This is a genomic window from Crenobacter sp. CS_VA4, from assembly GCF_055597485.1.
The window spans coordinates 109,830-164,558 of the sequence record NZ_JBVMAE010000010.1 but is presented as its reverse complement, the minus strand read 5'-3'; the positions used below and the strand labels follow the sequence as shown (position 1 = coordinate 164,558).

The 54,729-nt window shown below is 68.3% G+C and carries 54 protein-coding genes, 2 other RNA genes and 1 riboswitch (2 of these 57 running past the window's edge); of the genes, 43 read left to right on the top strand and 13 right to left on the bottom strand.

Features of this window, described 5'->3' with window-relative positions; genetic code table 11:
* The 5 genes in view from ACZ2IA_RS11890 to ACZ2IA_RS11870 are tightly spaced (each overlapping or abutting the next) and all read left to right on the top strand, a layout consistent with a single transcriptional unit that may run on beyond the window.
* Positions 1 to 602, top strand: the 3' portion of a protein-coding gene (locus ACZ2IA_RS11890) for a ferritin family protein (protein ID WP_470292793.1). 262 nt of this gene lie to the left of the window's left edge; the window shows 602 of its 864 coding nt (coding positions 263-864); the start codon falls outside the window, past its left edge; the stop codon is at positions 600 to 602.
* Positions 571 to 1,077, top strand: a complete 507-nt coding sequence (locus ACZ2IA_RS11885; RefSeq protein WP_470292792.1) for an adenylyltransferase/cytidyltransferase family protein — start codon at positions 571 to 573, stop codon at positions 1,075 to 1,077. Before ACZ2IA_RS11890 ends, ACZ2IA_RS11885 begins: the two co-directional genes overlap by 32 nt.
* Positions 1,074 to 2,042: a biotin--[acetyl-CoA-carboxylase] ligase gene (locus tag ACZ2IA_RS11880; RefSeq protein WP_470292791.1), complete on the top strand. Its 969-nt coding sequence runs from the start codon at positions 1,074 to 1,076 to the stop codon at positions 2,040 to 2,042. Before ACZ2IA_RS11885 ends, ACZ2IA_RS11880 begins: the two co-directional genes overlap by 4 nt.
* Positions 2,039 to 2,758 (top strand): type III pantothenate kinase, encoded by a 720-nt coding sequence (locus ACZ2IA_RS11875; protein WP_470292790.1) that lies wholly within the window; start codon positions 2,039 to 2,041, stop codon positions 2,756 to 2,758. Before ACZ2IA_RS11880 ends, ACZ2IA_RS11875 begins: the two co-directional genes overlap by 4 nt.
* Positions 2,755 to 3,648, top strand: a complete 894-nt coding sequence (locus tag ACZ2IA_RS11870; RefSeq protein ID WP_470292789.1) for an SPOR domain-containing protein — start codon at positions 2,755 to 2,757, stop codon at positions 3,646 to 3,648. The genes ACZ2IA_RS11875 and ACZ2IA_RS11870 overlap by 4 nt, the downstream gene beginning before the upstream one ends.
* Positions 3,649 to 3,747: 99 nt before the next feature.
* On the opposite strand, the gene ACZ2IA_RS11865 is transcribed toward ACZ2IA_RS11870, so the two are convergent.
* On the bottom strand, positions 3,748 to 4,656 hold the full coding sequence (locus ACZ2IA_RS11865; protein WP_470292788.1) for a DMT family transporter: 909 nt from the start codon (positions 4,654 to 4,656) through the stop codon (positions 3,748 to 3,750).
* A gap of 132 nt (positions 4,657 to 4,788) precedes the next feature.
* Between ACZ2IA_RS11865 and ACZ2IA_RS11860 the strand changes: the two genes are divergently transcribed.
* From ACZ2IA_RS11860 to ACZ2IA_RS11845, 4 genes are all read left to right on the top strand, one after another.
* Positions 4,789 to 5,232, top strand: a complete 444-nt coding sequence (locus ACZ2IA_RS11860; RefSeq protein ID WP_470292787.1) for an Lrp/AsnC family transcriptional regulator — start codon at positions 4,789 to 4,791, stop codon at positions 5,230 to 5,232.
* Positions 5,233 to 5,265: 33 nt separating this feature from the next.
* A complete protein-coding gene (locus ACZ2IA_RS11855; RefSeq protein ID WP_470292786.1) occupies positions 5,266 to 6,009 on the top strand; it encodes a class I SAM-dependent methyltransferase in 744 nt (247 codons plus the stop codon).
* Positions 6,010 to 6,177: 168 nt separating this feature from the next.
* Positions 6,178 to 7,143, top strand: a complete 966-nt coding sequence (speB, locus tag ACZ2IA_RS11850; protein ID WP_470292785.1) for an agmatinase — start codon at positions 6,178 to 6,180, stop codon at positions 7,141 to 7,143.
* A 91-nt stretch (positions 7,144 to 7,234) separates the two neighbouring features.
* Positions 7,235 to 8,383 carry a hypothetical protein gene (locus tag ACZ2IA_RS11845; protein ID WP_470292784.1) on the top strand — a complete coding sequence of 383 codons (1,149 nt, stop codon included), beginning with the start codon at positions 7,235 to 7,237 and terminating at the stop codon, positions 8,381 to 8,383.
* Positions 8,384 to 8,714: 331 nt separating this feature from the next.
* Here ACZ2IA_RS11845 and cobS read toward each other — a convergent pair whose 3' ends face one another.
* Genes cobS through cobT form a run of 3 tightly spaced genes read right to left on the bottom strand, consistent with a single transcriptional unit; the run spans position 8,715 to position 11,102 of the window.
* Entirely contained in the window at positions 8,715 to 9,479 is a 765-nt protein-coding gene (gene cobS / locus ACZ2IA_RS11840) for an adenosylcobinamide-GDP ribazoletransferase (protein ID WP_470292783.1), read from the bottom strand.
* Entirely contained in the window at positions 9,472 to 10,068 is a 597-nt protein-coding gene (locus tag ACZ2IA_RS11835; RefSeq protein ID WP_470292782.1) for a histidine phosphatase family protein, read from the bottom strand. The genes cobS and ACZ2IA_RS11835 overlap by 8 nt, the downstream gene beginning before the upstream one ends.
* Positions 10,065 to 11,102, bottom strand: a complete 1,038-nt coding sequence (gene cobT / locus ACZ2IA_RS11830; protein WP_470292781.1) for a nicotinate-nucleotide--dimethylbenzimidazole phosphoribosyltransferase — start codon at positions 11,100 to 11,102, stop codon at positions 10,065 to 10,067. The genes ACZ2IA_RS11835 and cobT overlap by 4 nt, the downstream gene beginning before the upstream one ends.
* Positions 11,103 to 11,195: 93 nt before the next feature.
* Positions 11,196 to 11,391: riboswitch (cobalamin riboswitch) on the top strand.
* A 152-nt stretch (positions 11,392 to 11,543) separates the two neighbouring features.
* Between cobT and ACZ2IA_RS11825 the strand changes: the two genes are divergently transcribed.
* The 11 genes from ACZ2IA_RS11825 (at position 11,544) to ACZ2IA_RS11775 (ending at position 18,691) form a co-directional block, all read left to right on the top strand.
* The gene (locus ACZ2IA_RS11825; protein ID WP_470292780.1) at positions 11,544 to 13,427 is read left to right on the top strand and encodes a TonB-dependent receptor domain-containing protein; all 1,884 of its coding nucleotides are present in this window, start codon (positions 11,544 to 11,546) and stop codon (positions 13,425 to 13,427) included.
* Between the two features lie 63 nt (positions 13,428 to 13,490).
* Positions 13,491 to 14,018 carry a bifunctional adenosylcobinamide kinase/adenosylcobinamide-phosphate guanylyltransferase gene (cobU, locus tag ACZ2IA_RS11820; RefSeq protein WP_470292779.1) on the top strand — a complete coding sequence of 176 codons (528 nt, stop codon included), beginning with the start codon at positions 13,491 to 13,493 and terminating at the stop codon, positions 14,016 to 14,018.
* Entirely contained in the window at positions 14,015 to 14,896 is an 882-nt protein-coding gene (locus ACZ2IA_RS11815; protein WP_470292778.1) for a cobalamin-binding protein, read from the top strand. The genes cobU and ACZ2IA_RS11815 overlap by 4 nt, the downstream gene beginning before the upstream one ends.
* A gap of 21 nt (positions 14,897 to 14,917) precedes the next feature.
* Positions 14,918 to 15,124, top strand: a complete 207-nt coding sequence (locus ACZ2IA_RS11810) for a hypothetical protein (RefSeq protein ID WP_470292777.1) — start codon at positions 14,918 to 14,920, stop codon at positions 15,122 to 15,124.
* A complete protein-coding gene (locus ACZ2IA_RS11805) occupies positions 15,121 to 15,432 on the top strand; it encodes a cell division protein ZapA (protein WP_470292776.1) in 312 nt (103 codons plus the stop codon). The genes ACZ2IA_RS11810 and ACZ2IA_RS11805 overlap by 4 nt, the downstream gene beginning before the upstream one ends.
* A 22-nt stretch (positions 15,433 to 15,454) precedes the next feature.
* A non-coding RNA gene (gene ssrS, locus ACZ2IA_RS11800) (6S RNA) lies at positions 15,455 to 15,639 on the top strand.
* 66 nt (positions 15,640 to 15,705) lie between these two features.
* Positions 15,706 to 16,314, top strand: coding sequence for a 5-formyltetrahydrofolate cyclo-ligase (locus ACZ2IA_RS11795; protein WP_470292775.1), 609 nt, complete (start codon positions 15,706 to 15,708; stop codon positions 16,312 to 16,314).
* Positions 16,311 to 16,769, top strand: a complete 459-nt coding sequence (locus ACZ2IA_RS11790) for an EVE domain-containing protein (protein WP_470292774.1) — start codon at positions 16,311 to 16,313, stop codon at positions 16,767 to 16,769. The genes ACZ2IA_RS11795 and ACZ2IA_RS11790 overlap by 4 nt, the downstream gene beginning before the upstream one ends.
* Complete coding sequence (locus ACZ2IA_RS11785) at positions 16,769 to 17,575, top strand: sulfite exporter TauE/SafE family protein (protein ID WP_470292773.1); 807 nt, start codon at positions 16,769 to 16,771, stop codon at positions 17,573 to 17,575. Before ACZ2IA_RS11790 ends, ACZ2IA_RS11785 begins: the two co-directional genes overlap by 1 nt.
* A 119-nt stretch (positions 17,576 to 17,694) precedes the next feature.
* Positions 17,695 to 18,237, top strand: coding sequence for a cytochrome b (locus ACZ2IA_RS11780; protein ID WP_470292772.1), 543 nt, complete (start codon positions 17,695 to 17,697; stop codon positions 18,235 to 18,237).
* A 58-nt stretch (positions 18,238 to 18,295) separates the two neighbouring features.
* Complete coding sequence (locus tag ACZ2IA_RS11775; RefSeq protein ID WP_470292771.1) at positions 18,296 to 18,691, top strand: hypothetical protein; 396 nt, start codon at positions 18,296 to 18,298, stop codon at positions 18,689 to 18,691.
* 112 nt (positions 18,692 to 18,803) lie between these two features.
* Here ACZ2IA_RS11775 and ACZ2IA_RS11770 read toward each other — a convergent pair whose 3' ends face one another.
* Complete coding sequence (locus tag ACZ2IA_RS11770) at positions 18,804 to 20,006, bottom strand: class I SAM-dependent methyltransferase (RefSeq protein ID WP_470292770.1); 1,203 nt, start codon at positions 20,004 to 20,006, stop codon at positions 18,804 to 18,806.
* 211 nt (positions 20,007 to 20,217) lie between these two features.
* Between ACZ2IA_RS11770 and leuS the strand changes: the two genes are divergently transcribed.
* From leuS to ACZ2IA_RS11750, 4 genes are all read left to right on the top strand, one after another.
* The gene (gene leuS / locus ACZ2IA_RS11765) at positions 20,218 to 22,836 is read left to right on the top strand and encodes a leucine--tRNA ligase (protein WP_470292769.1); all 2,619 of its coding nucleotides are present in this window, start codon (positions 20,218 to 20,220) and stop codon (positions 22,834 to 22,836) included.
* Positions 22,837 to 22,891: 55 nt separating this feature from the next.
* Positions 22,892 to 23,452 (top strand): LPS-assembly lipoprotein LptE, encoded by a 561-nt coding sequence (locus ACZ2IA_RS11760; RefSeq protein WP_470292768.1) that lies wholly within the window; start codon positions 22,892 to 22,894, stop codon positions 23,450 to 23,452.
* A complete protein-coding gene (gene holA, locus ACZ2IA_RS11755) occupies positions 23,433 to 24,437 on the top strand; it encodes a DNA polymerase III subunit delta (protein WP_470292767.1) in 1,005 nt (334 codons plus the stop codon). Before ACZ2IA_RS11760 ends, holA begins: the two co-directional genes overlap by 20 nt.
* A 141-nt stretch (positions 24,438 to 24,578) precedes the next feature.
* Positions 24,579 to 24,848 (top strand): hypothetical protein, encoded by a 270-nt coding sequence (locus ACZ2IA_RS11750; RefSeq protein ID WP_470292766.1) that lies wholly within the window; start codon positions 24,579 to 24,581, stop codon positions 24,846 to 24,848.
* Positions 24,849 to 24,929: 81 nt separating this feature from the next.
* On the opposite strand, the gene ACZ2IA_RS11745 is transcribed toward ACZ2IA_RS11750, so the two are convergent.
* Positions 24,930 to 25,613: a lytic transglycosylase domain-containing protein gene (locus tag ACZ2IA_RS11745; RefSeq protein ID WP_470292765.1), complete on the bottom strand. Its 684-nt coding sequence runs from the start codon at positions 25,611 to 25,613 to the stop codon at positions 24,930 to 24,932.
* Between the two features lie 114 nt (positions 25,614 to 25,727).
* Here ACZ2IA_RS11745 and ACZ2IA_RS11740 point away from each other — a divergent pair, with 114 nt between their 5' ends.
* Positions 25,728 to 26,135, top strand: coding sequence for a YidB family protein (locus tag ACZ2IA_RS11740; protein WP_470292764.1), 408 nt, complete (start codon positions 25,728 to 25,730; stop codon positions 26,133 to 26,135).
* Positions 26,136 to 26,215: 80 nt separating this feature from the next.
* Here ACZ2IA_RS11740 and ACZ2IA_RS11735 read toward each other — a convergent pair whose 3' ends face one another.
* From ACZ2IA_RS11735 to ACZ2IA_RS11705, 7 genes are all read right to left on the bottom strand, one after another.
* The gene (locus ACZ2IA_RS11735) at positions 26,216 to 26,737 is read right to left on the bottom strand and encodes a YcnI family copper-binding membrane protein (protein ID WP_470292763.1); all 522 of its coding nucleotides are present in this window, start codon (positions 26,735 to 26,737) and stop codon (positions 26,216 to 26,218) included.
* 97 nt (positions 26,738 to 26,834) lie between these two features.
* A complete protein-coding gene (gene rlmH, locus ACZ2IA_RS11730) occupies positions 26,835 to 27,305 on the bottom strand; it encodes a 23S rRNA (pseudouridine(1915)-N(3))-methyltransferase RlmH (protein WP_470292762.1) in 471 nt (156 codons plus the stop codon).
* Between the two features lie 60 nt (positions 27,306 to 27,365).
* The gene (gene rsfS, locus ACZ2IA_RS11725) at positions 27,366 to 27,740 is read right to left on the bottom strand and encodes a ribosome silencing factor (protein ID WP_470292761.1); all 375 of its coding nucleotides are present in this window, start codon (positions 27,738 to 27,740) and stop codon (positions 27,366 to 27,368) included.
* A 51-nt stretch (positions 27,741 to 27,791) separates the two neighbouring features.
* Positions 27,792 to 28,430, bottom strand: coding sequence for a nicotinate-nucleotide adenylyltransferase (gene nadD / locus ACZ2IA_RS11720; RefSeq protein ID WP_470292760.1), 639 nt, complete (start codon positions 28,428 to 28,430; stop codon positions 27,792 to 27,794).
* 3 nt (positions 28,431 to 28,433) lie between these two features.
* Positions 28,434 to 29,018 (bottom strand): beta-class carbonic anhydrase, encoded by a 585-nt coding sequence (locus ACZ2IA_RS11715; RefSeq protein ID WP_470292759.1) that lies wholly within the window; start codon positions 29,016 to 29,018, stop codon positions 28,434 to 28,436.
* Between the two features lie 55 nt (positions 29,019 to 29,073).
* A complete protein-coding gene (locus tag ACZ2IA_RS11710) occupies positions 29,074 to 30,066 on the bottom strand; it encodes a DUF2804 domain-containing protein (protein ID WP_470292758.1) in 993 nt (330 codons plus the stop codon).
* A gap of 57 nt (positions 30,067 to 30,123) precedes the next feature.
* Positions 30,124 to 30,984: an MBL fold metallo-hydrolase gene (locus ACZ2IA_RS11705; RefSeq protein ID WP_470292757.1), complete on the bottom strand. Its 861-nt coding sequence runs from the start codon at positions 30,982 to 30,984 to the stop codon at positions 30,124 to 30,126.
* Between the two features lie 124 nt (positions 30,985 to 31,108).
* Here ACZ2IA_RS11705 and ACZ2IA_RS11700 point away from each other — a divergent pair, with 124 nt between their 5' ends.
* The 18 genes from ACZ2IA_RS11700 to tolQ all read left to right on the top strand — a co-directional run.
* On the top strand, positions 31,109 to 31,426 hold the full coding sequence (locus ACZ2IA_RS11700; protein ID WP_470292756.1) for an ArsR/SmtB family transcription factor: 318 nt from the start codon (positions 31,109 to 31,111) through the stop codon (positions 31,424 to 31,426).
* Between the two features lies 1 nt (position 31,427).
* A complete protein-coding gene (locus ACZ2IA_RS11695; protein ID WP_470292755.1) occupies positions 31,428 to 31,859 on the top strand; it encodes a YeeE/YedE family protein in 432 nt (143 codons plus the stop codon).
* A gap of 11 nt (positions 31,860 to 31,870) precedes the next feature.
* Entirely contained in the window at positions 31,871 to 32,290 is a 420-nt protein-coding gene (locus tag ACZ2IA_RS11690; protein WP_470292754.1) for a DUF6691 family protein, read from the top strand.
* A complete protein-coding gene (locus tag ACZ2IA_RS11685; protein WP_470292753.1) occupies positions 32,287 to 33,996 on the top strand; it encodes a SulP family inorganic anion transporter in 1,710 nt (569 codons plus the stop codon). The genes ACZ2IA_RS11690 and ACZ2IA_RS11685 overlap by 4 nt, the downstream gene beginning before the upstream one ends.
* A gap of 81 nt (positions 33,997 to 34,077) precedes the next feature.
* Positions 34,078 to 35,517 (top strand): M48 family metalloprotease, encoded by a 1,440-nt coding sequence (locus ACZ2IA_RS11680; RefSeq protein WP_470292752.1) that lies wholly within the window; start codon positions 34,078 to 34,080, stop codon positions 35,515 to 35,517.
* A gap of 443 nt (positions 35,518 to 35,960) precedes the next feature.
* Positions 35,961 to 38,627 carry a pyruvate dehydrogenase (acetyl-transferring), homodimeric type gene (aceE, locus tag ACZ2IA_RS11675; RefSeq protein WP_470292751.1) on the top strand — a complete coding sequence of 889 codons (2,667 nt, stop codon included), beginning with the start codon at positions 35,961 to 35,963 and terminating at the stop codon, positions 38,625 to 38,627.
* A gap of 104 nt (positions 38,628 to 38,731) precedes the next feature.
* Positions 38,732 to 40,369 carry a dihydrolipoyllysine-residue acetyltransferase gene (gene aceF, locus ACZ2IA_RS11670; RefSeq protein ID WP_470292750.1) on the top strand — a complete coding sequence of 546 codons (1,638 nt, stop codon included), beginning with the start codon at positions 38,732 to 38,734 and terminating at the stop codon, positions 40,367 to 40,369.
* An 84-nt stretch (positions 40,370 to 40,453) separates the two neighbouring features.
* Positions 40,454 to 42,229 (top strand): dihydrolipoyl dehydrogenase, encoded by a 1,776-nt coding sequence (gene lpdA, locus ACZ2IA_RS11665; protein WP_470292749.1) that lies wholly within the window; start codon positions 40,454 to 40,456, stop codon positions 42,227 to 42,229.
* Positions 42,230 to 42,499: 270 nt separating this feature from the next.
* On the top strand, positions 42,500 to 44,242 hold the full coding sequence (locus ACZ2IA_RS11660) for an autotransporter assembly complex protein TamA (RefSeq protein ID WP_470292748.1): 1,743 nt from the start codon (positions 42,500 to 42,502) through the stop codon (positions 44,240 to 44,242).
* Between the two features lie 10 nt (positions 44,243 to 44,252).
* Positions 44,253 to 48,098, top strand: a complete 3,846-nt coding sequence (locus tag ACZ2IA_RS11655; RefSeq protein ID WP_470292747.1) for a translocation/assembly module TamB domain-containing protein — start codon at positions 44,253 to 44,255, stop codon at positions 48,096 to 48,098.
* 55 nt (positions 48,099 to 48,153) lie between these two features.
* Positions 48,154 to 48,608, top strand: an RNA gene (rnpB, locus tag ACZ2IA_RS11650) — RNase P RNA component class A.
* A gap of 212 nt (positions 48,609 to 48,820) precedes the next feature.
* Positions 48,821 to 49,846, top strand: coding sequence for a tRNA dihydrouridine synthase DusB (gene dusB / locus ACZ2IA_RS11645; RefSeq protein WP_470292746.1), 1,026 nt, complete (start codon positions 48,821 to 48,823; stop codon positions 49,844 to 49,846).
* A 30-nt stretch (positions 49,847 to 49,876) separates the two neighbouring features.
* Entirely contained in the window at positions 49,877 to 50,113 is a 237-nt protein-coding gene (locus ACZ2IA_RS11640) for a helix-turn-helix domain-containing protein (RefSeq protein WP_470292745.1), read from the top strand.
* 87 nt (positions 50,114 to 50,200) lie between these two features.
* Positions 50,201 to 51,778 (top strand): bifunctional phosphoribosylaminoimidazolecarboxamide formyltransferase/IMP cyclohydrolase, encoded by a 1,578-nt coding sequence (gene purH, locus ACZ2IA_RS11635; RefSeq protein ID WP_470292744.1) that lies wholly within the window; start codon positions 50,201 to 50,203, stop codon positions 51,776 to 51,778.
* 57 nt (positions 51,779 to 51,835) lie between these two features.
* Entirely contained in the window at positions 51,836 to 52,465 is a 630-nt protein-coding gene (pagP, locus tag ACZ2IA_RS11630; protein WP_470292743.1) for a lipid IV(A) palmitoyltransferase PagP, read from the top strand.
* A gap of 61 nt (positions 52,466 to 52,526) precedes the next feature.
* Positions 52,527 to 53,804: a phosphoribosylamine--glycine ligase gene (purD, locus tag ACZ2IA_RS11625; RefSeq protein ID WP_470292742.1), complete on the top strand. Its 1,278-nt coding sequence runs from the start codon at positions 52,527 to 52,529 to the stop codon at positions 53,802 to 53,804.
* Between the two features lie 130 nt (positions 53,805 to 53,934).
* Positions 53,935 to 54,504: an L-threonylcarbamoyladenylate synthase type 1 TsaC gene (gene tsaC / locus ACZ2IA_RS11620; protein WP_470292741.1), complete on the top strand. Its 570-nt coding sequence runs from the start codon at positions 53,935 to 53,937 to the stop codon at positions 54,502 to 54,504.
* Positions 54,505 to 54,539: 35 nt separating this feature from the next.
* On the top strand, positions 54,540 to 54,729 hold the 5' portion of the coding sequence (tolQ, locus tag ACZ2IA_RS11615; RefSeq protein ID WP_470292803.1) for a protein TolQ. The gene runs 470 nt beyond the window's last position; only the first 190 of its 660 coding nucleotides appear in the window; the start codon lies at positions 54,540 to 54,542; its stop codon lies beyond the right edge, outside the window.

The following is a 54,729-nucleotide window of genomic DNA, read 5'->3' as shown; positions in this document are numbered from 1 at the left end:
TGCGCCGTTTCCGCCCCGAGCTGGCCCCGACCGAGGAGGAACTGCACTCGGTGCGCTTCGCGTTCGACCCGGCGCCGCCGCTGGAGACGCTGATGCTGCACTTCTGCGGCGAGGTGCGGCTGACCCAGTGGTACCGCTGCGCGTCCGACTGGCACACCGAGCCGGTGATCAAGCATATCTACCAGACGCTGAGCCGCGACGAGGCTCGTCACGGCGGCGCCTACCTGAAGTACATGAAGCAGGCGATCGCACGCTGCGGCAACGAGGCCCGTCTGGCGTTCGCCAAGATCGGTTTCCTGATGGCGTCGTCGGCCCGCTCCGGCAAGCCGCTGCACCCGACCAATCTGCACGTCAACCAGTCCTTGTTCCCGAACGACACGATCCAGTCGCGCCTGCCCGACCCGGACTGGCTGGAAGGCTGGCTGACCCAGCAGATCCGCTTCGACGAGCCTTGGGAAGCGCGCGTGGTGGGTGGTATCCTGCGGAACCTGTCGAGCCTGTTCGATCGCGTGATCGACACGCCGCAGGCGCTGAACCGCTACCGCAAGGAACTGATCGCGAGCCTCAAGGATGCCGACCCCGTACCCAACCCCGCAGTTTGAATCCAAAATCTGTCCGCCCGATGAGTTGGCCGAACGCCTCGGCCGGCTGCCGCGGCCCTTGGTGTTCACCAACGGCTGCTTCGACATCCTGCACCGTGGTCATGTGACCTATCTGGCGCAAGCCGCGGCGCTCGGTGCCAGCCTGATCGTGGCGATCAACACCGACGCGTCGGTGAAGCGCCAGGGCAAGGGCGACGACCGCCCGATCAACCCGCAGGACAATCGCGCCGCGGTGCTGGCGTCGCTCGAGTCGGTGGCGCTGGTCACCTGGTTCGATGACGACACCCCGGCGGCGCTGATCGAGGCGGTGAAGCCCGACGTGCTGGTGAAGGGCGGCGACTGGCCGATCGACAAGATCGTCGGCTCGGCCGAGACGCTGGCGCGCGGCGGCGAGGTGCACTCGATCCCGTTCCGCTTCGCCACCTCGACCACCGCCACCCTGAACAAGATCCGCGAAAGCGCAGGCGGCGCGTGAGCGAGCAGCACGCGTTCGCGGTGCTCAAGGCGTTGTCCGACGGCCGTTTCCATTCCGGCGAGGCGATCGCGCAGGCGCTCGGCGTGTCGCGCACGCTGGTGTGGCAGGCGGTGCACGCGATCGAGTCGGAATTTGGACTGACCGTGTACAGCGTGCGCGGCCAGGGCTACAAGCTGGCCGATTCGCTCGAATGGCTCGACGTCGGCGCGATCCGCGACGGCCTCGCCGACGGCGCGGCCGATACCTATGCGCTGGCGCTCGCCGACCGCATCGATTCCACCAATACCCATCTGATGCAGCGCGCCGCCGCCGGCGCGCCGCACGGCATCGTGCTCGGCGCCGAATGGCAGAGCGCCGGGCGCGGCCGGCTCGGCCGGCGCTGGCAGATGCGGCTCGGCGGCGGGCTGGCGTTTTCGCTCTTGTGGCGCTTCGACAGCGGTCTGGCGGCCTTGTCCGGCCTGTCGCTGGCGGTCGGCGTCGCGATCGTGCGGGTGCTGGCGCGCCACGGCGCGCCGGTGGCGCTCAAGTGGCCCAACGATGTGCTGCTCGACGGCAGGAAGCTCGCCGGCATCCTGATCGAGCTGTCCGGCGATGCGCTCGGCCCGGCCGCGGTGGTGATCGGCATCGGCCTGAACCTGGCGAGCCCGGGCGACGTCGGCCAGCCGGTGGCGGGGCTCGCCGACGCCGGCATCCACGTCGGCCGAAACCGGCTGCTCGCCGAGCTGCTTAACGAATTGCACGCGGTGCTGAGCCAGTTCGCCCACGACGGCTTCGCCGCGTTCCGCGACGAGTGGCTGGCGTACAGTGCGCACCGCGACGCGCCGGTGACCTTGCGCTTCAGCCACGGCGAGCCGGTCGACGGCGTCGCGCGCGGCGTCGACGACAAGGGCGCGCTCTTGGTCGATACCGCAGCCGGCAGCCAAGTGTTCCACGTCGGCGAAGTCAGCCTGCGAGCGCGCGCATGAAGCTGTTGATCGACGCCGGCAATACCCGGGTGAAGTGGGCGCTGACCGACGGCGCGACGCTGTATGAGGAGGGCGTGGTCACGCACGACTTCGCGCACGAGCTGGCCGAGCGCTGGAGCGGCCTCGCACTCGATGCCGCCTGGGGCGCGTCGGTGGCGCGCCCGGCGATCCGCGACGCGGTCGAGGCGGCCTGCCCGGTGCCGGTGCAATGGATGAAGAGCGAGCGCCAGCGCGGCGGGGTCACCAACCATTACCGCAACATCGCCGAGCAGGGCGTCGACCGCTGGCTGGCGGTGCTGGCGGCGCGCGAGCGGCTGCCCGGCCAGGACCTGCTGCTCGCGTCGGCCGGCACCGCGCTGACTATCGAGGCGCTGACCGCCGAGGGCGATTACCTCGGCGGGCTGATCCTGCCCGGCTTCGCGCTGATGCTCAAAAGCCTGGCCGCCGGCACCGCGCAGCTCGACCGCCTGGCCGGCCAGTGGCAGCCGTTCCCGCAGGCGACGCCGGACGCGCTCGCCAGCGGCGCGCTCGATGCGATGGCCGGGGCGATCGACCGACTGCGGCAGCGCCTGTCCGTGCATACCGGCCGGGAGCCGGCCACGGTGGTGCTGACCGGCGGGGACGCATTGCGATTGTCATCGTTGCTCGCGCCACCCTGCCTGATCATGGATAATCTTGTCATACACGGTTTGTTGAAGGTGGCGAACGAAGCATGAAGTGGTTCTTTGCGATAGTGCTGGTGCTGAACCTGCTGGTATTCGGTTACAGCAACCTCAAGGCGCGCGTGCCGGTCGACCTGCACGCGCAGGAAGTGAACGCCAAGCAGATCAAGCTGCTGCCGGCCGACTGGACGCCGCCGGCGGTGGCGAGCGCCGCGGTCGCCGAAGCGTCGGCGCCGGCGGGCACCACCGCGCTGCCGGCCGGGCTGGACGCGGCAACGGTCGCCGCCGCCAAACCGGCGGCGCCGGCACCGGTGACCAAGTTGGCCGAAACCAAGCCTGCCGACACGAAGGTTGCCGAAGCCAAACCAGTCGTACCGGTGGCTCCCCCGGCGCATGCGAAGCCGGAGACCAAGCCGATCGCGGCGCAGCCGACAGCCGCCGCGGCCCCGGCCCCGGCCAAAGTCGCGACCCAGTGCTACCGCTGGGGCACGCTGAACGGCACGCTGCTGGCGCGGGTGAAGGGCGGGCTGCCGGGGCTGAAGCTGAGCGCCGCGCAGTGGCGCGCCGAATCGCAACAGACGCCGACCAAGAACAGCAAGTACTGGGTGTTCCTCCCGGCGCTCGCCACCACGGCGGAAACCCGCACGCTGGCGGCCGAGCTGAAGGACAAAGGCTTCGACAACTACCCGGTGCAGAACGACGGCGAGTTCAAGGGCACGCTGTCGCTCGGCCTGTTCGCCAACGAGACCGGCGCCAACACGCTGCTCGCCAAGCTGAAGGCGGCCGGCTTCGCCGACGCCAAGGTGCAGCCGCGCGGCAAGGGCACGACGCAGACCGTGCTGCACTTCAAGGATCTGGATGCCGCCCAGTCCGAACGGCTGGTAGCGCTGCAGCGCCGCCTGACCCCGGGGGTTGCGGTAGAGGGCGCCGCCTGCGCGGGCTGAGGCTCAGCCCGATACGTTCCTCGACGGCGGCTTCGGCCGCCGTTTTCGTTGGGGGTCTGGAGTGTAGACAGCCGTCGGCGGGTTTCCCCGCCGGCTTTTTTATCGCTGTTCGGCCAACCTTGCCGTTGGTGCCGGGCGGGCGCCGCGCACTAGCCACAGATTGGTGCCGACGATCAGCAGCATGCCGAGCCACTGCAGCGGCGCGAGCCTATGGCCGTACGCCAGGTAGTCGACCAGGATCGCCACCACCGGGTAGACGAAGCCGAGCGCGCCGATCAGGTGGGTGGGCAGGCGGCGGAACGCCGAGTACATCAGCACGTACATCAGGCAGGTGTGCACCAGGCCCAGCACGGCGAGATCGCCCCAGTGCGGCCCGGTCCGGAACGCCGCGGTGCGGTTGAGCAGCGGCCAGAGCAGCGCGACGCCGACCAGTGTCTGCAGGCAGGCGATCAAGTGCGGCGGGATGCCCGGCGGCAGGCGCTTGGTGATGAGGGTGGCGATCGCGTAGAGCAGCGCCGCGCCGAGCGCCAGCGCGCTGCCGAGCAAGAGTCGGGCGCTAGGCAGACCGGTGTTAAGGCTGGGCAGCACGATTAGCAGCAGGCCGGCGAACGCCAGGCCCAGCGCCAGCCAGTGACGCCGGCTCAGCGTCTCGCCGAGGAAGGCGCCGCCGAGCAGCATCAGCAGGAACGGCTGGGTGTGGTAGAGCACCGTGGCGATGCCGATCGACGCGTAGCGGTAGGCGTTGAACAGCAGCGCCCAGTTGCCGAGCAGCGCCACGCCGCCGAGCAGGCACCAGGCGAGAGCCGCGCGGTCGAACGGCCAGGGCGACCACAGTCCGCGCAAGTAACCGTACAGCGCCAGGCCCACGCTGCCGAACAGGCAGCGGAAGAACACCACGTTCCAGACCGGCTGGCCGGAGGTGAGCACGAAATAGCCGATGGTACCGGACAGGATCATCGCGACCAGCATCTCGGCGACGCCGCGGCGTTGGGGAAGGGATGGATTCATCACGGGCTCCGGGCGGGATTGAGATGCCCACTAGTCTAGAAGGCTGTCCCGGTCTATTTAATGCGTGTTGCAAGACGAATTGCTTCTGCTACCTTTAAATGGTCGATATTTTTGCCGATTGGCCTTGTTTTGATGGACTGGATCGATAGGCAGCTGGTGGCCCAGCTGCAAGACGACGCGCGGCTAAGCCTCGCCGAGCTGGCGCGGCGCTTGAAGATGGCCGGGCCGAGCGTGTCGGAGCGGCTGAAACGGCTGGAGGAATCGGGCGCGATCGCCGGCTACGTGCCGCAGCTGGATTTGACGCAATGGGGCTACTCGCTGACCGCGATTGTGCGGATGCGGCCGCTGCCTGGCCAGTTGAAGGTGCTGGAGCGGCAGCTGGTGGCGACGCCGCAGATCACCGAGTGCGACAAGGTCACCGGCGAGGACTGCTTCATCGCCCGGCTGGTGTTGAAGGACATCGGCCAGCTCGACGAAATCCTCGACGGCTTCGCCGAGCTGGCGTCGACCTCGACCGCGATCGTCAAGGCCTCGCCGGTGCCGCGGCGCTTGCCACCGCTCGAGCCGCCGGGCTGAGTCCGGCCAAGGCCGTCAGCAAGAAGGACCCTCATGAGCTTCCAGGACCATTACTCCGCCTACGCCGCCGACTACGCCCGCTACCGCCCCGACTACCCGGCCGAGCTGTTCGCCTGGCTGGCAGGCCAGGCGCCGGCGCATGAGCTGGCGCTCGACGTCGCCACCGGCAACGGCCAGGCGGCGAGGGGGCTCGCCGGTTTTTTTGACCGGGTGCGCGCCAGCGACGCGAGCGCGGCGCAGTTGGCCGAAGCGCCGGCCGATCCGCGCATCGCCTACGTCTGCGAGCCGGCCGAGCACTGTGCACTGCCCGACGCCAGCGTCGACCTGATCGCGGTGGCGCAGGCCTTGCACTGGTTCGATCAGCCGCACTTCTTCGCCGAGGTGCACCGGCTGTTGAAGCCGGGCGGCGTGCTGGCGGTGTGGCATTACCCGCGGCTGACGGTCGACGGTGAACTTGGGCGCTGCCTCGACGAGTTCCATACGGCGGTCGCGCCGTACTGGCCGCCGGAGCGCAAGCTGGTCGAGCAGGGCTACGACGCGGTCGGCTGGCCGTTTGCCGCCGAGCCAGTGCCGGCGTTTTTCCTCGACAAGCGCTGGAGCCGCGACGAGCTGCTCGGTTACCTCGGTTCCTGGTCGTCGACCCACCGCGCCGCCATTGCCACCGGCCACGACCCGCTCGCCGACTACGCGGCGCGTTTCGCGGCGGCGTGGGGTGACGAGCCGATGCGGCTGTTCCGCTGGCCGCTGCGGCTCTACCTCGGCCGTCAACCGGCTTGAGGTGCCGGCCGCGCGGCGGCGCAGGCTTGCCCTTCGCCGCCGCCCGCGGCACACTTCAGGTTCCGCGCCAATCGGGCGCGGCAGCCTTAACCCGTCGGCTTGAGATGGACGGGAATCGTCGGACGCCGCTGCCCGGCCCGGCGTGCTCTCTATCGGAGAGTTTCCACAATGTCGCAGACCATTCACGGTGACGGCGCGATTCGCCGCACCATCCACTACGGTTCCTCGATCGAGAACACTTACGCCGGCGTGCTGTCGTTCATGCGCCGCAACTACACCCGCGACCTGACCGGCGTCGACGTGGTGGTGTCGGGCATTCCGCTCGATCTCTCCACCACCTTCCGCTCCGGCGCGCGGCAGGGCCCGGCCGCGGTGCGCGCCGCCAGCGTGCAGTTGGCCGAACTGAAGCCGTTCCCGTGGGGCTTCGATCCGTTTGACGACCTGGCGGTGATCGATTACGGCGATTGCTGGTTCGATGCGCACAACCCGCTCACCATCAAGCCGGCGATCATCGAGCACGCCCGCACCATCCTCGCCTCCGGCGCCAAGATGCTGACCTTCGGCGGCGACCACTTCATCACCTACCCGCTGTTGATCGCGCACGCCGAGAAGTACGGCAAGCCGCTGGCGCTGCTGCACTTCGACGCGCACAGCGACACCTGGGTCGACGACGAGCCGGACTCGCTGAACCACGGCACGATGTTCTACAAGGCGGTGAAGGACGGCCTGGTCGACCCGGCGCGCTCGGCGCAGGTCGGCATCCGCACCTTCAACGACGACTTCATGGGCATCGACATCGTCGACGCGCCGTGGGTGCACAACAACGGCGTCGAGGCCACCATTTCGCGCATCAAGCAGCGCATCGGCGATGCGCCGGTCTACCTGACCTTCGACATCGACTGTCTGGACCCGGCGTTCGCGCCCGGCACCGGCACCCCGGTGCCGGGCGGCCTGACCACCGCGCAGGCGTTGCAGATCGTCCGCCAACTGGGCGACCTGAACATCGTCGGCATGGACGTGGTCGAAGTAGCGCCGAGCTACGACCAGAGCGAAATCACCGCGCTCGCCGCCGCGCACCTGGCCTGTGACATGCTGTGCCTGATGCGCAATCGTAAGCTGGCCGGCAAGCTGTAACGTTCGGCCAACCAGGCCCGCCGCCAACGCCACTGCATCGCAGTGGCGTTGTTTTTTGTACCATTCAGGCAGGACATTGCCGGTAATCGACATGAACAGACCGCATCGACTCGGGCTCGCGGCCGTGCTGCTCGTCGCGCTGGTGTTGCCGGCGCGCGCGGCGCCGCAGCTGTTGCAGGGCCAGATCGGCACGGCGGCGGTGGTGATGGAGCTCAACGTCGCCCGGGACGGCAAGGCCGACGGGCGCTACTTCTATCGCAAGGTCCACCGCGACATCGCGCTCGACGGCCAGCGCGGCACCGACGGCAGCGTCGCGCTCGGCGAGAACCTCGGCTACGACGAGGTGCGCACCGACCTGACCTTGCACCCGGACGGCAAGGGCGGCTGGCGCGGCCAGTGGCAGGGCAAGAAGGGCGCGGCGCAGCCGGTGACGCTCAGCCCCTTGCCGCCGGCGACGCTGCCGACCAGCGACATCGCCTCGTTGGCCCGCCTGCGTCAGCAGCATCCGTACGAGTTCGCCCGGCTCGCCGACCTGTCGCTGCGGCAGGGCAAGCTGCAGCGCTTCGGCAACTACACGCTGCGCTGGTGGCAGGAGCCGATCAGCAAGGTGAGCCTCTTCCGGCTGGTCGACGGCTACCCGGCGCCGGTGCAGGAGCGGGTCAACCGGGTGCTGGAGAGCCGGCAGTGGGAGGAGGTGAACGGCTACTTCGGCTGCGCGCTCGGCGGCGAGCGCCGCGGCGGCTTCGACTACGAGCAGACCGTCACGCCGCGCTTCTTCAACGACCGGGTGCTCAGCGCCAGCGTGTTCACCAGCTACGACTGCGGCGGCGCGCACCCGGACTTCGGCGACCAGCCGATCAATCTCGACGTGCAGAGCGGTCGCGAGCTGCAGCTCGAGGACGTGCTGTGGCTGGGGCAGGGCAAGCCAGCCATCCCGCGCGACGCCGACGGCTACCCGCAGAACTACGACTACCAGAACAAGGTGCTCGGCCCGTGGCTGGCGAAGACGCTGCGCCAGCTGTACCCGAAACAGGTGGTGCCGAAGGACAAGGACGACGCCTGCGACTACCGCGACGCCGGGCTGTGGGCGCTGCCGAGCTGGTATCTGCTGCCGCAGGGCCTGTACGTCGGGCCGTCGTTCCCGCGCGTGGCGCGCGCCTGCGAATATCCGGAATGGTCGGTGCTGCCGTGGAAGCTGGTCAAGCAGCATCGGGGTGATCCCAGCCTGTTGCTGCCCTGAGAACCCGCCCTCAACGCTACCGCGCGGGCGTGATCTCGGCTTGGGCGGCCGGGGTGCGACTCTATCGCTGGGCGTATCGCAGATACGCACTTCGCTCAGCGATCAGGAATCCGCGTGTACGCCAGTACCTTCCGCTCCTGTGCTCAGTCCGCCCCGAGCCGACGCCCGCTCGCTACGCTTTGCGGACTGGTTCTGGAAAGTGGGATAGCTGATACAAGCTTGGCCGAACCCGGTGGCAGGGTGGTTCGGCCAACTGCGGTAGGCGCCCGCGACGGGGGGGCAGCGAAACGCCCGGCGCAAGGCCGGGCGTGGGTGAGCGTGTCGGCGCTATTCAGGCGAGCAGCGGCGGCGCCACCACCAGCAGCATCAGCAGCAGGATTTCGCAGACCTCGATGCCGGCGCCGAGGCAGTCGCCGCTCATGCCGCCGAGCCGGCGACGCAAAAAACCCCACCAGACGAGCCCCGCGGCCGGGGCGACGAGCAGCGCCGGCACGAGCCAGGCCGACAGCGCGACGAGCAGCAGCAGGTTCGCGCCGAACGACGGCCAGTGCGGCTGCCAGCCGAAGCGCTCGCCGCTGCCGCCGGCCAAGGGCGGCAGCGTCGCCGACCAGGCCACCGCGAACAGCCGTGCCCACGCCGGCACCAACAGCAGGCCCACGAGGTGGGCCGAAGACTTGGCGACCAGCATCAGCAGCACCAGCTTGGCGAGCACCGCCAACAGCAGCGCCAGCGCGCCGAAGCTGCCCAGGTGCGGATCTTTCAGCACCGCGTGGAAGCGTTCCGGGCTGCGATGCGCGGCGCCGAGCGCGTCGGCGAGGTCGCCGAGGCCGTCCAGATGCAGCCCGCCGGTCACCCACACCCAGGTGAAGAGCGCCAGCAGTGCAGCGAGCCACGGGTCGACCCGGGCACCGGCCAGCGCGGCGAGCGTCAAGAGCGCGCCGACCAGTAGCCCGACCACGGCGAACCAGCGCGCGCTGCACGCCAGCCAGGTCGGGTGGAATTCCGCCAGCTGCGGCGTCGGCAGCCGGGTCAGGAACTGCAGCGCCAGGATCAGGCCGGCCAGGCGCGGGGGTGGGGCGGGGACCGGTTCAGGCATCCGGCAGCTCCAGCCGCACCAGGTAGGCCGGGTGGCCATCGAGCAGCGACAGCTGGGCGAAGCCGCCGCGCTGCACCGTCATCAGCCGCGCCACCGCGAAGCTGGTGTGCAGCAGCTCGGCGAGCAGCACGCTGATCACCCCGCCGTGCGTCACCAGCACGCGGTGGCTGCCGCGGCTCTCGGCGATCCAGTCGGCGAAGCCGGCCAGCACCCGCTCGCGGAACGCGGCGAAGCTCTCGCCGCCGGGCGGGGTGAGCCGGCCGGCGGCCATCTCGCTGTACCAGTCCGGATGGCGCGCCGACAGCTGATCGGTCGGCTCTCCCTCCCAGTCGCCGAAGTCGCACTCGGCGAAGCGCGGATCGACCTTTAGCGGCACGCCGCGTGCCAGCGACTGCTCGACTGCGAACGGCCGGCAGCGCAGCCGCGGCGAGCTGGCGATGCTCTGCACCGGGATCGCCGCGATGCGCTGCCAGCTGCTCGCCATCTGCCGCTCGCCCTGGCGGGTCAGCGGCAGCTCGGTGCGGCCGATCAGCCGGCCGCGTGCGGCGATGTCGCCGTGGCGCAGCAGGGTCAGGGTGAACGCCTTCATGCCGGCTTGTCGGACACGCCCGCTTCGGCGAAGGTCGCCATGCCGGCGTGCAATTCCAGCGCCAGCCGCAGCAGCGGCAGGCACAGCGCCGCGCCGGAGCCCTCGCCGAGGCGCAGCCCCAGGTCGAGCAACGGCTCGAGCTGCAGCGCGGTCAGCGCCAGGCCGTGGCCGTTTTCCTGCGAGCGGTGGCTGGCCAGCAGCCAGTCGCGCAGTCCCGGCTCGATCGCGACGCCGGCCAGCGCCGCGGCGCTGGCGATGAAGCCGTCGACCAGGCTCGGCACCCGTTGGCGCGCGCCTTCCAGGTAGAAACCGGCGATCGCGGCGATTTCCAGCCCGCCCAGTTCGGCCAAGGTGCCGACGCCGTCGAGTTCCAGCCCGGCCACCCGGTTCAGCGCCCGGCCGACCACCTGCTGCTTCAGCTGCAGCGTGGCATCGTCGATGCCGGTGCCGCGGCCGACGATCACGTCCGGCGCGATGCCGGTCAGCCGGCAGATCAGCGCCGCCGACGGGGTGGTGTTGCCGATGCCCATGTCGCCGGCGATCAGCAGGTTGGCGCCGGCCGCGATCGCGCGCCGCGCCGCGGCGGCGCCGGCTTCCAGCGCCGCCTCCACCTCGGCCCGGCTCAGCGCCGCCTCGCGCGCCAGGTTGCGGCTGCCCGCGCGCACCTTGGCGTGCACGATCGGCAACGCGGACAGGTCGACCGCCACGCCGACGTCGACCACCTCGAGCCGCGCGCCGGTGCCCTTCGCCAGCACATTGATCGCCGCACCGCCGGCGACGAAGTTCTTCACCATCTCGCCGGTGACCACCGACGGGTAGGCCGACACGCCCTCGGCGCAGACGCCGTGGTCGGCGGCGAACACCGCGATCGCCGGTGCGAGCGGCGCCGGCACCGCGCGGCCCTGCCAGGCGGCGAAGCGGCAGGCGATGTCCTCGAGGCGGCCGAGGCTGCCGGCGGGTTTGGTCAGGATGGCCTGGCGCGCCAGCGCGGCGTCCAGGGCGACGGAATCGGGGAGGGGAAGGGTCGTGTTCATGGCTGACGACCTTACCGTCCGCGCGTCGGGCCGGCAAGCGTGGCAAGCGGGGTTTTTCTTGCCGTCGAGCGATGGGCGGGTGGCGCACTGCGCTATAATCCGCGCCTCGCAGGTGCCCGGCATGACCGGGTGAAACGGGAAGCCGGTGCAAGACCGGCGCTGCCCCCGCAACGGTAAGGCCTGGCTCGTCACGAGCCGAAGCGACGCCGACGCCACTGTCCGCCACAGGACGGGAAGGCGCGTCGCCGACAGGCCAAGCCCGGAGACCGGCCTGCACCGGGCGCCCGATCAGGGAAGAGGCGTCCGTTTGCCTGGAGTATCGCGGGGAGCGATCGACCGATTTCGTTCAATGGGCGTCAGACCCAGTCGTAGCAACGCGCCTCGGCGCGCACCTCTCTCGCACTCCTTTTTCGTCCGCATCCAGAACGAAGGAGTGGTTTCTTGACTACTGCAACTCAACACCCGCTGGCGCTGGCTGTCGCGCTGGCGTTGTCCACCAGTTTGGCGCACGCCGCGGACCTGCCCGAATACCGTGGCGCCGACGTGGTCGTTACCGCCACCCGGCAGGCGCAGCCGCTCGCGAAGACACTGTCCGACGTGACGGTGATCGACCGCGATACGATCGAGCAGGCCGGCGCCGACTCGCTCGCCACCTTGCTGGCGCGCCAGCCGGGCGTACAGGTCAGCAACAACGGCGGCGCCGGCAAGACCACCGACGTGTTCCTCCGCGGCGCCAACAGCAAACAGACGCTGGTGTTGGTCGACGGCGTGCGCATCGTCTCGGCGACGGCGGGGACCACCTCGATCCAGAGCATCCCGCTCGAGCAGATCGACCATATCGAGATCGTGCGCGGCCCGGCGTCCAGCCTGTACGGTGCCGACGCGATCGGCGGCGTGATCCAGATCTTCACCAAGAAGGGCGAGGGCCCGGCGCGCTTCACCGCCAACCTCGGCGTCGGCGACCGCGGCACCCTGCAGGCCGGCGTCGGCGTGTCGGGCAAGACCGGCAACACCGCCTACGCGCTCAATATGTCGCAGGACCAGACCCGTGGCTTCTCAGCGACCAACGCCAACAATCCCAGCTTCAACCCGGACCGCGACGGCGATCAGAACACCGCCTATTCGGCCAACCTTACCCAGACCTGGGCGCCGGGCCAAGACCTGACGCTGAGGCTGTTTCAGAGCTTCGATCGCAGCGACTTCGACAACTTCGGCAACACCGACCCGAACCTGCAGGACGTCGTCAAGACGCGCCTGACCGGCCAGAGCGTCGAGTCGAAGAACGCGCTGACCGACGCCTGGACCAGCACGCTGCGCTACGCGCGCAGCCAGGACCGCTCGGAGACCTTCCTCGGCGGCAACTTCGCCCAGCACGACAGCCTGTTCACCACCACGCAGGACGACTGGCTGTGGCAGAACGACATCAAGATCGGTGTCGGCAGCTTCCTCGCCGGCGCGTCGTACACCCGGCAGAAGGTCGAGTCGAGCCAGCCACTCGACAGGACCTCGCGCGACGTGAGGGCGGCGTTCGCCGGCTACCAGGGCGAGTTCGGCCGCAATCTGCTGCAGGCGAGCGTGCGCCACGACGACGACTCGCAGTTCGGCGGCAAGACCACCGGCCAGGCCAGCTACGGCTTCCGCCTCGACGGCGGCTGGCTGCTGCGTGCCGGCTACGGCACCGGCTTCAAGGCGCCGACCTTCAACGACCTGTACTTCCCGTTCGTCAGCTTCGCGCCATTCCCCGGCTCGTACAGCGGCAACCCGAACCTGAGGCCGGAGACCTCGCACAACGGCGAGATCGAGGCGCGCTGGACCGGGCAAGGCAGCCATGCCTCGCTGGTGGCGTTCCGCAACCGCATCGACAACCTGATTGATCTTGTTAAGGACGGCGCGGGCAATATCACCAGTGTCAACGTCAACCGTGCCAATATCGACGGCGTGACGTTGACCGCCGGCACCTCGGCCTGGTTCGGCATCGACCTGAACGGCACCGCCACCTTCCAGAACCCGGAAAACCTCGAGACCGGCAAGTGGCTGGAGCGCCGCGCCCGCCAGACCGCGTCGATCAGCGCCAGCCATGCGTTCGGCCCGCTGACGCTCGGTGCCGAATGGCAGGCGGTCGGCCGCCGCTTCGACGATCCGAGCAACACCGTGCCGCTGCACGGCTACGCGGTGGCCAACCTGTTCGCCGACTACGAAGTGACGCGCGACTGGTCGCTGAACGCCCGGATCAACAATGTCGCCAATCGCGACTACGAGCTGGTGCGCGGCTATAACACCGGTGGCCTCGGCTGGTTCCTCGGCGTGCGCTACGCGCCGAAGTAAGCGTCGTTGTACTCGACAGCAGGGCCGCGTGGGAGGCCCTGTGCCAATCTGGAGACAAAGCACATGATCGAGCTGATCAGCGGCGGCGCCCGCTCGGGCAAGAGCCGTCACGCCGAGGAGAGGGCCTTGGCGCACGCCGGGCCGGTCGGCTACGTCGCCACCGCCGAAGTGCGTGACGACGCCGAGTTCGCCGCACGCATTGAACATCACCGCGCACGCCGTCCGGCGTCTTGGCCGCTGTACGAGGCGGGTCAAACCTTGGCTGAAACGCTGACCCGCGCGGCGCGACCGGATGGGCTGCTGCTGATCGACTGCCTGGGGATGTGGCTGATGCGCTTCTTCGGTGCAGCCGGCTTCGACGCGGCGGCATTTGCCGAACAGCGGGCCGCGCTGCTGGAGAGCCTGCCGACCTTGCCCGGTGACGTGGTGCTGGTCAGCAACGAGATCGGCTGGGGCGTGGTGGCGATCGACGCCGAGACGCGCCGCTTCGTCGACGAACTGGGCCGGCTCAACCAGGACGTGGCGGCGCTCGCCCGCCGCGTCACGCTGGTCGCCTGCGGCCTGCCGCTGCATTTGAAGGGGCAACGATGAGCGGGCTTCGGTGTTGGCTGACACTGACGCTGCTGTTGGCGCCGCTGGCGCAGGCGGCGGTCAGCGTGCGCGACGCGGTCGGCAGCACGCTGACGCTGGCCCGGCCGGCCGAGCGGGTGGTGGCGCTGGTGCCGCACGCGGTCGAGATGCTGTACGCCGCCGGCGCCGGCCCCCAGCTGGTCGCCACCGTCAACTACGCCGATTTCCCGCCCGAGGCGAAACGGCTGCCGCGCGTCGGCGGCTACACCGGGGTCAGCCTGGAGGCGGTGCTGCGCCAGAAGCCCGACCTGGTGATCGCGTGGGCCGATGGCACCGCGCCGCGCGACGTCGCCCGGCTACGTTCGCTGGGCATCCCGGTGTACGTGTCGCGGCCCTTGCAGCTCGACGACGTGGCGCGCGAGCTGACGGCGCTCGGCACGCTGACCGGCCACGCCGCGACCGCGGGCGAGGCGGCGACGCGCTACCGGGCGCAGCTCGCCGCGCTCAAGGCGCGCTACGCCGGCCGGCCGGCGCTGTCGGTGTTCCTGCAGGTGAGCGAGCAGCCGCTCTACACCGTCAGCGACAAGAGCTTCGTCGGCCAGCTGGTGCGCCTGTGCGGCGGGGTGAACGTGTTCGGCGCCGAGCCGCAGCCGGCACCGCAGGTCAGCGTGGAGGCGGTGATCAAGGCGCGGCCGCAGGTGCTGCTGTCCACCGGCGCGCTCGAAGCGCTCTCGCACTGGCGGCGCTGGGCGGCGATCCCGGCGGTGCAGCGCGATGCGCTCTATGCCTTGCCCGCCGATCTGGTCAGCCGCCCCGGGCCGCGGCTGGTCGACGGGGCTGAGGCGGTCTGCCGCACCCTCGACGGCGCGCGGGTGCGACTCGGTTTGACGCCCGGTTAAGGCTTGGCTATTCTCGCCGCCATGGAAACCGAACTTGAGTATCTGGAATCCCGCGTCGCCGCGCTGATCGATCGGCTGACCGAGGTCCACGACCAGAACACCCGGCTGGCCGAGGCGCTGGCGCAGGCGTTGAAGGAAAACGCCGAGCTGACGTTCCGGCTGGAAGACACCAAGTTCAAGGTGGCGGCGCTGATCGAGCGGCTGCCCAGACAGGAGGACGAGGCATGAGCAATCTGGTTCAGGTCGAAGTCTCGCTGATGGGCCGCACCTTCACCATCGCCACCCCGCCGGAAGAGCGCGATACGCTGCTCGAGGCGGTGCGGCTGCTCGGTGAAAAGGTCGAGGCGATCCAGGGTCAGGGCCGCATCGTCGACGCCGACAAGATCGCGATCATGGCGGCGCTGAACATCGCGCACGACCTGTTGAAAACAAAAGTCGGCGATGGCTTGGAGATGGCGGCGTTCCAGCGTAAAATACGTTCCATGGGCGAAGCGGCCGACGAGGCGCTTCGTTCGAGCCAGCAGGCCTTGTTTTAAGCTGGCCACCGACTAGGTTTAAATCTCCCTGCGGTGCACGTGAAGGCGCATAAATTCCTTTGAACCAATATGTTCGCTTTGGCACTAGCCTCTGAGGATGTGGGTGAGTCGCGTCCCTTGTGGGTGCGCCCGATACATCCGGCCGGTCGCCTCCCTGATGTCTAGGGTTCAAGCGAATTTTGCCCGAACGACACTCGCGGGGAGACCCCGCACCAAGCCACCGTGTAAACACGGTGGCTTTTTTACATGCCGCTTTCGCGCTATCGTCCGGTCATGACTACCGACAAGTTTGCCCTGCGCCGCGAGTTGCGGCGCGCCCGCGCCCGGCTCGCGCCGGGCTACCGCCACGCCGCCGCCCATGCGGTGGCGCGCCACGCCGCGCGGCTGACCGGCCGCGGCCGGCGCGTCGGCGCCTACCTCGCCGCCGGGACCGAGCTCGACCTGGAGCCGCTGATGAGCGCGGCGCTGTTTCGCGGCGCCGAGCTGTTCCTGCCGGTGATCCCGATCCGCGCGCGGCGGCTGTGGTTTTCCAAGCTCGGCCCGGATCCCGACGGCTGGTACGTCAATCCGCGCTACCGCATCACCGAGTACGAGGGCCCGATGCTGCGCGCCGAGAAGCTCGACGTGCTGCTGGTGCCGCTGGTCGGCGTCGACGCCGACGGCTACCGGCTCGGCCAGGGCGGAGGCTTCTACGACGCGACGCTGGCGTTCCGGCGCCGCCACCTGCTGGGTCCGCTGGTGGTCGGCGTGGCGTTCGAGTGCCAGCGGGTCGCGGCGGTGCCGCGCGAGCCGTGGGACATCCCGCTCGACGCGCTGGTGACCGAGCGTGGCTTGTTCCGCTTCGGCCGTACCTCTTCCCATTCCGAGCGATCCCGGCAATGAACTATTGGCTGATGAAGTCCGAACCGGACGACCTGTCGATCGACGACCTGGCCGCCGCGCCGGACAAGGCGTTCGAGTGGACCGGCGTGCGCAACTACCAGGCGCGCAACTATATGCGCGACGGCATGCGGGTCGGCGACCTGGCGCTGTTCTGGCATTCCAGTTGCCCGGAGCCGGGGGTGGCGGGGGTGGTGCGCATCGTCGCGGCGGCGCATCCGGACTCGACCCAGTTCGAGCCGGACAGCCCCTACTACGACCCGAAATCGAGCCGCGAGGCACCGCGCTGGCTCGGCGTCGACGTCGCGTACGAGCGCACGCTGCCGCTGATGCCGCCGGCGATGCTGCGCGCGATCCCGGGCCTCGAGGAAATGCAGGTGCTCAAGCGCGGCAACCGACTGTCTATCACCCCGGTGACGCCGGCCGAATGGGCGCTGATCGTCGGGGAGCCGGGCTGATGCTGTCGCTCGGTCTGTTCGGCGTCCTGCTCGGCTGCGGTGTGCTGGCCGGTTTTCTCGCCGGCCTGTTGGGCGTCGGCGGCGGTCTGGTGATCGTGCCGGTGGTGGTATGGGTGCTCGGCGCGGCGGAACTGGGCGGTAACCATGTCCAGCACCTGGCGGTCGGCACCTCGCTGGCGGTGATGGTGTTCACCAGCTTTTCCAGCGTGCGCGCCCACCACAAGAAGGGCGCGGTCGACTGGCGCATCGTGCGCGCGATGGCGCCGGCGATGGTGGTCGGCACCTTCCTCGGCAGCCAGATCGCCGGCTGGCTACCCAGCCACGGCTTGAAGTGGTTCTTCGTGGCGTATGCTTACCTGATCGGCCTACAGATGCTGTTCGACGTCAAGCCGCCGGCGGCACGCGACATGCCCGGCCACGCCGGCCAGTGGGGCGCCGGCACGCTAATCGGCATGGTGTCGAGCTGGGTCGGTATCGGTGGCGGCTCGATGAGCGTGCCGTACATGAGCTGGTGCAATGTGCCGGTGCGCAACGCGATCGCGACCAGCGCCGCGCTGGGCTGGCCGATCGCGGTGTCTGGCGCGCTCGGCTACCTGGTCAGCGGCTGGCAGGTGACGGGGCTGCCGTGGGGTTCGCTCGGTTTCGTCTACCTGCCGGCGACGCTGGCGCTGATGGTGATGACGGTGCTGTTCGCGCCGCTCGGCGCCAGGCTCGCGCACCGGCTGCCGGTGGCGAGGCTGAGGAAGCTGTTCGCGCTGCTGATGCTGGTGATGGCGAGCGAGATGCTCTGGTCCTTGCTGCGCTGAGCGGGAAATGCCCAGCTCCTGTTTAAGCTCAACATAAGTCGGGTCGGCTTAGGCTATGTATCGTGAACGCGCCCGGCCAACGGCCGCGTCCCCCGATTCGTTGCCCGAGGAGCCCCGCTATGAACCGAACCGTTTTCCCCGCTTCCGACCGGGCCCGTCCGGCGCTGCGCGTGCTGCACTGGCTGATGGCGCTGGCGATCGGCTGTGCCTGGACGTTCATCTATTCGAAGGGTTTCTTTGCCAAGGGCACGCCGGAGCGCGGTTTCCTGTCGGCCGCGCACATCTTTGTCGGCCTGTCGGTGCTGGCGCTGCTCCTGCCGCGGCTGCTGGTGCGGCTGGTGTCGCCGCTGCCGGCGATTCGGCCGATCCCGCCGCGCTGGCAGGAGCGCCTCACCAGCCTGATGCACCTGGCGCTCTACGCCGCGATGCTGGCGCTGCCGCTGCTCGGCATCCTGTTCATCCAGGCCGGCGGCAAGGCCGTGAGTTTTCTCGGCTGGACGCTGCCGACGCTGATCGGCACCGACAAGGCGCTGTCGGCCAGCATCAAGGACGTGCACGAGACGCTCGGCCTCGCGCTGTTGTATCTGGTGATCGCGCACGCCGGCGCCGCGCTGTGGCACCACCTGTTCCAGAGGGACAACACCTTGCGACGGATGCTGTAAAGCGAACCCTGGCGGCTATTTCCGGTCTGTCAGCGGGTCCTCACGCGAAAGGAAATCCATGGTCCGACTGCACCGAACCACCGCCGCAGTGATCCGCGCCACGCTGGCGCTGCCGGCGTGCGCCTACACCGACGAGGGCCGCCTTCCCTATGTCGGCCAGCCCGGCCAGCTGCCGGTCGAGGTGGTGACCGGTTTCGTGAGGAACCGGCTCGGCGAGGACGGCCGCTTCGAATACCGCACACTGACCATCGAGCAGCACAGCGCGCCGGAGGCGTTCGACCGCGCCGACGTCACGGTGATCCGCGAAGGCTTGATGGACGACAGCGTGAAGGGCGTGCGTCAGCGGCTGCAGTTGCACCGCAACGGGCAGGGGCTGTGGCAGATCGACACGGTCCGCGAGGACTTCTCCTGCTACCGCGGCCGCCAGGGCTGGGGGGTGAAGGTCTGCGCCTGAGCGGGATCCCGGCTTCCCGGTGCTGATTTTTCCCACAAGAGCTTGGCCGAACGGCGTTCGGCCAAGCTCTTGTGTTTGCAGCACCCAAGAACGGGCAGGGCGTGCTCCGGGTCTACCAGTGCGGCGCTGTCTCGCCGGGATGGTAGAGGTGGCCCCACTGCCGCGGCAGATGGTTGTTGAGCCCCTTGCTGAACAGGAACTGGTGGATGTCGAGGTCGGCCGAGCGGAAGCTGGCCGCCGAGCCCTTCAGGTACAGCGTCCACATCCGGATGAAGCGCTCGTCGAACAGCGCGCGGACCGCGTCGTGCTCGCCGTTGAAGCGCTCCAGCCAGTGTTCCAGCGTGCGCGCGTAGTGCAGGCGCAGGCTCTCGGCGTGCAACAGATGCAGGTCGTGGCCGGCCAGCTGATTGACGATATTTGCCAGCGACGGGATCTGGCCGCCCGGGAAGATGTACTTGTCGACCCAGGGATTGGTCGGCTCGTCGTGCAGCGCGGTGATCGAGTGCAACAGCATCAAACCGCCCGGCTCCAGGCTGTCGACCGCGCGGTCGAAGAAGTCGGTGTAGTGGGCGCGGCCGACGTGTTCGAACATGCCGACGCTGACGATGCGGTCGAAGCGCTCGACGTTGCCGTCGAGGTCGAGATAGTCCATCAGGCGGATTTCCACCTTGTCGGACAGGCCGCGCTCGGCGACGCGGATCCGTGCGCCGGCCGCCTGCTCCTCGGACAGCGTCAGGCCGACCACCCGTGCGCCGCGTTCGGCGGCGGCGATCGCCAGTTGGCCCCAGCCGCAGCCGATGTCCAAGAGCCGCATCCCCGCTGTGACGCCGAGCTTGTCGAGGCACAGCGCGACCTTGTTCAACTGTGCCTGTTCGAGCGAGTCGTCGGGGTGGCGGAAGAATGCGCACGAGTAACACATCGTGTCGTCGAGCCACAGCCGGTAGAAGGCGTTGCCGAGATCGTAATGGTGGGCGATGTTGTCCTTCTGGTGGCGCTTGAGGCGGCCGAGCGTGCCGCCGACACGCTGCAGGGTGCGGCCGACCGCGTCCGGAATCAGCCGCGTCTTGTTGGCTTCGATCAGCCTGAACAGCGCGTTCCAGTCGCCATCGATGTCGTAGACGCCGTCGCTATAACACTCGCCGAGATAGATCAGCGGGTTTTCCAAATGCAGCGGGGGTTCGCGGTGAAAGCGCAGCGTGAAGGCGGTTTCCGAACCGTCGCCGTAGCGGCGGTCTTCGCCGTCCCAGTAGTGGATCTGGAAGGTTTCCCCTTGTAACGAGCCAAACAGGGTATGCAATGCCGTTTTGAAGAGCATGGTGAACATCCTTTCTGACGTTACTAGTTGGTCGATTATGACGATAGCGGCATGGCGCCGTCAGCAATGCGGCTCCCGAAATTGTATTTAAGTCGCTTTTCACGCAGTTGACATGGCCGCTTGCAACACGGCCCGGCGTCCCGTCGGGCGCCGTTTGCCGATATAATCGCCCCAATGATTTGAATTTCCTGAATAACTGCCGGATTCGGACATGCACGAACACTACTCCCCGCGCGAGGTGGAAACCGCCGCGCAAGCGTACTGGACCAAGAACCAGGTCTTCAAAGCCGTCGAGGATGCCAGTCGGCCGAAGTACTACGCGCTGTCGATGTTCCCGTACCCGTCGGGCAAGCTGCACATGGGCCATGTGCGCAACTACACCATCACCGACGTGCTGGCGCGCTTCATGCGCTTCCAGGGCTACAACGTGCTGCAGCCGATGGGCTGGGACGCGTTCGGCCTGCCGGCCGAGAACGCCGCGATGAAGAGCGGCGGCGCGCCGGCGGCCTGGACGTACAACAACATCGACACCATGCGCTCGGTGCTGCAGAGCCTGGGCTTCGCGCTCGACTGGGACCGCGAGATCGCCACCTGCAAGCCCGATTACTACCGCTGGGAGCAGTGGCTGTTCACCCGCCTGTTCGAAAAGGGCGTGATCTACAAGAAGAACGGCGTCGTGAACTGGGACCCGGTCGATCAGACCGTGCTCGCCAACGAGCAGGTGATCGATGGCCGCGGCTGGCGCTCCGGCGCCCTGGTCGAGAAGCGCGAGATCCCGATGTACTACTTCGCGATCACCCAGTACGCCGACGAGCTGCTGGAAAGCCTCGACCAGCTTCCCGGCTGGCCGGAACAGGTCAAGACCATGCAGCGCAACTGGATCGGCAAGAGCTACGGCGCCGAGATCGTGTTCCCGTACGACGCGGCCAGCATCCATCACGGCGGTGAGCTGAAGGTCTACACGACCCGTCCGGACACGCTGATGGGAGCGACCTACGTCGCCATCGCCGCCGAGCACCCGCTCGCGACGCAAGCGGCCGAAGGCAACCCCGAGCTGCAGGCGTTCATCGCCGAATGCAAGGCCGGCTCGGTCGCCGAGGCCGACATGGCGACGATGGAGAAGAAGGGCCTGCCGACCGGGCTGTTCGTCACCCATCCGCTGAGCGGCGAACGCTTGCCGGTGTGGGTGGCCAACTACGTGCTGTGGGGCTACGGCGAAGGCGCGGTGATGGCGGTGCCGGGCCACGACGAGCGCGACTTCGCGTTCGCCAACAAGTACGCGCTGCCGATCAAGCAGGTGATCGGCAAGGCCGCCGACGACAACGACTTCGACACGAGCGAGTGGAAAGATTGGTACGCCGCCAAGGACGAGTCGGTCGTGACCGTCAACAGCGGCAAGTACGACGGCCTCGGCTACCAGGCGGCGTTCGACGCGATCGTGAGCGATCTCACCGCGCAGCAGCACGGCACCAAGCGCACCCAGTACCGGCTGCGCGACTGGGGCATCTCGCGCCAGCGCTACTGGGGCTGCCCGATCCCGATCATCCACTGCGCCACCTGCGGCGACGTGCCGGTGCCGGAAGACCAGCTGCCGGTGGTGCTGCCGGAAGACGTGGTGCCGGACGGCGCCGGCAGCCCGCTCGCCAGGATGCCGGAATTCTACGAGACCACGTGTCCGAAGTGCGGCGGCGCCGCGCGGCGCGAAACCGACACGATGGACACCTTCGTCGAGTCGTCCTGGTACTACGCCCGCTACGCCAGTCCGAACTGCGACACCGCGATGGTCGACAAGCACGCGGCCGACTACTGGCTGCAGGTCGACCAGTACGTCGGCGGCATCGAACACGCGATCCTGCACCTGCTGTACGCGCGCTTCTTCCACAAGCTGATGCGCGACGAGGGCCTGGTGTCGTCGGACGAGCCGTTCAAGAGCCTGCTGACGCAGGGCATGATCGTCTGCGAAACGTTCTACCGCGAGCTCGACAACGGTGCCAAGGACTGGATCGCCCCGCAGTGCGTGAACCTGGAGCGCGACGGCAAGGGCAAGATCATCGCCGCCCGTCACTGTGTCGATGGCGAGCCGGTGCTGATCGGCGGCGTCGAGAAGATGTCCAAGTCCAAGAACAACGGCGTCGACCCGACCGAGTTCATGGAAAAGTACGGTGCCGACACCGCGCGGCTGTTCGAGATGTTCGCGGCGCCGCCGGAGCAGAGCCTGGAGTGGTCGGACGCCGGTGTCGAGGGCGCGTTCCGCTTCCTCAAGCGGCTGTGGAAAGTGGTGTACGAGCATGTGTCAGCCGGCGTTGTCGACGCCTGGCAGGGCGGCGAGCTGTCGGCTGCGCTGAAGGAGCTGCGCTTCAAGCTGCACAGCACCATCCAGAAGGTGACCGACGATTACGGCCGTCGCCAGCAGTTCAACACCGCGATCGCCGCGGTGATGGAGCTGTTGAACGTCTACGACAAGGCCGACAAGAGCGACGCCACCGGCCGCGCCGTGGCGCAGGAAGTGCTGGAGGCGGTGGTGATCGTGCTCGCGCCTATCGTGCCGCATATCACCGAGGCGCTGTGGAGTGAATTGCGCCCGGGCAGCCTGTTACTCGAGCAAGCCTGGCCGAAGGTCGATGAGAGTGCGCTGGTGAAGAGCGAACTCGAGCTGGTGATCCAGGTCAACGGCAAGCTGCGCGGCAGCATCACCGTGCCGGCCGACGCCGGCAAGGAGGCGATCGAAGCGGCCGCGATGGCCAACGACAATGTGCAGAAGTTCATGGAAGGCAAGCCGGCGAAGAAGGTGATCGTGGTGCCGGGGCGCCTGATCAACATCGTCGTCTGATTGTTCTGATGACTACGGGCCGGGGCTTCCCGGCCTTTTGTTTCTTGGGGAATGCATGAGTATTACATCTCTGCGCCTGATCGGCGTGCTGCTGCTGTCGCTGGTCCTGAGTGCCTGCGGCTTCCACCTGAAGGGCCTGGGCGGGCAGCTCCGGCCGCTGCCGTTCGCGAGCCTGTTCCTCGACGGCAAGGGCAATATCGAAGGGCCGCTGCGCACCGCGCTGGTTCGCACGCCGAACCTGGCGCTGACGAAGGACGCCAAGTCGGCCGAAGCGGTGATGACGATCGTCGGCGAGCATTCCAGCAAGGATATTCAGACCATCAATAGCGGCGGCAAGATCAACGAATACCTGTTGATCTATCGGGTGACCGCCCGGGTGACGCTGAGGGGGGAACAGCTCGGACCGGACTTGACCACCACGGTACGGCGCAGCCTGACTTACTCGGACAACGCGGTGCTCGGCAAGGACCAGGAAGAGGCGCTGCTGTGGACCGATATGTATAACGACGCGGCCGATCAGCTGGTGCGGCGCCTGTCCTACCTGAAGCGGCCGGAGAACCTGCCGCCGTTCGGCCCGCAGAGCATCGCGCCCGCCAATGCCGTCTCTCAGCCCTGAGGCGCTGTCCGGCGCGCTCGCCCGCGAGCTCGCGCCGCTCTATCTGATCCACGGCGACGAGGCGCTGCTGGCGCTCGAGGCGGCCGACGCGATCCGCGCCGCCGCGCGCGGCGCCGGCTACCTGGAGCGCGAGGTGCTGACCGTCGAGGGCAGCTTCGACTGGTCGCGCCTGCGCGACGCGATGAGCAGCGTGTCGCTGTTCGCCAGCCTGAAGCTCTTGGAGATCCGCATCCCGAACGGCAAACCGGGCACCGAGGGCGGCGAGGCGCTGGCTCGGCTGGCCGAGGCGCCGCCGGCCGACACGGTGACGCTGATCGTGCTGCCCAAGCTCGAGCGTGCCCAGCTGTCCGGCAAGTGGTTTACCGCGCTGGCGGCCAGGGCGCAGGTGATCGAGGCCAAGCCGGTGGGCCGCCAGGCGCTGCCCGGTTGGATCGCCGGGCGGCTGAAGCGACAGCGCCAGAGCCTGTCGAACGAGGCCTTGACCTTCTTCGCCGACCGGGTCGAGGGCAATCTGCTCGCCGCCCGTCAGGAGGTCGACAAGCTCGCCTTGCTCTACCCGGCGGGCGAGCTGTCGCTCGACCAGGTACGCGCCGCGGTCGCCAATGTGGCGCGCTTCGACGTGTTCGGCCTGTCCGAGGCGTGGCTGGCCGGCGACGCGCCACGCCTCGCGCGGATGCTCGACGGCCTGGAGGCGGAAGGCGAAGCGCCGGTGCTGGTGCTGTGGGCGCTGGCCGAAGACGTGCGCGCCCTGCTGAAACTGCGCCAGGGCCTGAAGGACGGCCGCCAGCTGCGCGATCTGGCGCGCGAGTTTCGGCTGTGGGGCGCGCGGCAGAATCTGGCCGAACCGGCGTTGCGCCGGGTCGGGCCGCGCCGCTTGATGCAGGCGCTGGCCGATTGTGCGTTGGTCGACCGGCAGATCAAGGGGGTCGATGCCGGAGAGGCGTGGGTGACGCTGCGACGGCTGGCGCTGGACTTGGCCCGCTAGGCAGGGTTGGGCAGGAAAATGGGAACGGCTCGCATGGCGAGCCGTTTTTTCATGGGAAACAACGGCTTGTCAGCCTGGCGGGGCTGGGCTAGAAACAAAGAACGCAACAGCTGCCCCTTTCCAGCTGAAAGAGCCTTCACGATGCCGCCGACTCCTGAGCCACCAGCCGGCACGGCCGCGCTGGAGCAGTCCATCTACCGTGCCATCGACGCGCTGCAACGCACGCCGGAGGCCGGCATTGTGCGCTGGGACGGGCAGGAATTGCACGTCTATACCATCATTAGCCGCAAGGCCAATCAGATGCTGCAGCAGCCGGATGCCTACCCGGGTGTACTCGGGGTGTTCGACGAGCGCTGTAGTTACCAGGAGCTGGCCGAGGCGCTGGGCAGACTGTTGCGTCAGCAGCGGTGACGGCCCCAGATTTTCGGCGGCTTGCGGCGGTCAAATCAAGCTTTTGTAACGTGAAATCGTCGGTGTCGCGGGAGCCCGGCGTCAGAGCGGCTGGTCTGGCGCGATGGTGGCGCTGACCCGGCCGCCACGGTGGCCCGGGCGGGTGGTCAGTGTGCCGGTGCGGGTCTGGTACACCGCCAGCACCTTGGCGACGTAGTCGCGGGTTTCCGGAAACGGCGGTATGCTGTTTTGATATTGTTGTACCGCGCCTTCGCCGGCGTTGTAGGCGGCCAGTACCAGCGGCAGGTCCTGGTTGAACTGTGCCAAGAGAAATTTCAGGTAGCGGCTGCCGGCGCGCAGATTGGCCTTGGGGTTGTCGAGCGCGGTGATGCCGAAGCGCTCGCCGGTGGCCGGCATCACCTGCATCAGCCCGACCGCGCCCTTGGGCGACACCGCGCCGGGGGCGTAGCCGGATTCGACGGTGATGATCGCGTGCAGCAGTTCCGGGTCGAGGCTGTATTCGCGGGCGGTCTGTTCGACCAGCCGGCGGTACGGTGCGGCGCGCGCCGCCGAGACGGCCGGTGTGGTGACCGGCGGCAGTCCCTTCGCCGAGGGCGCGGCGGCGCCGAGTGCGCCGGAGCGGGTGAACAGCTGGTAGTGTTTGTCGAGCTGGCGGTCGGCCAGATGCACTTCGCCGTGCCCGTCGACGTAGCCCCACACCTCGGCGTGAACGGCGGCCGACAGCAGCGTGAGGACGGTGAACAGGGTGGCGAATAGCAGGCGCATCGGCGGGATCCGGTAAGCGGGAAATTCGCTATCATATTGATTTTTATGGTGATGTGCCAGTTTTTGCTGGTGCGTCGTCGATCTGGTGCAGTGCTAACTTAAACGGGTGACACTATGGGACTTCTGGATCAACTGACCGGGATGCTGTCCGGTAGCAGCGGTGAAGGGCAGGGCGGAATGGCCGGTGCGGTCGGCAGTCTGCTGGAAAGCCACGGCGGCGTGTCCGGCCTGGTCGAGAAATTTCAGCAGGGTGGCCTCGGTGACGTGGTCGGCTCCTGGGTCGGCACCGGCGAGAACCAGCCGGTGTCGGCCGAGCAGATCCAGCAGGTGCTCGGCAACGAGCAGATCAACACGCTGGCTGGCAAGCTCGGCCTCGACCCGCAGCAGCTGTCGCAAGGGCTGTCCGAGTATCTGCCGCAGGTGGTCGACAAGTTGACGCCGAACGGCCAAGTGCCGGAGGGCGGCGGCGACTTGCTGTCACACGGCTGGGATCTGATCAAAGGCTTGTTCCACAAGGGCTGACGCTCGTTGCTTGATGAACTGACAAAGGCTGCCGGGAGGCAGCCTTTGTCATTTCCACGCACTTGGGATGCAGGCTCCGCTCAGTGCGGGTGCGTCGCGGCCGGGGCGGTCAGCTTCAGCGCGGCGGCCGGCGTCTTCAGCGCGTGCGGGTCCTGGCCGGCGGCCGGGATGTCGACCCAACGGGTCTCGCCCTTGGCGCAGTGCTGCTCGACCTTGAAGTACAGCGTCTCACCCGGCGTGGCCGGCAGCCGGGCGCGGAAGGCGAACTCATCGTAGAACGCGTCCGGCAGCTTGCCGCCGCTCCAGCTCACTACGCTGACGTCGTCGCGAACGGTTTCGCCGTAGTAGTCGTACGGTGTGGCGAGTTTGTCCTTCTGCACCGCCAGCGTCCAGCCGGGCTTGGGCATCGGTTTCAGTTGCTGCACCCCGGCCGGTACGATCAGCCGGATGCCGGTGGTGGCCGAGCCGTCGCAGCCGTGGCCGACCCGCAGCACGCCCTTGTAGAAGCTGCCGGCTTCGGCCTGAGGGGTTTCCAGCGTGATGTGGGCGTGGGCGGTGCCGCCGGCGGTGAGGGCCAGCGCGAACAGGGCGGTGTGGCGCATCGAATGTCTCCTGTGCAAGATAAGAATAGTTCTTGAATGTAGGAGGGCTATTCTAGCGAGCCGCCATGGCGTGGGGCTGCGACCGATTGTCGCAGCCTTACTCGCGGTGGTAGGGGTGGTTGTTCAGGATCGACACCGCCCGGTACAGCTGTTCGGCCAACATCACCCGCACCATGCCGTGCGGCAGCGTCATCGCCGACAGCTGCAACAGCAGGTCGGCGCGCTGTTTCAGCTCGTCGGACAGGCCGTCGGCGCCGCCGATCACCAGCGCGATGTCCTGGCCGTCGGCGAGCCAGTCTTTCAGCTCGGCCGCCAGCTTCATCGAGGTCAGCGCCTTACCGCGTTCGTCGAGCACGATCAGCCGGGCGCGCGGCGGTAGCGCCGCGACCAGCCGGGCGTGTTCGGCCGCGATGCCCTTCTCGGCGGTGACGCCGCCGCCGCGCTTCTCGGGCTTGATTTCCTTCAGTTCCAGCGTGATGTCGCGGCCGAAGCGCTTGGCGTAGTCGGCGAACGCTTCGTCGACCCAGCGTGGCATCTTGGTACCGACCGCCAGAATGGTGATTCTCATCGCTTGTCCCAATGCAAACAGGCCGGCATGGCCGGCCTGTCGAGTGGCTATGAGCCGTGCTTACTGCTGCGCGGCGTTCCACGGCTTAGCGTTGGTGTGGAACGACGGCTTCTCGCCGCCCCACAGCGCCTCGATGTCGTAGTAGTCGCGTACGGCCGGCAGCATCACGTGCACCACCACGTCGCCGGCGTCGACCAGCACCCATTCGCCGAATTCGAAGCCTTCGGCGCCGACGATGTCGGCACCGGCTTCCTTCAGCTTGGCTTCGACGCTGCGGCCGAGCGCCTTCACCTGGCGGTTGGAGTCGCCGGTGGCGATGATCATGCGCTGGAACAGCGAGGTCAGGTTGGCGGTGGACAGCTCGACGATGTCCTTGCCCTTCACGTCTTCGAGGGCTTCGATGGCCAGTTTGGCGATTGCGTTTACGTCTTCCATAGGTCTTCCAGAGTCGGTGGTTGCCGCCGCGATGCGCCTTTGCTCAAGGCTTCAGCGGTACAGCCCGTGGCGGGCGATGTAGGCGAGCACGGCGTCGGGCACCAGCCCGTCGGCCGGGCCGCCGGCCTGCAGTCGGGCGCGGATCGCGGTGGCGGAAACGTCCACCGGCGGCAAAGTCAAGGCGCGGATTGTACCCGAGGCGGCTTGATTTGGAAAATCAGGCACTTGCCGCGTCCGCCATTGCTGCGCCACCGCCGTCGGCAGCGCGTCGGCCGAAAAGCCCGGCCGCAGCGCCACCGCCAGATTGGCGAGCCGAAAAATGTCCTGCCAGCGCTGCCAGCTGTCGAGGCCGGCGAGCGAGTCGCCGCCGATCAACAGCCACAACGGCACGCTGTCGCCGAGCTCGGCGCGCAGCTCCTCGAGCGTCTCGACCGTGTACGCCGGCCGGCGGCGGCGCACCTCGCGGTCGTCGGCGACGAGGCCCGGCTCGTCGGCGATCGCCGCCTCGACCATCGCCAGCCGGTGCCGTGCGTCGGCGCCCGGTTGCTGGGCGCGGTGGTAGGGGTTGCCGGCCGGGATCAGCCGCACTTCGGTCAGATGCAGCTCGTCGCGCAAGGCACGCGCCAAGCGCAGATGGGCCGAGTGGATCGGATCGAAGGTGCCGCCGAACAGGCCGATGCCGGACGCCATGCCTCAGGCGGCGGCCTTCTGCGGCAGCGCGGCGCGGCCGTCGACGATCAGCTCGAGCTGGCCGGTCACCGGGTGGATCACCAGGCCGTGCACCGGCACGTCCTTCGGGATCAGCGGGTGCGAACGGATCACGCTGACGGTGTGGCGCACGCTGTCCTCGACCTTGTCGAAGCCCTTCAGCCAGCCTTCCAGGTCGATGCCGGCATCACGCAGCGTGCCGATGGTGTCGTGGCTGACGCCGCGCGCCTCGGCCGCCGCCAGGATGCGCGCCGAGTCGATCGCGTTCATGCCGCAGTCGCGGTGCGCGACCACGCAGATTTCCTGCGCGCCCAGCTCGTAGACCGCCACCACCAGGCTGCGCATCACCGAGCCCCACTGGTGGGTGACCAAGGCGCCGGCGTTCTTGATCAGCTTGGCGTCGCCGTTCTTCAGGCCCATCGCCTTCGGCAACAGTTCGACCAGGCGGGCGTCCATGCAGGCGACCACCGCCAGGTTCTTGTCCGGGTATTTATCAGTCTCGAATTGCTCGTACTCGCGGTTTTCCACGAAGGTACGGTTGTGTTCGAGCATTTCGGTCAATACGCCCATTAAACTTCTCCTTTAGATGCAAAACTCTAGTCGGCGCGCATCGTATCACAGCCGCTTACCAGCGCGAGCGGTGATCCTCGGTGACGCCGAGCAGGCGGTCGATCGGGTAGACGGTGCCGCTGGTCGGGTCGGTCAGCCGGCCGGCAAAGGTGCCGATCGGCTGGACGTAACGGCTGGCGGCGATCAGCAGCTGCTTGTCCTCGCGTCGCGCGCCTTCCGGGGTGAAGGTCAGCTCGACCAGGCCGTCGCCGGTGGCGATCCGCCACGGCGCCAGCGGGTTGGCCGTCTCGTAGTCGAAGCTCGCCTCGCCGACCCGGATCACCCGGCCGGCCAGCCAAATCGCGTTCTCCGCATTTCCCATATAGCCCGACTGCAGGTTGAAGCCCAGCTCGCGATTATGCGCGCTGGCCCAGCGCCAGCGGGTGTCGCGGGCGAGCAGGCCGTTGCTGGCGTCGAGGCTCGCCACCGCGCCGTCCAGCGAGTAGCGGCGGCCGGCCGCGTCGATGAAACCGGATACCGCCAGGCCGCCGCTCTTGTGGGTGGAATGCGCCAGCCAGTTGGCCGGGGCAATCGCCGCCATCACCGGCGGGGTGCCGGACAGGTCGATATGCGCGGCGAGCTTCAGCTCGCGGCAGTTGACCGTCAGCTCCAGCCGGTCGCCGGCGCGGCGGAACGCCAGCCGCTCGCGGCCGGTGCGGAAGGTGGCATCGCCGAACGCCCTGTCCTCGAGATGCGCCGACACACCGGGCAGGCCGTTGGCCGAGAAGCTCGCCACCACCCGCCCTTGCTCGCGGTCGAACAGGTAGGCGAAGGCGGTGCCGGTCCAGCCGACGTCGACGATCGCGATACCGATGAAGTAGGCCTCGTGCGCCAGCGCGGCGTACTGCCAGCGCTTGTGGTGCAGCTTGCGCGTCAGCCGCTGCAGCGGCGGGATTTTCAGGGAGGACCAGGACAGCGTTTCGACCACGCCCTGGTACATGCCGAAGGCCGGCACGCCGCGCTCGTGGACGAGTTGGCGGGGCGCCGGCGGCAGCGGTGAAGGATCCATTCGCGTCAGGCGGCAGCGGGGGCGCCGGCGCCTAAGTGGTTGAACATGAAGCCAAGTCTACATGAGATTCAGCGGAATTTTCAGGTAACGCACGCCGTTGGCCTCGGCCGGCGGCAGTTCGCCGGCGCGGATGTTCACCTGCAAGGCGGGCAGCAGCAGCGTCGGCGTGCAGAGCGTGGCGTCGCGCGCGCGGCGCAGGGCGACGAAGCTCGCCTCGTCGATGGCGTCGTTCAGGTGCAGGTTGGCCGAACGCTGCTCGGCCACCGTGCTGACCGGGCACGGCGCGCGCCCCGGCGGCGGGTAATCGTGGCACAGGTACAGCCGGGTGTCGCCTGGCAAGCTGAGCAGCCGGCGCACCGAGCGGTACAAGGTGGCGGGGTCGCCGCCGGGAAAGTCGCAGCGCGCGCTGCCGACGTCGGGCATGAACAGCGTGTCGCCGACGAACACCGCGTCGCCGACCCGGTAGCCGATGTCGGCCGGGGTGTGGCCGGGCAGCGCGATGACCTCCGCTTCGAGCGTGCCTACGCGGAAGCGCTCGCCGTCGTCGAATAGCGCGTCGAACGGCTGCGGCTCCAGTGCCGCGGCTGGGAGGGCGAACAGCGGGCCGAACTGACGCTGCACCTCGGTGATCCGCGCGCCGATGCCGGTGCGCCCGCCGGCGCGGCGCTTCAGGTAGGCGGCGGCGGACAGGTGGTCGGCGTGCGTGTGCGTCTCGAGAATCCAGGCGAGCGTCAGCTTTTGCTCGGCCAGGGCGGTGAGCAGCCGGTCGGCGCCGCGGGTCGCGGTGCGGCCGCTGGCCGCGTCGTAGTCGAGCACCGGGTCGACGATCGCGGCGTGGCCGCCGGGCCGGTCGTAGACCAGGTGGCTGTAGGTGCCGGTGGCCGGGTCGAAGAAGGACTGGATCGCGGCGCACGCCATGCGACACTCCGGGTGAGTTGGTCTATTGATGTACAGTATATAAAAAAATATAATGTTTGAGCATTAATCCCTCTGGACTTATAGCTTAGCGGGGCAGGCTGCGCCCCAGTTTAAAGAGAGCGCTATGGAGCAACTGGAGTCATTGCGGCGCCACGTCGACGAGGCGGCGGCGCTGCTGAAAAGCCTCGGCAACACCGACCGGCTGCTGTTGCTGTGCCAGCTGGTCGAGGCGGAAAAGACCGTGTCCGAGCTCGAACAGCTCACCGGCATCCGCCAGCCGACCTTGTCGCAGCAGCTCGGCGTGCTGCGCAACGAGGGCTTGGTCAGCACCCGCCGCGACGGAAAGTGGATCTATTACCGGGTGGCGAGCGGTGAGGCGCTGGCGCTGTTGGCCACGCTGCATGCCTTGTTCTGCGCGACCCCGGCCGGGGCGGGAGGCTGAGATGGCGATTGCCTGGGCGATGTTCACGCCGGTGTCGGCGTTGCTCGGCGGTGGCCTGATCGGCCTGGCGGCGAGCTGGCTGATTCTCGCCAATGGCCGCATCGCCGGCATCAGCGGGCTGCTGGGCGGCCTGCTGACGTGGGACGGAGACTGGTCGGAGCGGCTGGTGTTCGTGCTGGGCCTCTTGCTGGCGCCGCTGGGTGTCTGGCTGGTGAGCGGCTATGCGGTTTCGGCCAAGCTGGGCGCCTCGCCCGCGCTGCTGATCGTGGCCGGCCTGCTGGTCGGCTGCGGCAGCCGGCTCGGCGGCGGCTGCACCAGCGGCCACGGCGTGTGCGGCCTGGCACGTCGCTCGCCGCGCTCGCTGGTCGCGACCGTCAGCTTCATGGCGGCCGGCTTCGCCACCGTCTATCTGCTGCGCCACGTGCTGGCGTGAAGGGGTTTGCAATGCGACGTCTGCTGTCGGCCTTCGGGGCCGGGCTGCTGTTCGGTATCGGTCTGATCGTCGCCGGCATGAGCGACCCGGCCAAGGTGCTGGGTTTTCTCGATCTGGCCGGTGCCTGGGACCCGAGCCTGGCGCTGGTGATGGTCGATGCGATCGCGGTGGCCGGGGTCGGCCTCGCCATCGCGCGCCGTCGGGGCCGGGCCGCGCTCGGCGGGCCGCTCGCCTTGCCGACGGCACGGGCGATCACGCCGCGCCTGCTGCTCGGCAGCCTGTTGTTCGGCGCCGGCTGGGGCCTGGTCGGTGTCTGTCCGGGGCCGGCGCTGGTGCTGGTCGGCACCCTGGCACCCAAGGCGGGGCTGTTCGTCGTGGCGATGCTTGCCGGCATGGCGCTGTTCCATGGCTATGAGCGGAGGCGCGCGTGAACCGTTGGCTGCCGGCCTGGCTGACCGGCTACCGGCGCGACTGGCTGGCGGGCGATTTGTCCGCCGCACTGGTGGTGACGCTGCTGCTGGTGCCGCAGGGTCTCGCCTACGCCTTGCTCGCCGGCCTGCCGGCGCAGACCGGCCTGTACGCCAGCGTGGTGCCGCTGGTGATCTACGCGCTGGTCGGCAAGAGCCATGCTCAGTCGGTCGGGCCGATGGCGGTGACCTCCTTGCTCACCGCCGCGACGCTGGCGCGGCTCGCGCCGGCCGGCCCCGCCGAGGCCTTGGCGCTGGCGGCATGGCTGGCGCTGTTGGCGGGCGCGATGCTATTGCTGCTCGGCGTGCTGCGCTTCGGTTTCCTGGCCGACTTCCTGTCCGCGCCGGTGCTGGCCGGCTTCACCAGCGCGTCGGCGCTGCTGATCGTGCTGTCGCAGCTGGTGCCGCTCGCCGGCGGTCACGGCGGCGGCTCGACGCTGACGACGTTGCTGCCGGCGCTGTGGCGCAGCGTCGCGTCGGCCAACCCGGTGGCGCTGGCGTTCGGCGTCACAACGCTAGTCTGGCTGTGGCTGGCGCGACGCTATCTGGCGATGGGGCTGGTACGGTTCGGCGTCCCGGCCGGCGCGGCACGGTTCGCGGCGCGGGCGGCGCCGGTGCTCGCCGTGCTCGGTGCACTGCTGGCGGTGCCGCTGCTCGGGCTGGCGCACGCCTTGCCGCTGGTCGGCGCGGTGCCGGCCGGCCTGCCGCTGCCGCACTGGCCGGCGGCGGGCGACCGTTTGGCCGAACTGGTGCTGCCGGCGTTCTTCATCGCGCTGGTCAACTACGTGCAGAGCCTGGCGGTGGTGCAGTGGCTGGCGGCGCGCCGTGGCGAACCGGTCGACCCGGACCGCGAGCTGGTGGCGCTGGGCCTGTGCAACGTCGGCGCCGGCCTGTTCGCCGGGCTGCCGGTCACCGGCGGGCTCTCCCGCTCGGTGGTCAACGCCGAGGCCGGCGCGCAGTCGCAGCTGGCGTCGCTGCTCACCGCGGCGCTGATGCTGGGGGTGATGGTCTGGGCCAGCGTGGCGCTGGCCTGGCTGCCTCTCGCGGTGCTGGCGGCGACCATCGTGGTGGCGGTCGCCCCGATGGTCGATCTGTCCGCCCTGCGGCGCGCCTGGCGGGTCGACCGCGCCGATGCGGCCGGCTTCGTCGCGACCTTCGCCGCGGTATTGCTGCTCGGCGTCGACACCGGCATCGTCGCCGGCGTGCTGCTGTCGCTGGGCAGCTGGCTCGCGCGCGCCGGGCGGCCGCATATCGCCGAGCTGGGGCGCTTGCCGGGCAGCGAGCATTTCCGCAATGTGCAGCGCTTCCGGGTCGAGACGCTGCCGCAGGTGCTGCTGCTGCGCATCGACGAGAGCCTGTTCTTCGCCAACGCGCGCCGGGTCGAGGAGGCGTTGTGGCAGAGCTTGGTCGAACGGCCCGACGTGCGCCGGCTGGTGCTGGTGATGAGCGCGGTGAACCGGGTCGACGCGACCGCGCTGACGATGCTGGAGCGGCTCGACACGACGCTGGCGGCGCACGGTGTCGGGCTGTCGCTCGCCGAGGTGAAGGGGCCGGTGCTGGCGGTGCTCGAGCGCGGCGGCCTGGCGGCGCGCTTCGCCGGGCGGCTGTACCTGTCTACCCAAGAGGCCTGGCGCGCCTGCCGCGGCGAGCCGACCGATTACGTGATCTAGCCCGGTGATCTAGCATGCCGCCGGACGGCGGGCTCGCGCGAAACCCTGCAACTTCCCGACGGCGGCCTTATGATAGAGCTCATGCGCTCATTCCTGCCTGCCGCCTTGCTGGCCACCCTGCTGGCCGTCGCTATCGCCCCGGTCCACGCCGACCTGCCGGACCTCGGCGACGTCTCGGCCGCCTCGATGTCCGGCGCCGACGAGGCGCAGATCGGCCGCGACGCGTTTCGCGCGATGCGCGAATCCGAACTGGTGATCGACGACGCCGAGGTCAACGCCTACCTCAACCAGCTCGGCCAGAAGCTGTCGGCCGGCGCGCAGATGCCGGGCATGCACTTCACCTACTTTGCCGTCGACGACAGCGGCATCAACGCCTTCGCGATGCCGGGCGGCTACATCGGCGTCAACCGCGGCTTGGTGCTGGCGACGCAGAGCGAGGCCGAACTCGCGTCGGTGCTGGGCCACGAGACCGCCCACGTCACCCAGCACCATATGGCGCGGATGAAGGCGGCCAGCGCGCCGAACCAGCTCCTCGTTCTGGCGGCGATCGTCGCCGGCGCCTTGGCGGCCGGCACCGGCAACGGCAACGCCACCTTCGGCGCGATCAACGCCGGCATCGGCCTGTCGCTGTCCAATCAGCTGTCGTACAGCCGCGACTTCGAGCGCGAGGCCGACCGGGTCGGCATGCAGTACCTGGCCGACGCCGGCTTCGACGCGCGTGCGATGCCCGTGTTCTTCGAGCGGCTGCAGAACGCCAACCGCTACAACGACAACAACGCGCTGGCCTTCCTGCGCACCCACCCGGTCACCGTCGAGCGGATCAGCGAGGGCCAGGACCGTGCCGCCGGCTTCCCGCTGCGGATGCGCGCCGACAGCGCCGACTACCTGCTGGTGCGCGAGAAGTTGCGCACCGAACAGCTGTCCCCCGACGAGGCGATCCGCTTCTACCAGAGCGCGCTCGCCAATCGCCAGTTCCTCAGCGAGGGTGCGCAGTACTACGGCCTGGCCCGCGCCAGACTCGCCGCGCACGACGTGGCCGGCGCGCGCGGCGCGCTCCGGCAGGCCGAGCGGCTGCTGCCGGACAGCGAGATGCAGGTGTCGCTCGGCGCCGAGATCGTCCGCGCCGGCGGCGACAGCGCCGGCGCGCTGGCGCGCTACCGCAAGGGGCTGGCCGCCTACCCGAGCGCCCGCCCGCTGATCTACGGCGAGCTCGACACGCTGATCGGCGCCGGCCCGCGCGGTGAGGCGCTGGCGCGGCTGAAGGAGCAACAGCAACGTTGGCCGAACGACCCCGAGCTGTACCGGCGCGAGGCCCAGCTCTACGCCGACCGCGATCCGCTGCGCTACCACGCCGCGCTCGGAAACGCTTTCTACTTCGAAGGACGCGACAACGCCGCGCTCGAACAGTACCAGCTCGCCGCCGCCGCGCCCGGCGACGACTTCTACCTGCGCTCCTCGCTCGAGGCCCGCCAGCGCGAGCTTGCGGCGCGCATCAAGGCCGACGGCAAGAAGGCGCGCTGAACCGTGCCTGCGCCGCCATCGCGGCATCACTAGCTCAAAGCGAACGTTTAAGTGCGAAAGTGAACGCTTGCGCTGAATGCGCCGTCGCGTTATTTTGCAGCCTGCAAGGCCCGCCGGGCGGACTTTTCCTCGCGATGGAAATACTTTCCGATTTTGTGTGAAATCCGTCAGGCTCTCGCAAAAATACAACATATTGCAGCGCAGCATCGGCGTGAAAACGTTGTTTTTCGAGTGATTGCCCTAGCGACCTATTCCGTTGCGAAACGGCGCCGTTTTACACTCGACTCGCCGTGCGTAGTTTTTCAAAAACGAAAATAATATTTGCGAATTTGTTCGCTGATAATTCCCGACGATGCCGCCGCCCAGCGATTACGAGTGGCAATAACTAAAGGTGAAACCGGTCGATCACCGGTCTTCATCGCCTCCAAAGTTAAGGATGAGAGATGGCTGCAACCTTTCCTAGCGATATCGATCCGTTAGAAACCCGTGACTGGCTGGACTCCCTGGCCGCCGTTCTGGAATCGGACGGTCCGGAACGTGCCCACTACCTGCTCGAACAGCTGGTCGACCGCGCCCGCAAAGGCGGCGCCGACGTCGACATGGGCTCGACCACCGCCTACATCAACACCGTCTCGACCGACAAGCAGGCGCCGCTGGCCGGCGACCCGAAGGTCGAGGAGCGCCTGAAGAACCTGGTGCGCTGGAACGCGCTGGCGACCGTGGTGCGTGCCAACAAGGGCAACGACAAGGGCCTGGGCGGTCACATCGCCTCGTTCCAGTCCGCCTCGACGCTGTATGAAATCGGCTTCAACCACTTCTGGCACGCGCCGACCGAAGAGCACGGCGGCGACCTGGTGTACGTGCAGGGCCACTCCGCACCGGGCGTGTACGCTCGCGCCTTCCTGGAAGGTCGCCTCACCGAAGACCAGATGGTCAATTTCCGTCAGGAAGTCGATGGCCAGGGTCTGTCTTCGTACCCGCACCCGTGGCTGATGAAGGACTTCTGGCAGTTCCCGACCGTGTCGATGGGCCTGGGCCCGCTGATGGCGATCTACCAGGCGCGTTTCATGAAGTACCTGGAAGACCGCGGCCTGGCCAAGACCAAGAATCGCAAGGTTTGGGTATTCTGCGGCGACGGCGAGATGGACGAGCCGGAATCGCTGGGCGCGATCGGCGTGGCCGCGCGTGAAGGCCTCGACAACCTGGTGTTCGTGATCAACTGCAACCTGCAGCGTCTCGACGGCCCGGTGCGCGGCAACGGCAAGATCATTCAGGAACTGGAAGGCGAGTTCAAAGGCGCCGGCTGGAACGTGGTCAAGGTGGTATGGGGCGCCAAGTGGGACGCGCTGCTCGCCAAGGACACCACCGGCCTGTTGAAGAAGCGCATGATGGAATGCGTCGACGGCGACTACCAGACCTTCAAGTCCAAAGACGGCGCCTATGTGCGCAAGGAATTCTTCGGCAAATACCCGGAGCTGCTCGAGCTGGTCGCCGACATGACCGACGACGAGATCTGGGCGCTGAGCCGTGGCGGCCAGGACGCGAGCAAGGTGTACGCCGCCTACTACGACGCCGTTAACAACAACGGCGGCAAGCCGACCGTGGTCCTCGCCAAGACCGTGAAGGGTGAGGGCATGGGTGCGTCGGGCGAGGCGCAGAACATCTCGCACCAGCAGAAGAAGATGGACGTGGAAGACATCAAGCACTTCCGCGACCGCTTCAAGATCCCGCTGACCGACGAGCAGCTGGAGTCGGTACCGTTCTACAAGCCGGCCGACGACAGCCCGGAGATGCAGTACCTGCACGCCCGCCGCAAGGCACTGGGCGGCTACCTGCCGACCCGCAAACCGGTGACCACCCCGCTGGCGGTCCCGGAACTGTCGGCGTTCGACGCGCTGCTGAAGGACTCGGGCGAGCGCGAATTCTCGACCACGATGGCGTTCGTGCGCATGCTGGGCACGCTGGTGAAGGACAAGCAGATCGGCAAGCAGATCGTGCCGATCGTGCCGGACGAATCGCGTACCTTCGGCATGGAAGGCATGTTCCGCCAGCTGGGCATCTGGTCGCACGTCGGTCAGAACTACGTGCCGCAAGACCACGACCAGCTGATGTTCTACAAGGAATCGGTCGACGGCCAGATCCTGCAGGAAGGCATCAACGAGCCGGGCGCGATGAGCTCCTGGATCGCCGCGGCGACCTCGTACGCCAACCACGGCATCGCGATGATCCCGTTCTACATCTACTACTCGATGTTCGGCTTCCAGCGCATCGGTGATCTGGCCTGGGCGGCCGGTGACCTGCGCGCCCGCGGCTTCCTGCTCGGCGGTACCGCCGGCCGGACCACGCTGAACGGCGAGGGCCTGCAGCACGAAGACGGCCACAGCCACATCCAGGCCGGCCTGATCCCGAACTGCGTGTCGTACGACCCGACCTTCGCCTACGAAGTGGCGGTGATCATCCAGGACGGCCTGAAGCGCATGTACGTCGAGCAGGAAGACGTGTTCTATTACCTGACGGTGATGAACGAGAACTACGCGCACCCGGCGATGCCGGCAGGCGTGGAAGACGGCATCCTGAAGGGCATCTACAAGCTCAAGTCGGTCGGCGAGGGCAAGCTGCGCGTCAACCTGATGGGTTCGGGCACGATCTTCAACGAAGTGATCGCCGCGGCCGACCTGCTGGCCAAGGACTTCGGTGTCGCGTCGGACATCTACAGCGCCACCTCGTTCAACCAGCTGCGCCGCGACGGCATGGAAGCCGCCCGCTGGAACCTGCTGCACCCGACCGAGGCGGCCAAGAAGCCGTACATCACCCAGGTGCTGGAAGGCGCGACCGGCCCGTTTATCGCCGCGACCGACTACATCCGCAACTACGCCGACCAGGTGCGCGAATACGTACCGGGCCGCTATGTGGTGCTGGGCACCGACGGCTTCGGCCGCTCGGATTCGCGCGAGAAGCTGCGCGAATTCTTCGAGGTGAACCGCTACTACGTTGCGGTAGCCGCGCTGAAGGCGCTGGCCGACGAAGGCAAGATCGACGCGGCCAAGGTGGCCGAGGCGATTGCCAAGTACGGCCTGAACGTCGACAAGCTGCCGTCCTGGAAGGCCTAAGCAGCAGGTGAGCGCGGGGCGAGACGCCCCGCGCGGTCGTGACACGATGCATGTGGCGGCGCACCCCGACCGGGGATGCGCCACCCGATAAAGAGAACGCAGACATGAGCAATCTCATCGAATTGAAAGTGCCCGATATCGGCGGGCACGCGAACGTGGACGTGATCGAAGTCTTCGTCAAAGCCGGCGAAGCCATCGCACTGGAAGACTCGCTGATCACGCTGGAAACCGACAAGGCCACGATGGAAGTACCGGCCGAAGTGGCCGGTCTGGTCAAGGAACTGCTGGTCAAGGTCGGCGACAAGGTGTCCGAAGGCACCGTGATCGCGCTGGTGGAAGCCGCCGGCGCCGCCGCGGCCGCCCCGGCTGCCACCCCGGTTCAGGCCGAAGCGCCGAAAGCGGCCCCGGCCGCGGCTCCGGCTGCCACCGGTCGCATCGACATCGTGGTGCCGGATATCGGCGGCCACAGCGGTGTGGACGTGATCGAGGTGTCGGTGAAAGTCGGCGACGAGATCAAGGTCGACGACTCGCTGATCACGCTGGAAACCGACAAGGCCACGATGGAAGTGCCGGCGACCGCCGCCGGCCGCGTGGTCGAAGTGAAGACCAAGGTCGGCGACAAGATCAGCCAGGGCGACCTGATCGTCGTGGTCGAAGGCGCGGCCGCCGTTGCCGCACCGTCGGCGGCTCCGGTAGCCGCCCCGGCCGTTGAAGCGCCGAAGGCCGCCGCGCCTGCAGCGGCTGCACCGGCCCCGGTTGCCGCCAGCGTCGCGGTGCCGGCCGGCGGCGTGGTGCTCGGCCAGTTCGACGAAGCCGGCTTCGCCAAGGCTCATGCCGGCCCGTCGGTGCGCCACCTGGCGCGCGAACTGGGTGTCGACATCTCCAAGATCAAGGGTAGCGGCCGCAAGGGTCGCATCACCGAAGCGGACCTGAAGGCGTTCGTGAAGGGCGTGTTCACCGGTGCGACCCCGGTGGCCGGCCCGTCGGTTGCCGCCGGTGGCGGTGCGGGTCTGGACCTGTTGCCGTGGCCGAAGGTCGACTTTGCCAAGTTCGGGGCTATCGAGACCAAGCCGCTGACCCGCATCCAGAAGCTGTCGGGCGCGAACCTGCACCGCAACTGGGTGGTGATCCCGCACGTCACGTTCAACGACGAGTGCGATATCACCGAGCTGGAAGCGTTCCGCAAGGACATCGGCCGCGAGTGGGAAAAGTCGGGCCTGAAGATTTCGCCGCTCGCTTTCATCATCAAGGCCGCCGCCGAGGCGCTGAAGGCGTTCCCGACCTTCAATTCGTCGCTCGACGGTGACAACCTGGTGCTCAAGCAGTACTACCACATCGGCTTCGCCGCCGACACGCCGAACGGCCTGGTGGTACCGGTGATCAAGGACGTCGACCAGAAGGGCCTGAAGCAGATCGCCCGGGAACTGACCGACCTGTCCGCCCTGGCCCGCGAAGGCAAGCTCAAGCCGACCGACATGCAGGGGGCGACCTTCACCATCTCCAGCCTGGGTGGCATCGGCGGCTCCAGCTTCACCCCGATCATCAATGCGCCGGAAGTGGCGATCCTCGGCGTGTGCAAGTCGCAGATCAAGCCGGTATGGAACGGCAAGGAATTCGCGCCGCGCCTGATGTGCCCGCTGTCGCTGTCCTTCGATCACCGCGTGATCGACGGCGCCGCCGCGGCGCGCTTCACCGTGCATCTGGGCAAGCTGCTGACCGACATCCGCCGACTGGTGCTGTAAGTCCGACGTTGGCCGAACGGCCCAACTGACGACCGGGGAGTGCGCGATGCGCTCCCCGCACCTCATCCCGCGCAAGGAAGATTCATGAGCAACACCATCGAACTCAAGGTTCCGGACATCGGCGGCCACGCCGGCGTCGACGTGATCGAAGTCTTCGTCAAGGTCGGCGACACCGTCGCCGTGGAAGAGTCGCTGATCACGCTGGAAACCGACAAAGCCACCATGGAAGTGCCGGCCAGTGCCGCCGGCAAGATCGTCGAGCTGAAGGTCGCGGTCGGCGCTAAGGTGTCCGAAGGCGACGTGATCGCGATCATCGAAGCGGCCGCTGCCGCCGCAGAAGCGCCGAAGGCCGCTGCACCGGCCCCGGCTGCCGCGCCGGCCGCTCCGGCCGAAGCACCGAAGGCCGCCAGCCACGCCGGCGGCGCCGACATCGAATGCGACGTGCTGGTGCTCGGCGCCGGCCCTGGCGGCTACTCCGCCGCGTTCCGTTCGGCCGACCTGGGCCTGAAGACGGTGATCGTCGAGCGCTACGCGACCCTCGGCGGCGTGTGCCTGAACGTCGGCTGCATCCCGTCCAAAGCCTTGCTGCACAACGCCGCGGTGATCGACGAGGTGGCGCACCTGGAAGCCAACGGTATCAAGTTCGGCAAGCCGGAAATCGATATCGATCAGCTGCGCGCTTACAAGGAAAAGGTGATCGGCAAGCTGACCGGCGGTCTGGCCGGCATGGCGAAGATGCGCAAGGTGGAAACCGTGCGCGGCGTCGGCACCTTCCTCGACCCGAACCACCTGGAAGTGCAGCTGACCTCCGGCGAGGGCAAGGAGCTGACCGGCGAGAAGAAAGTCGTCCGCTTCGGCCAAGCGATCATCGCCGCCGGTAGCCGCGTGGTGAAGCTGCCGTTCATCCCGGAAGACCCGCGCATCGTCGACTCGACCGGCGCGCTGGAGCTCAAATCGGTGCCGGGCAAGATGCTGATCATCGGCGGCGGCATCATCGGCCTCGAGATGGGCACGGTGTACTCGACGCTGGGCGCGCGCCTCGATGTGGTCGAGATGCTGGACGGCCTGATGCAGGGCCCGGACCGCGACCTGGTCAAGGTGTGGCAGAAGATGAACGAGCACCGCTTCGACAACATCATGCTCAACACCAAGACCACCGCGGTCGAAGCGCGTGAGGACGGCATCTACGTCACCTTCGAGGGTGAGAAGGCGCCGAAGGAACCGGTGCGTTATGACCTGGTGCTGGTCGCCGCCGGCCGCGCGCCGAACGGCAAGCTGATCGGCGCCGAGAACGCCGGTGTGGTGGTGACCGACCGCGGCTTCATTCCGGTCGACAAGCAGATGCGCACCAACGTGCCGCACATCTACGCGATCGGCGACCTGGTCGGCCAGCCGATGCTGGCGCACAAGGCGGTGCACGAGGCGCACGTGGCGGCCGAAAACGCCGCCGATCACAAGGCGTTCTTCGACGCGCGCGTGATCCCGGGCGTCGCCTACACCGATCCGGAAGTGGCTTGGGTCGGCATGACCGAAGAGCAGGCGAAGAAGGACGGCGTCAAGATCGAGAAGTCGGTGTTCCCGTGGGCCGCCTCCGGCCGCGCGATCGCCAACGGTCGCGACGAGGGCTTCACCAAGCTGATCTTCGACGCCGAGACGCACCAGATCATCGGTGGCGGCATCGTCGGCACCCACGCCGGCGACATGATCGGCGAGATCTGCCTCGCGATCGAGATGGGCTGCGATGCGCACGACATCGGCAAGACCATCCACCCGCACCCGACGCTCGGCGAGTCGATCGGCATGTCGGCCGAAGTGTTCGCCGGCACCTGCACCGACTTGCCGCCGCAACGCAAGAAATAAGCATTGCCATCGGGAGGGCGCAAGCCCTCCCCCTCACCTTGACCGGCGACACGCGAGTGTCGCCGTCTTTTTTTGCCCGGCGCGGGCAAAGCTGCGGATAATCGCCCTCCAGTACGTCGTCATGGTAACGACGTCGGCCGAACGCGTGGCACAGGGTGCGCCAGGGTTTTCGGGATGACAGCGAGGTTTTTTAGTGCAAATCCGCCGGCAGGCTCGCCACCGCCCGGCGGATTCTTTACCATTCAAGCAGATACACAAGACTGATTCTGGATGCTGCCACGCCGTTTTCTTCCGTTTGCCGTACTGGCGCTCGCCTGCCACGGCGCGCCCGCGCTGGCGGCGTACACGGTGCGCGTCGACGCGCCCGACAGCGACCTGGTCAAGCTGTTGACCGAGCATCTCGACCTGGTCAGCGAGCACGACAATCCCGAGCTCGACGCCGAGCAGCGCGCCGCGCTGGTCGAGGAGGCGCCGGAGCAGGCCCGCGCGATGCTCGAGACCGAGGGTTACTTCAACGCCAAGGTGGAGGTCAGCAAGGAGGACGGTGGCTACCTGGTGTCGGTCGAGCCGGGGCCGCCGGTGATCGTCGCCGACGTGAACTTGTCCGTCGACGGCGCGATCCGCCAGGAGCCGGACTTCCAGACTCGCTACGCCAAGCTGATCGAGGTGTGGGCGTTGCCGCTCGGCGCGCGCTTCCGTCAGGACGACTGGGCGAACAGCAAGAAGTTGGCGCTGCGCTCGCTGACGGTCGACCGCTTTCCGCTGGCGAAGGTGGCCGAGAGCCGCGCCGAGATCGATCCGGCGACCCACCGCGCCACGCTGTCGGCGCGCTTCGACAGCGCAGAGCGCGTCACCTTCGGCCCGCTCACGATCAAGGGCGAGCAGCGCTACCCGAAGTCGGTGGCGGCCGGCATGGCCGACTTCAGCGAGGGCTCGCCGTTCGAGCTCGCCAAGGTGCTCGACTACCAGAACGCACTCGAGCAGGACCCCCACTACAAGAGCGCGATCGTCACCACCGACTTCGCCCGCCTGCAGAACGGCGAGGTGCCGGTCGACGTCGAGGTGACCGAACAGCCGCGCCAGAAGCTCGAGCTCGGCCTCACCTACGACAGCGTGGAAGGCCCCGGCGTGCGGGTCGGCTACGAGCACTACAACATCTTCAGGCGCGGCTGGACCGGCTCCTTGCTCGCCGACGTCAAGCGCGACGAGAAGACCTATTCGGCCGGTATCGGCTTCCCGCGCGGTTCGGACGGCTACTCGCATACCGTCAACGTCAAGTACGGCCAGAGCGATATCCAGGGCCTGCGCACCGAGGCGATCAGCGGCGGCGCCTGGCGGATCCGCCAACGCGGCACGATCGAGTCGCGCATCGGCCTCGAGTACCTGAGCGAACGCGCGTCTATCGTCGGCGACGGCTCGCTCGGCCGTTCGGCTGCGCTGTTCGCCTCGTACGGCTGGACGCAGCGCGCAGTCGACGACGAGCTGCGCCCGCGCTCCGGCCGGCTGTTGGACACCAAGATCTCCAGCACGCTCGGCGGCGTCGGCTCGAACACCCAGTTCGTGCGCGGCTATCTGCACGCGGTCGGCTACTACACGCCGTGGCCGAGCAAGTACGGCACGCTGGTCGGCCGCATCGAGGCCGGCCAGGTGTGGGCGAAGGACACCGACAGCGTGCCGGAGTCGCTGCTGTTCCGTACTGGTGGCCCGAACAGCGTGCGCGGCTACGAATTCCGCAGCCTCGGCGTGCCGGGGCCGAACGGCTCGGTGCTGGGCGGCCGGGTGCTGGCGGTCGGCAGCGTCGAGTACCAGATTCCAGTGGCGGCGAGCTGGGCGGTGGCCTTGTTCAGCGACGTCGGCGACGCCGCATCGAGCTGGAACAGCTACCAGGCGGCCAAGTCCTACGGTGTCGGCGCGCGCTGGTTCAGCCCGGTGGCGCCGCTGTCGTTCGACATCGCCCAGGCCGAGCGCAACAAGCGCTGGCGCTGGAGCCTGAGCCTGGGGCTGGCCTTCTGATGAGTGATGCATGACCGATAGCCACAACCCGGCCGACGCCGGTCAAATCCCCACTCCAACCGGCGAGACTCCGCCGGCCAAGCCGCGCCGCTTCTGGGGCTATTGGCTCACGGCGGCCGGCCTGGCGCTGCTGCTGACGGTGGTCGGGCTCGCCGGCTGGACTACCGGCAGCGACCGCGGCTTCGCCTGGCTGCTCGATAGCGCCGGCCGGCTCAGCCACGGCGCGTTCAGCGTCAAACAGGCGCAGGGCAACCTCTGGGACGGCTTCACGCTGAGCGGGGTGCGCGTGGCGAGCGCCGGCAGTGACGTCGAGCTCGACCGCGTCCGCGTCGACTGGGCGCCGCGCGCGCTGCTGTCGGGCGAACTGCACGTCCGCGCGCTGGAGCTCGGCCACCTGCGCCTGAAGAGCAAGCCGACCCCGCCGTCGCCGCCGCCGACCCTGCCCGAGTCGCTGGCGCTGCCGCTCGGCGTCAGGGTCGACAAGCTGTCGCTCGACAGCCTGACGCTGCTGCCGGGCGAACCGCTGCTGTACAAGGTCGAGGCGAGCTACCGCTACGACGCCGGCCGCCACCAGCTGACGCTAGCCCGGCTCGGCTCGCCGTGGGGCAGCGCCGACGGCCGGCTGACGCTGGCCGATGCCCGACCATTCAAGCTCGACGGCCGGATCGCCGCCGCCGGCAAGCTCGACGAAATCGAGGTGAGCGCCAAGGGCGCGCTGTCCGGCGACCTGACCGACACCCGCCTGGCCGCCGAATTGAGCGGCGAGGGGGTGGTCGCCGACCTCGATGGCCGGGTCGACCCGTTCGCGCCGGAACTGTTGAAGAAGCTCAAGCGCGTCAATCTGCGCGCCGGCGGCATCAACCCGCACGCACTCAATCCGGGCTGGCCGAAGGCGCAACTGAACCTGGCGCTGATCGCCGAACCGTCCGGCGCCAACGCGTTGCAGGGCGGCCTGTCGCTGATCAACCAGAAGCCGGGCAGCCTGCCATCCGGCGCGCTGCCGCTGCGGCTCGTGACCGGCGCGCTGCGACTGGCCGACGGCAAGCTGACGCTGGACGCACTGAACGCCGAGGTGGCCGGCGGCCAGCTGACGCTTGTTGGCAGTGCGTCGCAGCAGCGGCTGGCGCTGAAGGCGACGGTGACCCGGCTCGACCTGACCCAGTTCCACGCCGCGCTGCCGAAGCCGCCGCTGTCCGGCACGCTGAACGTCAGCGGCGCGAGCCGCGCGCCGCAGTTGGCGCTCGATCTGGCCAGCGGCGCGCTGGCCGCCCGAGGCCAAGTGGCGCTCGGTCACGATTCCGCCGGCCAGTCGCTGCTCGACATCGCCCGCCTGCAGCTGGCGGCATCGGGCGGCGGCGAGCTGCGGCTATCGGGCAAACTCGGCCTGGGCAGCCAGCTGCCGGTCGATGCGCATGCCGAGCTGCATTCGGCCAACCCGGCGCGCTTCATGGCCGGCTGGCCGGACGGCAAGCTCAGCGCCACGTTGACGGCGAAGGGCAGCCTCGGCGCCGGGCCGAAGCTCGCCGCCGAACTGAAGCTCGCGCCGAGCACCCTGTCCGGCGCGCCGCTGTCCGGTCAGGCTAAGCTGAACCTCGACGGTCAGCGGCTGACCCAGCTCTCGGCGGCGCTGCGCCTCGCCGACAACCGGCTCGACGCCAACGGCGCCTGGGGCAAGCCGGGCGATAGGCTGAAACTGGCGATCGACGCGCCGAACCTCGGCCTGATCGGCCCGGGCTTCGCAGGGCGGGTCAGCGGCAAAGCCGAGCTGTCCGGCTCGACTAAGCAGCCGGTGGTCGACGCCGACCTCGCCGCGCAGCGGCTGCGGCTGCCAGGCGGCATCGCCGCCGACAAGGTGACGCTGACCGGCCGGCTGCGCGACAGCGCCGACAGCCCGTTCCGGCTGGCGCTCGACGTCGACGCGCTGCGCGCCGGCAGCGTGGCGGTGCCGAGCCTGCGACTGTTGGCCGACGGCACCCGCTCCAGCCACACGCTGACGCTCGACGGCCGCGTCCAGCTCGACCAGCGCGCCTACCAGCTCGGCCTCTTGGCCGCCGGTGGCTTGGACGCCAAGGTGGTGAACTGGCGCGGCACGCTGCGCCGGCTCGAGCTGAACGGCCAGCCCGGCTTGCGGTTGTTGGCGCCGGTGACGATCGCCGCGTCGACCGAACGGGTGACGGTCGGCGCGGCGCGGCTGGCTGTGCTCGGCGGCAACCTCATGCTCAACGCGCTCGATTGGCGCCGAGACGGCACGCTGACCAGCAGCGGCCGTGCCGACAATATCGCGCTGGCCGCGCTGTCGCCGTTGGTGACCCTGCCGGTGCAGCAGGATCTGGTGCTCGGCGCCGACTGGGACGTGGCGCTCGGCAAGAACCCGCGCGGCCGGATCAGCGTCGAGCGGCTGCGCGGCGACGTGCAGCTGCCGACGCAGAACCGCAAGCTCGCCGCCGGCCTGTCGACGCTGAAGGCCAGCGTCAAACTCGGCGACGGCCACACCCAGTTCGCGGTGGATGTGGTCAGCAAGTACGCATCGCTGTCCGGGCAGGGCTCGCTCGCCAGCGGCAATGCGCTGCCGACGCCGCGCGCCCCGCTGACCGGCACGCTGCGCGCCGAGGTGCCGGCGCTGGCGGCGTTCAAGTCGCTGTTGCCGCCGGCGCTCGATATCGCCGGCCGGCTGTCGGCCGACGTCGCGATCGACGGCGCGCTGGCCCAGCCCTTGTTCCACGGCAAGGTCAACGGGGAGCAGCTGGCGCTGTTTGACCGCACCACCGGCATCCGCCTGACCGACGGCCAACTGGCCGCGCAGCTCGACGGCCCGCGCGTGGTGCTGGAGCGCTTGCGCTTTGCCGGTGGCAAGGGCGAGGTGGTGGCGTCCGGGGTGATCGACGCCCGCGACAACGGCCCGAATGCGCAGGCGAGGGTGGTGTTCACCCAGCTGAGCGTGTTCGACAAGCCGGGCCGGGTGCTGGTGGTGTCCGGGGTCAGCGAGCTGGGGCTGTCGCCGACGCAGGGGGTGACGCTGAACGGCAAGCTGCGCGTCGACCGCGGCCGCATCGACCTGCCCAAGGCCGGCGCGCCGACGCTGTCCGACGACGTGGTGGTGGTCGGCCGCAAGCCGCCCGAGCCGTCGTCGTTCAGCAAGCTGCCGATCACGGTGAATCTGGAACTTGACCTCGGCGACCGCTTCCGCTTCGTCGGCCAGGGCCTCGACGTGACCCTGTCCGGCCTGGTGCGGGTCGACGCCAAGCCCGGCTACGCGCCGTCGGCGAACGGCCAGGTGCGGGTCGAGAAGGGTCGCTACAAGGCCTACGGCCAGGATCTCGACATCGACACCGGGGTGATCTCGTTCGCCGGCCCGATCGACAACCCGGGCCTGAACGTGCGCGCCACCCGCCGGCTGTCGCCGGTCGGCGCCGGCGTCGAGGTGACTGGCTCGGTGTCGAGCCCGCACATCCGCCTGGTCGCGGACGAGGCGATGAGCGAGAAGGACAAGCTCTCCTGGCTGGTGCTCGGCCGCGCCTCGAGCGGCGACGCCAAGGACGACGCGGCGCTGGGGGCCGCCGCCGGTGCCTTGCTCGCCGGCGCGGTGAACGACCATATCGGCCTGTTCGACGACCTGGGGATGACCAGCCGCAAGGCGCGCACCGCCGCCGACGGCAGCCTCAGCCCGGCCGAGCAGGTGGTGACGGTCGGCAAGCAGCTGACCCGCGAGCTCTACCTCGGCTACGAATACGGCATCACCAGCGCCGACCAGACGGTGAAGATGGTCTACCAGTTCTCGAAGGGCTGGTCGATGGTGCTGCGCGCCGGTCAGCAGTCGTCGTCGGCCGAGTCGCGCTACACGCTGCGTTTCGATTGAGCGCCGGTCGCCTGGGGGGGGCGCGGCATGCGCAAATGCGCTACAATTCGCGCCGGAAGTCAGACAGACAGTCGCCGCGCCCCTCGTGGGCGGGGAGGAAAGTCCGGGCTCCGCAGAGCAGGATGCCGGCTAACGGCCGGGCGCCGTGAGGCGACGGAAAGTGGAACAGAGAGCTGAACCGCCGATGGCTGGACTTGTCGCCCGCAAGGGCGACAAAGTCTTCATCCAGACAGGGCTTGCCCTGGCTGGACGGCACAGGCAAGGGTGAAAAGGTGCCCGGACAAGGCGTAAGCCGCGACCGGGGAGCGGGGCAACCCGCTGCGGTAAGAGCGCACCGCGGACGTGGTAACACGGACGGCAGGCTAAACCCCATCCGGAGCAAGACCAAATAGGGGGGCGCTAACGTGGCTCGCGTTGTCCCCGGGTAGGTTGCTTGAGCCTGTCGGTAACGGCAGGCCTAGAGGAATGACTGTCCAACGACAGGACCCGGCTTATCGGCTGACTTCCACCCCGATGCGTAACCCTTCCGCCACAGGCGGAAGGGTTTTTTCTTGGCGGATACCACTAGGCATGGCGGGCGTCGTCGCCTCGTCCCCAATCGCTTGGGGGCGATTTCGTACGGCTATGGATGGCGCTTAAAAAATAAGCAAAAAGGTTTTTACCGGTCGGGCGAAACCCGCTACAATTGCCCCCCTTCCCGACCCGAGATACCCCTGTCGCCCATGCGCATCGGCCCGTACACGCTGCCCAACCGCCTGATCGTCGCGCCGATGGCCGGCGTCACCGATCGGCCGTTCCGCATGCTGTGCAAGCGCTTCGGCGCGGGGCTGGCGGTGTCGGAGATGATCACCTCGAACAAGGCGCTGTGGACCACGCCGAAGACGCTGCGCCGCGCCAACCACGAGGGCGAGGTGGCGCCGATCTCGGTGCAGATCGCCGGCGCCGACCCGGTGCAGATGGCCGAGGCGGCGCGCCTCAATGTGGAGCACGGCGCGCAGATCATCGACATCAATATGGGCTGCCCGGCGAAGAAGGTGTGCAACGTCGCCGCCGGTTCGGCGCTGTTGCAGCACGAGGACCTGGTGGCGCGCATCCTCGAGGCGGTGGTTAAGGCGGTCGACGTGCCGGTGACGCTGAAGACCCGCACCGGCTGGAGCCGCGAGCACAAGAACGCGTTGAAGATCGCCAAGTTGGCCGAAGACGCCGGCATCGCCGCGCTGGCCTTGCACGGTCGCACCCGCGAGGACATGTACAAGGGCGATGCCGAGTACGACACGATCCGCGCGGTGAAGCAGGCGATCTCGATTCCGCTGATCGCCAACGGCGACATCGACAGCCCGGCAAAGGCACGTTTCGTGCTTGAAGCCACCGGCGCCGACGCGATCATGATCGGCCGCGCCGCGCAGGGGCGGCCGTGGCTGTTCCGCGAGGTCCAGCACTATCTGGAGACCGGCGAGACACTGCCGGCGCCGCGCGTCGCCGAGATCCGCGAAGTGCTGCTCGAGCACCTCGACGAGCTGTACGGCTTCTACGGCGAGTACTCGGGCTGCCGGGTCGCGCGCAAGCATATCGCCTGGTACACCAAGGGGCTGGCCGGTTCGAACGAGTTCCGTCAGACCATGTACCGGCTCGAAGCCACCGCCGAGCAGCGGCTGGCGGTGAGCCATTATTTCGACCAGCTGGCGGCCACGTCCGACCGGCTGGAATACCTCGACGCCGACGCCGCCCACGACGACGCGGCGGTTTGATCAACCCCCGGTGACAACACAACAATAGCCATGCAAACCAGCGATCACATCGGTCAGACCATACGCCACGCGATGGAACAGTACTTCCGCGACCTCGACGGCGAGGCGCCGGCGGCCATCTACGAGATGGTGCTGGCGCGGGTCGAGAAACCGTTGATCGAAGTGGTGCTGGCGCACACCCAGGGCAATCAGACGCGCGCGGCCGAGCTGTTGGGGCTCAACCGCAATACCTTGCGCAAGAAGATGAAGAGTTACGACTTAATATAAAAGACGCACCGGAGGCCGCTTAATCAGCGGCCTCCGGTGCATCTGGCTTTGTGTTTCTTTACGTTAAACCACCGCGGTACTGGAATCATGACCAAGATCGAACGAGCGTTGCTGAGCGTTTCCGACAAATCCGGCATTGTTAAATTTGCCCGCGGCCTGGCCGAGCACGGCGTGGAGATCCTCTCCACCGGCGGCACCGCCAAGCTGTTGGCCGAACAGGGCATCGCGGTGACCGAAGTGTCCGACTACACCGGCTTCCCGGAAATGCTCGACGGTCGGGTGAAGACCCTGCACCCGAAGGTGCACGGCGGCATCCTCGGCCGCCGCGACCTGCCGGAGCACGTCGCCAAGATGGCCGAACACGGCATCGGCAACATCGACCTGGTCTGTGTCAACCTGTACCCGTTCGAGGCGACCATCGCCAAGAGCGACTGCACGCTCGAGGACGCGATCGAGAACATCGACATCGGCGGCCCGACCATGGTGCGCTCGGCGGCGAAGAACTGGGCGCACGTCGCGATCGTCACCGACGCGGCCGACTACCCGGCGCTGCTCGATGAAATGACGGCGAACGCCGGCGCGCTCGCCAAGCCGACCCGCTTCGAGCTGGCCAAGAAGGCGTTCACCCACACCGCCGCCTACGACGGCGCGATCTCCAACTACCTGACCAGCCTGGCCGCCGGCACTGTGACCGGCGTGCCGGAGCGCGCCGCGTTCCCGAACCGCCTGAACGCGCAGTTCGTGAAGGTGCAGGACATGCGCTACGGCGAGAACCCGCACCAGAGCGCCGCGTTCTACCGCGACCTCGACCCGGCGCCGGGCAGCATCGCGCACTATCGCCAGCTGCAGGGCAAGGAGCTGTCGTACAACAACATCGCCGACGCCGACGCGGCCTGGGAAGCGGTGAAGACCTTCGCCGAGCCGGCCTGCGTGATCGTCAAGCACGCCAACCCGTGCGGCGTGGCCGTCGCGGCCGACCCATTGACCGCGTACAAGTTGGCGTTCGCCACCGACACCACCAGCGCCTTCGGCGGCATCATCGCGTTCAACCGTGAAGTGGACGCGGCCACCGTCGAGGCGGTGACCGGCCAGTTCCTCGAGGTGTTGATCGCGCCGGCGTTCACCGACAGCGCGAAGGCGGTGATCGCGGCCAAGAAGAACGTGCGCGTGCTGGAAGTGCCGCTGACCGCCGGTGCCAACCATTTCGACCTGAAGCGCGTCGGCGGCGGCCTGCTGGTCCAGTCGCCGGACGTGCGCAACGTCGGCCTGGATGAACTGCGCGTGGTCACCAAGCGCGCGCCGACCGCGCAGGAGATGACCGACCTGCTGTTCGCCTGGCGCGTCGCCAAGTACGTGAAGTCGAACGCGATCGTGTTCTGCAAGGACGGTCGCACCGCCGGTATCGGCGCCGGCCAGATGTCGCGCGTCGACTCGACCCGCATCGCCGCGCGCAAGGCACAGGATGCCGGCCTGAGCCTCGCCGGCGCGGTGGCCGCGTCGGACGCGTTCTTCCCGTTCCGCGACGGCATCGACGTGATCGCCGAGCAGGGCATCAAGGCGATCATCCACCCGGGTGGCTCGATGCGCGACGAAGAGGTGTTCGCCGCCGCCGATGAACATGGCATCGCCATGGTGCTCACGGGTGTGCGACACTTCCGTCATTGATCTCACTATCACCGGCGGGCCGTCTCGCGACGGCCCGCCGTTTTATACGTTGTTTTGATGAAATCGATTGCCTCTTGGGTCGGCGGCGGTCTCCTGGTGCTGAGCGGCCTGCCGGCCTTGGCCGACGACGCCAGTGCGCCGTCCGTCGCATCCGTCGCCGTTTCGGCCAAGCCGAGCGCGCCGTCCACCGAGACTCGCGCGGTTTCGGCCAAGCCGGGGTTCTGGCAGCACAGCGAGGACAACGTCACCGCTACCTGGCGTTCCGAGCAGTACGAGCTGTACCTGCCGCTCGTCAGCTGGCATAACCGCGCCACGTACGATCACGAGAAGATCGACGATTACAACGAGCAGCCGTGGGGTCTCGGCGTCGGCAGGTACCGCTTCGACGCCGACGGCGACTGGCACGCGCTGTACGCGATGGCATTTCTCGACTCGCACAAGGACGTCGAGCCGTTCGCCGGCTACGGTTATCAGTGGGTCTGGCGTCCCGGCGGCGACGACTTCCGCCTCGGCGCCGGTTTCACGCTCGGCGTGACTGCGCGCAAGGACTACGGCTACGTGCCGTTCCCGGCGGTGCTGCCGCTGGCGTCGATCGAGTACCGCAAGCTGTCCTTGCAGGCGACTTATATTCCCGGCGGCCACAATAACGGCAATGTGCTGTTCGCCTGGCTGCGCTGGCAGTTGTGATTCGATGGGTTTCCCGGGCACGGCACGAGCCGTGCCACGGAGGATTACTGGAGTATTTCGCATGAAAGTATTGGTTATCGGCTCGGGCGGGCGTGAGCACGCGCTGGCCTGGCGCATCGCCAAGTCGGGCCGCGTCTCCAAGGTGTTCGTGGCGCCGGGCAATGCCGGCACCGCGCGCGACGCGCATCTGACCAATGTGGCCATCACCGCCATTCCCGAGCTGATCGAGTTCGTGAAGCGTGAAAAGGTCGACCTGACCGTGGTCGGCCCGGAGGCGCCGCTGGCCGCCGGCGTGGTCGACGCGTTCCGCGACGCCGGGCTGAAGATCTTCGGCCCGACCCGCTTCGCCGCGCAGCTGGAGAGTTCGAAGGACTTCGCCAAGGCGTTCATGAAGCGCCACGGCATCCCGACCGCCGCCTACGAGACTTTCAGCGACGCCGGGGCCGCGCACGCCTACGTCGACGGGCACGGCGCGCCGATCGTGATCAAGGCCGACGGCCTGGCCGCCGGCAAGGGCGTGGTGGTGGCGATGACGCTGGACGAGGCGCACGCCGCGATCGACGACATGCTGGTCGGCAACAAGATGGGCGACGCCGGCGCGCGGGTGGTGATCGAGGACTTCCTCGCCGGCGAGGAGGCGAGCTTCATCGTGATGGTCGACGGCGAGCATGTGCTGCCGATGGCGACCAGTCAGGACCACAAGCGTCTGAAGGACGCCGACCAGGGGCCGAACACCGGCGGCATGGGCGCGTACAGCCCGGCGCCGGTGGTGACCCCGCAGGTGCACGCGCGGGTGATGCGCGACATCATCATGCCGACGGTGCGCGGCATGAAGGCCGACGGCCATCCGTACACCGGCTTCCTGTACGCGGGGCTGATGATCGACGCCCAGGGCAACCCGTTCACCATTGAGTTCAACTGCCGCTTCGGCGACCCGGAGACCCAGCCGATCATGGCGCGGCTGAAGTCCGACTTCACCGTGCTGCTCGAGCACGGCGTCAACGGTAGCCTGGACAAGGTCGAGGCCGAATGGGACCGCCGCGTCGCGCTCGGCGTGGTGCTGGCCGCCGACGGTTATCCGGAGGCGCCGCGCAAGGGCGACCTGATCACCGGCCTCCCGGCCGAGACCGACGACGCGGTGGTATTCCACGCCGGCACCGCCGACAACGCGGCCGGCGAGCTGGTCAGCAACGGCGGCCGGGTGCTGTGCGCGGTGGGCCTCGGCGACAGCGTCAAGATGGCGCAGACCCGCGCCTACCAGTTGGCCGACCAGATCCACTTTGCCGGCAAGCAGCTGCGCCGCGACATCGGCGCACGCGCGATCGGCCGGCGCAACTGAGCGTCGTCTGGTCCGAACCTAGACGGGGACGCATGCGTCCCCGTTTTTGCTGGCAATGCGGAACCCGCGCGCCAGTCTCCGGTCAATCTGCTAGCCTAGCGTTTTACCGTCGTAGCTCAGTACTCTTACCGTGAAGAAGTGTTACCGTTTGCCCGGCCGGGCGTTGCAGCGCAAGGCGCGCGGCGTGCTGGCCGCCGGCGGCGTGCTTGCCTACGCCACCGAATCGTGTTTCGGCCTCGGCTGCGACCCGGCCAACGCCCACGCGCTGCGCCGGGTGATCCGGCTGAAGGGCCGCCCCAACCACAAGGGCATGATTTTGCTGGCGGCCGACGTCGAGCAGCTGGCACCTTTCATCGCGCCGCTGTCCGCCGCCGACAAGGCGCGCCTGGCCGAATACTGGCCGGGGCCGTACACCTTCCTGCTGCCGGCGTCGCGCCGGGTGCTGCCGCTGCTGCGCGGCCGGCACCGCAAGATCGCGGTGCGGGTCACCGCGCACGGCGCGGCGGCGGCGCTGTGCCGCGCGCTCGGCACCGCGCTGGTGTCGACGTCGGCCAACCCGGCCGGCCAGCGCGCCGAGCGCAGCGCCCGCGGCTGCCGCCATACGTTCGGGACGCGGCTGTTGGCGCTGCCGGGACGGATCGGCGCGCGCCGCAAGCCGTCGACCATTATCGATTTTGAAACCGGCCGCGTGTTACGCTAGCTGGCAGCTCTATAGAGGAAACCAACGTGCAACAGATGTCTGTATTCAGCCTGATCGCCAACGCCAGCCTGGTCGTGCAACTGATCATGGCCGGCCTCCTGGTGCTGTCGGTGCTGTCCTGGGCGCTGATCATCCAGAAGTCGCTGACGCTGAAGGGCGCCCGGCGCGACAGCGACGACTTCGAGCGCACCTTCTGGGGCGGCGCCGACCTGAACCGGCTGTACG

What these genes read in the sequence shown, in the direction of transcription:
- ACZ2IA_RS11885 (WP_470292792.1), top strand. Translation starts at nt 571, where the DNA reads ATGCCGACCCCGTACCCAACCCCGCAGTTTGAATCCAAAATCTGTCCG.
- ACZ2IA_RS11875 (WP_470292790.1), top strand. Translation starts at nt 2,039, where the DNA reads ATGAAGCTGTTGATCGACGCCGGCAATACCCGGGTGAAGTGGGCGCTG.
- ACZ2IA_RS11870 (WP_470292789.1), top strand. Translation starts at nt 2,755, where the DNA reads ATGAAGTGGTTCTTTGCGATAGTGCTGGTGCTGAACCTGCTGGTATTC.
- ACZ2IA_RS11865 (WP_470292788.1), bottom strand. Translation starts at nt 4,656, where the DNA reads ATGAATCCATCCCTTCCCCAACGCCGCGGCGTCGCCGAGATGCTGGTC.
- ACZ2IA_RS11860 (WP_470292787.1), top strand. Translation starts at nt 4,789, where the DNA reads ATGGACTGGATCGATAGGCAGCTGGTGGCCCAGCTGCAAGACGACGCG.
- ACZ2IA_RS11855 (WP_470292786.1), top strand. Translation starts at nt 5,266, where the DNA reads ATGAGCTTCCAGGACCATTACTCCGCCTACGCCGCCGACTACGCCCGC.
- speB (WP_470292785.1), top strand. Translation starts at nt 6,178, where the DNA reads ATGTCGCAGACCATTCACGGTGACGGCGCGATTCGCCGCACCATCCAC.
- ACZ2IA_RS11845 (WP_470292784.1), top strand. Translation starts at nt 7,235, where the DNA reads ATGAACAGACCGCATCGACTCGGGCTCGCGGCCGTGCTGCTCGTCGCG.
- cobS (WP_470292783.1), bottom strand. Translation starts at nt 9,479, where the DNA reads ATGCCTGAACCGGTCCCCGCCCCACCCCCGCGCCTGGCCGGCCTGATC.
- ACZ2IA_RS11835 (WP_470292782.1), bottom strand. Translation starts at nt 10,068, where the DNA reads ATGAAGGCGTTCACCCTGACCCTGCTGCGCCACGGCGACATCGCCGCA.
- cobT (WP_470292781.1), bottom strand. Translation starts at nt 11,102, where the DNA reads ATGAACACGACCCTTCCCCTCCCCGATTCCGTCGCCCTGGACGCCGCG.
- cobU (WP_470292779.1), top strand. Translation starts at nt 13,491, where the DNA reads ATGATCGAGCTGATCAGCGGCGGCGCCCGCTCGGGCAAGAGCCGTCAC.
- ACZ2IA_RS11815 (WP_470292778.1), top strand. Translation starts at nt 14,015, where the DNA reads ATGAGCGGGCTTCGGTGTTGGCTGACACTGACGCTGCTGTTGGCGCCG.
- ACZ2IA_RS11810 (WP_470292777.1), top strand. Translation starts at nt 14,918, where the DNA reads ATGGAAACCGAACTTGAGTATCTGGAATCCCGCGTCGCCGCGCTGATC.
- ACZ2IA_RS11805 (WP_470292776.1), top strand. Translation starts at nt 15,121, where the DNA reads ATGAGCAATCTGGTTCAGGTCGAAGTCTCGCTGATGGGCCGCACCTTC.
- ACZ2IA_RS11795 (WP_470292775.1), top strand. Translation starts at nt 15,706, where the DNA reads ATGACTACCGACAAGTTTGCCCTGCGCCGCGAGTTGCGGCGCGCCCGC.
- ACZ2IA_RS11790 (WP_470292774.1), top strand. Translation starts at nt 16,311, where the DNA reads ATGAACTATTGGCTGATGAAGTCCGAACCGGACGACCTGTCGATCGAC.
- ACZ2IA_RS11785 (WP_470292773.1), top strand. Translation starts at nt 16,769, where the DNA reads ATGCTGTCGCTCGGTCTGTTCGGCGTCCTGCTCGGCTGCGGTGTGCTG.
- ACZ2IA_RS11780 (WP_470292772.1), top strand. Translation starts at nt 17,695, where the DNA reads ATGAACCGAACCGTTTTCCCCGCTTCCGACCGGGCCCGTCCGGCGCTG.
- ACZ2IA_RS11775 (WP_470292771.1), top strand. Translation starts at nt 18,296, where the DNA reads ATGGTCCGACTGCACCGAACCACCGCCGCAGTGATCCGCGCCACGCTG.
- ACZ2IA_RS11770 (WP_470292770.1), bottom strand. Translation starts at nt 20,006, where the DNA reads ATGCTCTTCAAAACGGCATTGCATACCCTGTTTGGCTCGTTACAAGGG.
- leuS (WP_470292769.1), top strand. Translation starts at nt 20,218, where the DNA reads ATGCACGAACACTACTCCCCGCGCGAGGTGGAAACCGCCGCGCAAGCG.
- ACZ2IA_RS11760 (WP_470292768.1), top strand. Translation starts at nt 22,892, where the DNA reads ATGAGTATTACATCTCTGCGCCTGATCGGCGTGCTGCTGCTGTCGCTG.
- holA (WP_470292767.1), top strand. Translation starts at nt 23,433, where the DNA reads ATGCCGTCTCTCAGCCCTGAGGCGCTGTCCGGCGCGCTCGCCCGCGAG.
- ACZ2IA_RS11750 (WP_470292766.1), top strand. Translation starts at nt 24,579, where the DNA reads ATGCCGCCGACTCCTGAGCCACCAGCCGGCACGGCCGCGCTGGAGCAG.
- ACZ2IA_RS11745 (WP_470292765.1), bottom strand. Translation starts at nt 25,613, where the DNA reads ATGCGCCTGCTATTCGCCACCCTGTTCACCGTCCTCACGCTGCTGTCG.
- ACZ2IA_RS11740 (WP_470292764.1), top strand. Translation starts at nt 25,728, where the DNA reads ATGGGACTTCTGGATCAACTGACCGGGATGCTGTCCGGTAGCAGCGGT.
- ACZ2IA_RS11735 (WP_470292763.1), bottom strand. Translation starts at nt 26,737, where the DNA reads ATGCGCCACACCGCCCTGTTCGCGCTGGCCCTCACCGCCGGCGGCACC.
- rlmH (WP_470292762.1), bottom strand. Translation starts at nt 27,305, where the DNA reads ATGAGAATCACCATTCTGGCGGTCGGTACCAAGATGCCACGCTGGGTC.
- rsfS (WP_470292761.1), bottom strand. Translation starts at nt 27,740, where the DNA reads ATGGAAGACGTAAACGCAATCGCCAAACTGGCCATCGAAGCCCTCGAA.
- nadD (WP_470292760.1), bottom strand. Translation starts at nt 28,430, where the DNA reads ATGGCGTCCGGCATCGGCCTGTTCGGCGGCACCTTCGATCCGATCCAC.
- ACZ2IA_RS11715 (WP_470292759.1), bottom strand. Translation starts at nt 29,018, where the DNA reads ATGGGCGTATTGACCGAAATGCTCGAACACAACCGTACCTTCGTGGAA.
- ACZ2IA_RS11710 (WP_470292758.1), bottom strand. Translation starts at nt 30,066, where the DNA reads ATGGATCCTTCACCGCTGCCGCCGGCGCCCCGCCAACTCGTCCACGAG.
- ACZ2IA_RS11705 (WP_470292757.1), bottom strand. Translation starts at nt 30,984, where the DNA reads ATGGCGTGCGCCGCGATCCAGTCCTTCTTCGACCCGGCCACCGGCACC.
- ACZ2IA_RS11700 (WP_470292756.1), top strand. Translation starts at nt 31,109, where the DNA reads ATGGAGCAACTGGAGTCATTGCGGCGCCACGTCGACGAGGCGGCGGCG.
- ACZ2IA_RS11695 (WP_470292755.1), top strand. Translation starts at nt 31,428, where the DNA reads ATGGCGATTGCCTGGGCGATGTTCACGCCGGTGTCGGCGTTGCTCGGC.
- ACZ2IA_RS11690 (WP_470292754.1), top strand. Translation starts at nt 31,871, where the DNA reads ATGCGACGTCTGCTGTCGGCCTTCGGGGCCGGGCTGCTGTTCGGTATC.
- ACZ2IA_RS11680 (WP_470292752.1), top strand. Translation starts at nt 34,078, where the DNA reads ATGCGCTCATTCCTGCCTGCCGCCTTGCTGGCCACCCTGCTGGCCGTC.
- aceE (WP_470292751.1), top strand. Translation starts at nt 35,961, where the DNA reads ATGGCTGCAACCTTTCCTAGCGATATCGATCCGTTAGAAACCCGTGAC.
- aceF (WP_470292750.1), top strand. Translation starts at nt 38,732, where the DNA reads ATGAGCAATCTCATCGAATTGAAAGTGCCCGATATCGGCGGGCACGCG.
- lpdA (WP_470292749.1), top strand. Translation starts at nt 40,454, where the DNA reads ATGAGCAACACCATCGAACTCAAGGTTCCGGACATCGGCGGCCACGCC.
- ACZ2IA_RS11660 (WP_470292748.1), top strand. Translation starts at nt 42,500, where the DNA reads ATGCTGCCACGCCGTTTTCTTCCGTTTGCCGTACTGGCGCTCGCCTGC.
- ACZ2IA_RS11655 (WP_470292747.1), top strand. Translation starts at nt 44,253, where the DNA reads ATGACCGATAGCCACAACCCGGCCGACGCCGGTCAAATCCCCACTCCA.
- dusB (WP_470292746.1), top strand. Translation starts at nt 48,821, where the DNA reads ATGCGCATCGGCCCGTACACGCTGCCCAACCGCCTGATCGTCGCGCCG.
- ACZ2IA_RS11640 (WP_470292745.1), top strand. Translation starts at nt 49,877, where the DNA reads ATGCAAACCAGCGATCACATCGGTCAGACCATACGCCACGCGATGGAA.
- purH (WP_470292744.1), top strand. Translation starts at nt 50,201, where the DNA reads ATGACCAAGATCGAACGAGCGTTGCTGAGCGTTTCCGACAAATCCGGC.
- pagP (WP_470292743.1), top strand. Translation starts at nt 51,836, where the DNA reads ATGAAATCGATTGCCTCTTGGGTCGGCGGCGGTCTCCTGGTGCTGAGC.
- purD (WP_470292742.1), top strand. Translation starts at nt 52,527, where the DNA reads ATGAAAGTATTGGTTATCGGCTCGGGCGGGCGTGAGCACGCGCTGGCC.